This is a genomic window from Pseudoalteromonas piscicida (assembly GCF_000238315.3).
In the GTDB taxonomy this organism is placed as follows: domain Bacteria; phylum Pseudomonadota; class Gammaproteobacteria; order Enterobacterales; family Alteromonadaceae; genus Pseudoalteromonas; species Pseudoalteromonas piscicida.
Genome location: NZ_CP011924.1, coordinates 2605172 through 2662842, shown reverse-complemented (window position 1 = coordinate 2662842; position 57671 = coordinate 2605172). Strand labels below are relative to the sequence as shown.

At 43.4% G+C, this 57671-nt stretch carries 55 protein-coding genes (2 of these 55 running past the window's edge); 28 read left to right on the top strand and 27 right to left on the bottom strand.

Annotated features, from left to right (window positions below; genetic code table 11):
* Together PPIS_RS12405 and PPIS_RS25700 are read left to right on the top strand one after the other, a co-directional pair.
* Positions 1–738 carry the 3' portion of a 23S rRNA (adenine(2030)-N(6))-methyltransferase RlmJ gene (locus PPIS_RS12405; RefSeq protein WP_010374209.1) on the top strand. Its footprint begins 105 nt before the window's first position, so 738 of the gene's 843 nt are visible here — the last part of the coding sequence; its start codon lies beyond the left edge, outside the window; the stop codon is at positions 736–738.
* Positions 739–875: 137 nt separating this feature from the next.
* The gene (locus PPIS_RS25700) at positions 876–1127 is read left to right on the top strand and encodes a hypothetical protein (protein ID WP_081629150.1); all 252 of its coding nucleotides are present in this window, start codon (positions 876–878) and stop codon (positions 1125–1127) included.
* On the opposite strand, the gene PPIS_RS12395 is transcribed toward PPIS_RS25700, so the two are convergent.
* The 4 genes from PPIS_RS12395 to PPIS_RS12380 all read right to left on the bottom strand — a co-directional run bounded on the left by PPIS_RS12395 (position 1088) and on the right by PPIS_RS12380 (position 3519).
* Positions 1088–1657: a PhnA domain-containing protein gene (locus tag PPIS_RS12395; RefSeq protein ID WP_010374208.1), complete on the bottom strand. Its 570-nt coding sequence runs from the start codon at positions 1655–1657 to the stop codon at positions 1088–1090. The two genes, PPIS_RS25700 and PPIS_RS12395, sit on opposite strands and share 40 nt — an antisense overlap.
* A 107-nt stretch (positions 1658–1764) precedes the next feature.
* Entirely contained in the window at positions 1765–2022 is a 258-nt protein-coding gene (locus tag PPIS_RS12390) for a type 2 periplasmic-binding domain-containing protein (protein ID WP_249031215.1), read from the bottom strand.
* Positions 2023–2104: 82 nt separating this feature from the next.
* Positions 2105–2674, bottom strand: coding sequence for a PhnA domain-containing protein (locus PPIS_RS12385; protein ID WP_010374208.1), 570 nt, complete (start codon positions 2672–2674; stop codon positions 2105–2107).
* A 107-nt stretch (positions 2675–2781) separates the two neighbouring features.
* Positions 2782–3519 carry a substrate-binding periplasmic protein gene (locus tag PPIS_RS12380; RefSeq protein WP_010374206.1) on the bottom strand — a complete coding sequence of 246 codons (738 nt, stop codon included), beginning with the start codon at positions 3517–3519 and terminating at the stop codon, positions 2782–2784.
* Between the two features lie 209 nt (positions 3520–3728).
* Here PPIS_RS12380 and PPIS_RS12375 point away from each other — a divergent pair, with 209 nt between their 5' ends.
* Positions 3729–5006, top strand: a complete 1278-nt coding sequence (locus PPIS_RS12375) for an EAL and HDOD domain-containing protein (RefSeq protein WP_010374204.1) — start codon at positions 3729–3731, stop codon at positions 5004–5006.
* Positions 5007–5106: 100 nt separating this feature from the next.
* Here PPIS_RS12375 and PPIS_RS12370 read toward each other — a convergent pair whose 3' ends face one another.
* The 3 genes from PPIS_RS12370 to PPIS_RS12360 all read right to left on the bottom strand — a co-directional run bounded on the left by PPIS_RS12370 (position 5107) and on the right by PPIS_RS12360 (position 9331).
* Positions 5107–6591: a Ppx/GppA phosphatase family protein gene (locus PPIS_RS12370; RefSeq protein ID WP_010374203.1), complete on the bottom strand. Its 1485-nt coding sequence runs from the start codon at positions 6589–6591 to the stop codon at positions 5107–5109.
* Between the two features lie 17 nt (positions 6592–6608).
* Positions 6609–8705: a polyphosphate kinase 1 gene (gene ppk1 / locus PPIS_RS12365; RefSeq protein ID WP_010374201.1), complete on the bottom strand. Its 2097-nt coding sequence runs from the start codon at positions 8703–8705 to the stop codon at positions 6609–6611.
* Between the two features lie 119 nt (positions 8706–8824).
* Complete coding sequence (locus tag PPIS_RS12360) at positions 8825–9331, bottom strand: glycine cleavage system transcriptional repressor (protein WP_010374199.1); 507 nt, start codon at positions 9329–9331, stop codon at positions 8825–8827.
* A gap of 305 nt (positions 9332–9636) precedes the next feature.
* On the opposite strand from PPIS_RS12360, the gene PPIS_RS12355 reads away from it, so the two are divergent.
* From PPIS_RS12355 to PPIS_RS12310, 10 genes are all read left to right on the top strand, one after another.
* Complete coding sequence (locus PPIS_RS12355; RefSeq protein WP_010374197.1) at positions 9637–11871, top strand: ABC transporter permease subunit; 2235 nt, start codon at positions 9637–9639, stop codon at positions 11869–11871.
* A gap of 15 nt (positions 11872–11886) precedes the next feature.
* A complete protein-coding gene (gene pstA, locus PPIS_RS12350) occupies positions 11887–13536 on the top strand; it encodes a phosphate ABC transporter permease PstA (protein ID WP_010374195.1) in 1650 nt (549 codons plus the stop codon).
* A gap of 27 nt (positions 13537–13563) precedes the next feature.
* On the top strand, positions 13564–14391 hold the full coding sequence (gene pstB, locus PPIS_RS12345; protein ID WP_010374193.1) for a phosphate ABC transporter ATP-binding protein PstB: 828 nt from the start codon (positions 13564–13566) through the stop codon (positions 14389–14391).
* 23 nt (positions 14392–14414) lie between these two features.
* Positions 14415–15116 (top strand): phosphate signaling complex protein PhoU, encoded by a 702-nt coding sequence (gene phoU / locus PPIS_RS12340; protein WP_010374191.1) that lies wholly within the window; start codon positions 14415–14417, stop codon positions 15114–15116.
* 142 nt (positions 15117–15258) lie between these two features.
* The gene (locus PPIS_RS12335) at positions 15259–15936 is read left to right on the top strand and encodes a TIGR00153 family protein (protein WP_010374189.1); all 678 of its coding nucleotides are present in this window, start codon (positions 15259–15261) and stop codon (positions 15934–15936) included.
* 36 nt (positions 15937–15972) lie between these two features.
* Positions 15973–17241, top strand: coding sequence for an inorganic phosphate transporter (locus PPIS_RS12330; RefSeq protein ID WP_010374186.1), 1269 nt, complete (start codon positions 15973–15975; stop codon positions 17239–17241).
* Positions 17242–17349: 108 nt separating this feature from the next.
* On the top strand, positions 17350–18261 hold the full coding sequence (locus tag PPIS_RS12325) for a hydrogen peroxide-inducible genes activator (RefSeq protein WP_010374185.1): 912 nt from the start codon (positions 17350–17352) through the stop codon (positions 18259–18261).
* Between the two features lie 118 nt (positions 18262–18379).
* On the top strand, positions 18380–18919 hold the full coding sequence (locus PPIS_RS12320) for an RNA polymerase sigma factor (RefSeq protein WP_010374182.1): 540 nt from the start codon (positions 18380–18382) through the stop codon (positions 18917–18919).
* Complete coding sequence (locus PPIS_RS12315; RefSeq protein ID WP_010374179.1) at positions 18912–19484, top strand: hypothetical protein; 573 nt, start codon at positions 18912–18914, stop codon at positions 19482–19484. The genes PPIS_RS12320 and PPIS_RS12315 overlap by 8 nt, the downstream gene beginning before the upstream one ends.
* Positions 19481–20371 carry a hypothetical protein gene (locus tag PPIS_RS12310; RefSeq protein ID WP_010374177.1) on the top strand — a complete coding sequence of 297 codons (891 nt, stop codon included), beginning with the start codon at positions 19481–19483 and terminating at the stop codon, positions 20369–20371. Before PPIS_RS12315 ends, PPIS_RS12310 begins: the two co-directional genes overlap by 4 nt.
* Positions 20372–20461: 90 nt before the next feature.
* Here the strand turns inward: PPIS_RS12310 and PPIS_RS12305 are convergent, their stop codons facing one another.
* Both PPIS_RS12305 and PPIS_RS12300 read right to left on the bottom strand, forming a co-directional pair.
* On the bottom strand, positions 20462–20659 hold the full coding sequence (locus tag PPIS_RS12305; RefSeq protein ID WP_010374175.1) for a hypothetical protein: 198 nt from the start codon (positions 20657–20659) through the stop codon (positions 20462–20464).
* A gap of 158 nt (positions 20660–20817) precedes the next feature.
* Positions 20818–23325, bottom strand: a complete 2508-nt coding sequence (locus tag PPIS_RS12300) for a two-component system response regulator (RefSeq protein WP_010374172.1) — start codon at positions 23323–23325, stop codon at positions 20818–20820.
* 320 nt (positions 23326–23645) lie between these two features.
* On the opposite strand from PPIS_RS12300, the gene queA reads away from it, so the two are divergent.
* From queA to PPIS_RS12260, 8 genes are all read left to right on the top strand, one after another.
* Positions 23646–24683 carry a tRNA preQ1(34) S-adenosylmethionine ribosyltransferase-isomerase QueA gene (gene queA, locus PPIS_RS12295; protein ID WP_010374170.1) on the top strand — a complete coding sequence of 346 codons (1038 nt, stop codon included), beginning with the start codon at positions 23646–23648 and terminating at the stop codon, positions 24681–24683.
* A 214-nt stretch (positions 24684–24897) separates the two neighbouring features.
* Positions 24898–26037: a tRNA guanosine(34) transglycosylase Tgt gene (gene tgt, locus PPIS_RS12290; RefSeq protein ID WP_010374167.1), complete on the top strand. Its 1140-nt coding sequence runs from the start codon at positions 24898–24900 to the stop codon at positions 26035–26037.
* Positions 26038–26057: 20 nt separating this feature from the next.
* A complete protein-coding gene (gene yajC, locus PPIS_RS12285; RefSeq protein WP_010374166.1) occupies positions 26058–26396 on the top strand; it encodes a preprotein translocase subunit YajC in 339 nt (112 codons plus the stop codon).
* Between the two features lie 24 nt (positions 26397–26420).
* Entirely contained in the window at positions 26421–28280 is a 1860-nt protein-coding gene (gene secD, locus PPIS_RS12280) for a protein translocase subunit SecD (protein WP_010374164.1), read from the top strand.
* Positions 28281–28289: 9 nt separating this feature from the next.
* On the top strand, positions 28290–29234 hold the full coding sequence (gene secF, locus PPIS_RS12275; RefSeq protein ID WP_010374162.1) for a protein translocase subunit SecF: 945 nt from the start codon (positions 28290–28292) through the stop codon (positions 29232–29234).
* A 132-nt stretch (positions 29235–29366) separates the two neighbouring features.
* Positions 29367–29894, top strand: a complete 528-nt coding sequence (locus tag PPIS_RS12270) for a hypothetical protein (RefSeq protein ID WP_010374160.1) — start codon at positions 29367–29369, stop codon at positions 29892–29894.
* Positions 29895–30006: 112 nt separating this feature from the next.
* A complete protein-coding gene (locus tag PPIS_RS12265) occupies positions 30007–31788 on the top strand; it encodes a bifunctional diguanylate cyclase/phosphodiesterase (RefSeq protein WP_010374158.1) in 1782 nt (593 codons plus the stop codon).
* An 86-nt stretch (positions 31789–31874) separates the two neighbouring features.
* Positions 31875–32666: a substrate-binding periplasmic protein gene (locus PPIS_RS12260; protein WP_010374156.1), complete on the top strand. Its 792-nt coding sequence runs from the start codon at positions 31875–31877 to the stop codon at positions 32664–32666.
* A gap of 5 nt (positions 32667–32671) precedes the next feature.
* Here the strand turns inward: PPIS_RS12260 and PPIS_RS12255 are convergent, their stop codons facing one another.
* From PPIS_RS12255 to PPIS_RS12240, 5 genes are all read right to left on the bottom strand, one after another.
* On the bottom strand, positions 32672–33160 hold the full coding sequence (locus PPIS_RS12255) for a hypothetical protein (protein WP_010374154.1): 489 nt from the start codon (positions 33158–33160) through the stop codon (positions 32672–32674).
* Positions 33161–33300: 140 nt separating this feature from the next.
* Entirely contained in the window at positions 33301–33426 is a 126-nt protein-coding gene (locus PPIS_RS25625) for a hypothetical protein (protein WP_019647436.1), read from the bottom strand.
* Between the two features lie 246 nt (positions 33427–33672).
* A complete protein-coding gene (locus tag PPIS_RS12250; protein ID WP_248694172.1) occupies positions 33673–35331 on the bottom strand; it encodes a methyl-accepting chemotaxis protein in 1659 nt (552 codons plus the stop codon).
* Between the two features lie 99 nt (positions 35332–35430).
* Positions 35431–36141 (bottom strand): 16S rRNA pseudouridine(516) synthase RsuA, encoded by a 711-nt coding sequence (rsuA, locus tag PPIS_RS12245; protein ID WP_026345592.1) that lies wholly within the window; start codon positions 36139–36141, stop codon positions 35431–35433.
* 23 nt (positions 36142–36164) lie between these two features.
* Entirely contained in the window at positions 36165–36494 is a 330-nt protein-coding gene (locus PPIS_RS12240; RefSeq protein WP_010374147.1) for a 5-carboxymethyl-2-hydroxymuconate Delta-isomerase, read from the bottom strand.
* A gap of 81 nt (positions 36495–36575) precedes the next feature.
* Here PPIS_RS12240 and PPIS_RS12235 point away from each other — a divergent pair, with 81 nt between their 5' ends.
* The 5 genes from PPIS_RS12235 (at position 36576) to PPIS_RS12215 (ending at position 41137) form a co-directional block, all read left to right on the top strand.
* A complete protein-coding gene (locus PPIS_RS12235) occupies positions 36576–37367 on the top strand; it encodes a hypothetical protein (RefSeq protein WP_010374145.1) in 792 nt (263 codons plus the stop codon).
* A complete protein-coding gene (locus PPIS_RS12230; protein ID WP_010374142.1) occupies positions 37351–37974 on the top strand; it encodes a LysE family transporter in 624 nt (207 codons plus the stop codon). The genes PPIS_RS12235 and PPIS_RS12230 overlap by 17 nt, the downstream gene beginning before the upstream one ends.
* Positions 37974–38504, top strand: a complete 531-nt coding sequence (locus tag PPIS_RS12225; protein ID WP_010374140.1) for a gamma-glutamylcyclotransferase family protein — start codon at positions 37974–37976, stop codon at positions 38502–38504. Before PPIS_RS12230 ends, PPIS_RS12225 begins: the two co-directional genes overlap by 1 nt.
* Positions 38505–38549: 45 nt before the next feature.
* Positions 38550–40112 carry a serine hydrolase gene (locus PPIS_RS12220; protein ID WP_010374138.1) on the top strand — a complete coding sequence of 521 codons (1563 nt, stop codon included), beginning with the start codon at positions 38550–38552 and terminating at the stop codon, positions 40110–40112.
* A 104-nt stretch (positions 40113–40216) separates the two neighbouring features.
* Positions 40217–41137, top strand: a complete 921-nt coding sequence (locus PPIS_RS12215) for a histone deacetylase family protein (RefSeq protein WP_010374136.1) — start codon at positions 40217–40219, stop codon at positions 41135–41137.
* Here the strand turns inward: PPIS_RS12215 and PPIS_RS12210 are convergent.
* Positions 41134–41433: a DUF4144 family protein gene (locus tag PPIS_RS12210; protein ID WP_010374135.1), complete on the bottom strand. Its 300-nt coding sequence runs from the start codon at positions 41431–41433 to the stop codon at positions 41134–41136. The genes PPIS_RS12215 and PPIS_RS12210 overlap by 4 nt on opposite strands.
* A 76-nt stretch (positions 41434–41509) precedes the next feature.
* On the opposite strand from PPIS_RS12210, the gene PPIS_RS12205 reads away from it, so the two are divergent.
* The gene (locus PPIS_RS12205) at positions 41510–44026 is read left to right on the top strand and encodes an EAL domain-containing protein (RefSeq protein ID WP_010374132.1); all 2517 of its coding nucleotides are present in this window, start codon (positions 41510–41512) and stop codon (positions 44024–44026) included.
* Here PPIS_RS12205 and PPIS_RS12200 read toward each other — a convergent pair.
* The 12 genes from PPIS_RS12200 to rsmD all read right to left on the bottom strand — a co-directional run bounded on the left by PPIS_RS12200 (position 43999) and on the right by rsmD (position 56863).
* A complete protein-coding gene (locus tag PPIS_RS12200; protein WP_010374130.1) occupies positions 43999–44820 on the bottom strand; it encodes a DUF2797 domain-containing protein in 822 nt (273 codons plus the stop codon). The genes PPIS_RS12205 and PPIS_RS12200 overlap by 28 nt on opposite strands.
* A gap of 114 nt (positions 44821–44934) precedes the next feature.
* Complete coding sequence (purD, locus tag PPIS_RS12195) at positions 44935–46218, bottom strand: phosphoribosylamine--glycine ligase (protein ID WP_010374128.1); 1284 nt, start codon at positions 46216–46218, stop codon at positions 44935–44937.
* Between the two features lie 15 nt (positions 46219–46233).
* Complete coding sequence (locus PPIS_RS12190) at positions 46234–47070, bottom strand: class I SAM-dependent methyltransferase (RefSeq protein WP_010374126.1); 837 nt, start codon at positions 47068–47070, stop codon at positions 46234–46236.
* A gap of 100 nt (positions 47071–47170) precedes the next feature.
* Positions 47171–48757: a bifunctional phosphoribosylaminoimidazolecarboxamide formyltransferase/IMP cyclohydrolase gene (gene purH / locus PPIS_RS12185; RefSeq protein ID WP_010374124.1), complete on the bottom strand. Its 1587-nt coding sequence runs from the start codon at positions 48755–48757 to the stop codon at positions 47171–47173.
* 211 nt (positions 48758–48968) lie between these two features.
* Positions 48969–49259 carry a DNA-binding transcriptional regulator Fis gene (gene fis / locus PPIS_RS12180; RefSeq protein ID WP_010374122.1) on the bottom strand — a complete coding sequence of 97 codons (291 nt, stop codon included), beginning with the start codon at positions 49257–49259 and terminating at the stop codon, positions 48969–48971.
* A gap of 45 nt (positions 49260–49304) precedes the next feature.
* Positions 49305–50270, bottom strand: coding sequence for a tRNA dihydrouridine synthase DusB (gene dusB, locus PPIS_RS12175; RefSeq protein WP_010374120.1), 966 nt, complete (start codon positions 50268–50270; stop codon positions 49305–49307).
* A 303-nt stretch (positions 50271–50573) separates the two neighbouring features.
* Entirely contained in the window at positions 50574–51446 is an 873-nt protein-coding gene (prmA, locus tag PPIS_RS12170; RefSeq protein WP_010374118.1) for a 50S ribosomal protein L11 methyltransferase, read from the bottom strand.
* A gap of 74 nt (positions 51447–51520) precedes the next feature.
* A complete protein-coding gene (rpoD, locus tag PPIS_RS12165) occupies positions 51521–53371 on the bottom strand; it encodes an RNA polymerase sigma factor RpoD (RefSeq protein WP_010374116.1) in 1851 nt (616 codons plus the stop codon).
* A 121-nt stretch (positions 53372–53492) separates the two neighbouring features.
* Positions 53493–55232, bottom strand: coding sequence for a DNA primase (dnaG, locus tag PPIS_RS12160; RefSeq protein ID WP_010374114.1), 1740 nt, complete (start codon positions 55230–55232; stop codon positions 53493–53495).
* A 177-nt stretch (positions 55233–55409) separates the two neighbouring features.
* The gene (locus tag PPIS_RS12155) at positions 55410–55856 is read right to left on the bottom strand and encodes a GatB/YqeY domain-containing protein (RefSeq protein WP_010374111.1); all 447 of its coding nucleotides are present in this window, start codon (positions 55854–55856) and stop codon (positions 55410–55412) included.
* A gap of 20 nt (positions 55857–55876) precedes the next feature.
* A complete protein-coding gene (gene rpsU / locus PPIS_RS12150) occupies positions 55877–56092 on the bottom strand; it encodes a 30S ribosomal protein S21 (protein ID WP_010362466.1) in 216 nt (71 codons plus the stop codon).
* 186 nt (positions 56093–56278) lie between these two features.
* Positions 56279–56863 carry a 16S rRNA (guanine(966)-N(2))-methyltransferase RsmD gene (rsmD, locus tag PPIS_RS12145; protein WP_010374109.1) on the bottom strand — a complete coding sequence of 195 codons (585 nt, stop codon included), beginning with the start codon at positions 56861–56863 and terminating at the stop codon, positions 56279–56281.
* A 262-nt stretch (positions 56864–57125) separates the two neighbouring features.
* Here rsmD and ftsY point away from each other — a divergent pair, with 262 nt between their 5' ends.
* Positions 57126–57671: the 5' portion of a signal recognition particle-docking protein FtsY gene (gene ftsY / locus PPIS_RS12140; protein WP_096040879.1), read on the top strand. Its footprint extends 1638 nt past the window's final position; 546 of the gene's 2184 nt are visible here — the first part of the coding sequence; the start codon lies at positions 57126–57128; its stop codon lies beyond the right edge, outside the window.

Here is a 57671-nt window from a genome sequence, read left to right as displayed (position 1 = left end):
TACGATTACGTGGATACGCACTCTGGCGCTGGTTTTTTTGAGCTGGCGAGCAGTGATGCACAAAAAACTCAGGAGTATCTGCAAGGCATCGCTAAGCTGTGGAATTATTCTGGATCCGTGTCGGCAATTAGCGATTATGTGGCACTAATCAAGTCTTTTAACGAAGGCGATAAATTAAGTCATTATCCAGGCTCTCCTAAGGTGGCGGAGCACTTCTTACGTCGTCAGGATAACGGCTGGTTTTTTGAGCTACACCCAAAAGATCTAGAGCTGTTACAGCAAAATACGGCACATAAAAAATCACTGCGCGTCACCGGGAGTGATGGTTTTAAAGGGCTGTTAGGATTGGTGCCTCCTGCTTCACGTAGAGCTTGCGTGCTGATGGATCCTCCTTATGAGATCAAATCCGATTATGATGTTGCGGTTAAAAGCATCATAAAAGCGCACAAAAAGTTTGATTCCGGCGTGTATATGATCTGGTATCCTGTTGTTGACCGTGAACGCATTGATGCAATGGAGTCGAGCCTGATTGAATCTGGAGTGCGTAATATTCAAGTGTTTGAACTTGCCACCCGCGCAGATACCCAAGAACGAGGCATGACGGCTTCTGGAATGATGGTGATCAATCCGCCTTGGACCTTAAAGAAAACCATGGATCAAGTGCTGCCCGAGCTGGTTTCGTTATTGGCCGAGGATGATGGTGCGTTTTATCGCAGCATTCAATTAGTAGAAGAATAGTAAAAATAAACTGCTAAGCTATCTAGGGCCTGTTTACCTTTCAAGTTTGTTTTTGCAGCAGTTTGATTGGTATTTGTACAAGGCAGAGCCTGCGTAGCATAGTTATTCTATGTGAGTCAGGCGAGAACACAGTAGAAATGCTAATCAAGCGCTGCCCTTTGGGTTCACCTGAGTGCGCTTTGTTCATTGTTGCTCAACTTTTGCCTAGATTACTAGGCGGCAAGTCGAGCGTCGCGACCAAAACACACTCAGGAGAACAAAAATCAAACAGCAAAGATCAACAGGCCCTAGTCGATAAGGTATTGAAGATACTTAGCAGTTTATCTTGGGGTGTGTTAGCTAGCGCTAGTTATTTCTTAACAAACTTCGTTAAAATAACGATGTTTTGACCCTCTACACGGCCTTCAATATGCTCTGGGTTTGAAGGCGAAAGACGAATGTTACGTACCGCAGTGCCGCGTTTTGCAACTAGGCTACTACCTTTAACATCTAAGTCTTTAATCAAGGTTACAGTGTCACCAGCACTCAGCTTCACCCCGTTACTGTCTAAGTGGACAAGGTCGTCATCCTCTGCAAGTGCTTGATCAGCCCATGCTCGAGTCTCATCTTCTAGATACAGCATGTCTAATGCATCTTGAGCCCAACCATTATCTGGCGCGAGGCGTTTAAGCATACGGTAGGCAACAACCTGAACGGCAGGAACTTGGCTCCACATACTATCGTTTAAACAGTGCCAATGGTTGGCTTCTAAATCCTGTTGACCTTCAACCTGTGGTTTGCACTGGCTACAAAGATAAACACATTTGTCAGAATGCGCCTCGGCGACTGGTGGTACTTCGTATACTTCGAGACCATCCGTTGAGGTACATAGCTCACATTGATTGTTACTGCGCTCAGCAAGCGCGGCAGCGATAGTCATAATGATTTCCCAAGCTGTAAAAGCGCCATTATACCAAATGCGTCAATTGATGCTCAATTTATGGGAAGAATTTATGCGTATAACTTGATCTATGTCCAGAGCAGAGGTTATCTGCCACCTTTTGCGTGTATAGGTAGTTGTGAAATATACTGCTGTTCTATTTTTTCGATTTCACCAGCGTGTTTAAGTTGTGCGATAGCCTGATTTATCCGCTTAAGTAATCCTTGATGCTTAACTAACAGGCGTAGCTGCAACATTCCTTCTGAATGTAGTTGGTTGAAGCTAAAAGCAATACCTAGTTGTTCTGACCAATATAATGCGGGTAAGCGTCGCGACCAAAACACACTCAGGAGAACAAAAATCAAACAGCAAAGATCAACAGGCCCTAGTCGATAAGGTATTGAAGATACTTAGCAGTTTATCTTGGGGTGTGTTAGCTAGCGCTAGTTATTTCTTAACAAACTTCGTTAAAATAACGATGTTTTGACCCTCTACACGGCCTTCAATATGCTCTGGGTTTGAAGGCGAAAGACGAATGTTACGTACCGCAGTGCCGCGTTTTGCAACTAGGCTACTACCTTTAACATCTAAGTCTTTAATCAAGGTTACAGTGTCACCAGCACTCAGCTTCACCCCGTTACTGTCTAAGTGGACAAGGTCGTCATCCTCTGCAAGTGCTTGATCAGCCCATGCTCGAGTCTCATCTTCTAGATACAGCATGTCTAATGCATCTTGAGCCCAACCATTATCTGGCGCGAGGCGTTTAAGCATACGGTAGGCAACAACCTGAACGGCAGGAACTTGGCTCCACATACTATCGTTTAAACAGTGCCAATGGTTGGCTTCTAAATCCTGTTGACCTTCAACCTGTGGTTTGCACTGGCTACAAAGATAAACACATTTGTCAGAATGCGCCTCGGCGACTGGTGGTACTTCGTATACTTCGAGACCATCCGTTGAGGTACATAGCTCACATTGATTGTTACTGCGCTCAGCAAGCGCGGCAGCGATAGTCATAATGATTTCCCAAGCTGTAAAAGCGCCATTATACCAAATGCGTCAATTGATGCTCAATTTATGGGAAGAATTTATGCGTATAACTTGATCTATGTCCAGAGCAGAGGTTATCTGCCACCTTTTGCGTGTATAGGTAGTTGTGAAATATACTGCTGTTCTATTTTTTCGATTTCACCAGCGTGTTTAAGTTGTGCGATAGCCTGATTTATCCGCTTAAGTAATCCTTGATGCTTAACTAACAGGCGTAGCTGCAACATTCCTTCTGAATGTAGTTGGTTGAAGCTAAAAGCAATACCTAGTTGTTCTGACCAATATAATGCGGGTAAATCACCAATGATAATATGTTCAATTCGGCGTAAGTTTAGGGCCTGCAGTAGTTCCTTTTCGGATGCGAAATCAACCCGCTCGAATATGTGGTCATCATGGTAGTAGTAGCCTCTCACTGTCCCAACTTCAATACCCGCTAGGGTTAGTACTGGCGGTTGAGACTGACGAGTAACAACGTACTCTTTAATAGGTAGAATGGGGTCTGAATAGATAAATCTATCGTCTTGCTTTTGCTGCTCGTTCAGCCAATCTGGACTGATGATATCAAAATCAATTTGCTGCTTCTCTAAATAAAAGTTAGTGCGCTTTGCTGGGAGAAGCAGATTTTCGCCTCTGATCTTTGCCTTAACCAAAATGGCTTCTACCATTTCAGGTAGGATCCCGGGCGCATCTTCGCTGTGAGTAAAATAAGGGTAAAAGCTTCCCGAGCCACTTAAACTGTACTTTAAGTAGGGGACTTGTTCTGCCTTAGTCAAACCGGCAAAGGCGAATAACCAGACGATCAAAACTTGCTTCATGCACTCATCTTAGCTTAACTTTTCTTAGACAGGCAAGCCGCTGGCATTCTGTGAATTAAAAGCCTACTCTTTATAAGGACTTAGTTTAATAAGTTGGTAACTTTTGGTTATAAGTGTTGTAAAATAGCGAAACTTTTTTATTGCTCGGGGCGTTACCATATTATACGCTCCGAGATACGTGGTTTCCTTTTACCTAATAAAGGATACGAATGTTAATGAGTGGTCCGGTGACTGAAGTACGTAAATCAGCGGTGCAGTATATTGCACGACAGGCCATTTTGCGGCCAGATCAAGAAGTCTTTGCCTATGAGTTGCTTTACAGAGACTCAGACAACAATGCTTTCCCAGTAGGGGTGAGCGATGGGCAAGCGACTGGGCGAATGTTTTTTAATTCCCTAATGTTTATCGGTGTAGACCGTTTGGCTGCGGGACAGCTTGCCTTTATCAACCTATCCGACGAATCCTTGCTGCAAGAATTACCTAGCTTATTAGCGCCACAAAAGATTGTGGTGGAAATCGTTGAGCGCTCTAAAAATATTCCTTCACTGGTGAATACAGTGACTAAGTTAACAGAGAAAGGCTACCGGTTTGCGCTAGATGACTACGACGGCACGTCAAAGTGGGATCCGCTGTTACCACTCATGGAGTTCGTCAAAATTGAGGTTGAGCAGCCAATTATAAAAACCAATATGACGGTAAAAAAGCTCAAGCGTCAGTATCCCGATATTAAGGTTATTGTTGAGCGTATCGAAACAAAAGAAGAGTTCGAGATCATCAAATCCTCTGGAGCTGATTTTTTCCAAGGTTTCTTTTTCGCCAAGCCTGAAATGCTCAACCATGGCAACGTGGAACCATCGAAAATGGTGGTCTTTCAGCTGCTACAAGCAACAGCCAGAAAGTCTTTATGCTTTAAAGAAATACAAACTAGAGTAAGCAAAGATCTGAGTTTAACCGCACGATTGCTAAAACTGGCGAACGCGAAAGCCGGTGAAGACAGATTAGAAATCAAGTCTATTTCTCAGGCCGTTGTGTATTTAGGTGAAGACGCAATTAGGCAGTTTGTTAAAGTACTCGCGTTGAGCGAATTGGGTTCAGATAAGCCCAGTGAGCTGACAAGAATGGGGTTAACTCGTGCCAAGTTTGTGGAAACATTTTTGATGCCAGGGGGCGAAGAAATGGCAGAAACCGGCTATTTACTTGGTCTCATGTCTATCCTAGATGTGATCCTTGATGTTGATCTTTCTGTGATTGCTGCGGAATTTTCTCTCGATGATTCGCTTTCCAGCGCGTTACTGAGTTATCAAGGATTGCTTGGTGGAGCGCTACGTTTAGCATTCGAAATTGAGCGCAATGACTGGCGCGAGGCTGAGCTTATTTTACAAGCTATTCGACCAGCAACACCGACCAATTATCTCTATGATATGGCGCTTTCTAGTCGAGCCTACGCAGATGAGATCCTCTCTATTGTGGCAGGTGATGAACAGTAGTTCTCACCTGACAATATGAAAAGGTAAGTAATAGGAGTTGCGGATAATTAGCGCCTTTCTAGCTGCCCATCTAAGCGCTAATGCTAGCTATTGGTAATACTTATCCAAAGCTCAGGTTAAATTGAATACCTATTGTTTTTAAATAGTGTTGTTCTTGCTCTAAATCTGCTTGAAACAGTGAATGTGATTCGATCCACTCAGCTGCAATGTGAAGTATTAAGGCGTTATCAACGGCTGTGATGCTTAGCTCTGGGAGTTGGTCTTGCTGGCGTTTTTGGTTCACTAAAACACTGAGACGAAACACTGCCAAAATACGGTTAAAGTGGGTTAGTTCTTCGTCGATTAACTCTGTTAACTCTGGCATTTTTATTTTTTTTCGATAAAAGCGTACAAGTGCACTTAGCCTTAATTGCTGGGCTTGAGTAAAGCCCGGAAGTTGACTGTGCCTGACAATATATGCACCGTGTTTATGCATGCCGGAAGAGTTAATGGCAAGCCCAACTTCGTGGAGTTTTGCTGCCCAACATAACATTTCGACATCATAAGAGCATAGTTGCCATTGCGCCTTTAGTTGAGTGCTAAAAAGCTTTATGGTTTCACAAATATTTTCGGCGTGCTGCTTATCAATATTATAGTGATCGCTGAACGTGTTAATTGTGCGGGTACGAATATCAAACTCGTCGGTTTGATGCATTTCAAACAATAAGCCTTCTCGCAATGCATATTCACTAAGGCGCATGCGCTCAAGTCCTAATTGTCTAAACAGTGCTATCAATACAGCAAGGCCGCCAGCAATACTGGTTTTTCGCTCCTCAGGTAGTGCTTTTAAGGAGACGTTGTCTATGTGTCCAGCATCAATAAATAACTGCTTAATTTGCTCCAAAATAGGGAGGGTAATTTCATCGGCTTGAGTGAGCTCGTGAACCATGGCCGCAATCGCCTTAATAGTACCGGAAGTACCGATAACGCTATTCCAGCCGAGCCTTAAGTAGCTCGCGGTAACACTCTCAATTTGTTGCTCTGCTTTTATTTCTGCTTTTTTAAATCGCTTTGCAGATAGCTTACCATCAGCAAAGTAGGCTTTTTGCATGGTCACGCAGCCTACATTGCGACTACTTAACAGTTTGTGTGTTAGGTGCTGACCAATAACCAACTCGGTGCTGCCACCACCGATGTCGATAACCAAACGGTTATGACTGTCATGTTCATGGTTGGCGACACCTTGGTAAATAAGCCGAGCTTCTTCTTGACCTGAAATCACATTGATTGGGTATGGAAAAACTTGTTTTGCCTTAGCGAGAAAATAATTAAGGTTTTTGCAATTTCGCAGTGTATAGGTTGCCACTACTTGCACGGATTCTTTCGGAAAATCATGTAGTGTCGTCGCAAATTGTGAGAGTGTATCTAATGCTCGGGCTATTGCGTCGTCACTTAAATTGAAATCATCATCAAGGCCTGCGGCCAAGTATACACGTTGTTTTTCTTTATGGAGGAGTTGAAGGCGACCATCTACTTCTCTTGCTACAACAAGGTGAAAACTATTTGAACCTAAGTCCACTGCGGCAATAGAAGGGTAGTCGCGCATATATTCTTCCTCAACGGTTATTCTTTCGCTTCATTTAATTGGTGTAACTCCCATTTTTTTAAATGGTCATAAATCGCAATCTGAGAGCGAATTTTTTTACGGTTACCTCGGCGAACGTACAGATTCTTCTGTTCGGCGTCAATAACTCTGGCTTTGGTGCGATCTTTAAACTGCAGTTCAATGATATCGATAATTAGTTTCTTCAAATGCTCGGCATAAATAGGTGTGCCGACTTCAACACGGTGGTCAAGGTTACGGGTCATCCAGTCAGCTGAAGAAATATAGACCTTGGGGTCGCCGTTGTTGTCGAAAATCATCACTCGCGGGTGTTCTAAGAAACGATCGACGATACTAATGATTTTTATATTATCGCTAAACTGTGCAAGGCCCGGTACAAGGGCACACATACCCCGCACAATGAGGCGGATCTTGACGCCTTTTCGCGATGCTTCGTAAAGCTTATCAACGAGCTGCTTATCAACTAAGTTGTTGATCTTAATTGTTACTTTTCCTGTTCTCCCTTGCTCTGCATGAGTTATCTCTTCATCGATCAACTCTACAATTCTACTGCGTGCATTGATGGGGGAAATCATCAGGTGTTCGAATTTAAACGGCAGGTAACTACTCTCGATAAAGCGAAACACGCTATCGCATTCTTCCGTAATATCGGGGTGTTTGGTAAATAGACTGAAATCAGTATAAATCCGAGCAGTTTTTTCGTGGAAGTTACCCGTACCTATGTGTGCATATTTGACGATTTTGCCTTTTTCTCTACGGTGAACCACACAAAGTTTACTATGGACCTTAAGCGCCGGTATGCCAATCATGACCTTAATACCGTATTCACTCATGAGTTTTGCCCATTCAATATTATTTTGCTCATCGAAGCGGGCTTTCAATTCAACCATCACGGTGACTTTTTTGCCATTCTTTGCCGCATTGATCAATGAGCCTATCAATCGAGATTGCTTTGCCACGCGATAAATGTTGACCTTTATTTGTGTCACTCTGGGGTCAAACGCCGCTTGGCGGATATATTCCAGCATGTGATTAAAGGTGTGGTAGGGGTAATATAGCAAGATATCTTGAACTGAAATCGCGCGAAAGACACTACTATATTTTGAAAAGGCTGCACTTTTAAGCGGCGGTAATGGCTTGTTTTCTAGATAGCCGCGGCCAACATTTGGAAAAGAAATAAAATCTCTGAAATTGCGATATCTACCGCCTGGGATCATGGCATCTTGACCTGTCACCCCTAAGCGCTTTTTCATCAGCTTGAGCATTTCTTCAGGCATAGATTCTTCGTAGACTAAACGTACAGGCTCGGCATATAAACGCTGTTTCAGGCCTTTAGACATCGTATCTAACACGCCTTCTTCTAGCTCATCATCTAAGTTGTACTCAGCGTCTCGAGTGAGCTTCATCGAATAGGCTTCAATGCGCTCAAACTTGAAAAAACTTTTAAACACATCGGCAATAAAAAATCGAATAACGTCATCAAGCAACACAATCGTTTTATGCCTTCGGGTTTTTTCTGGTGGCAGCTGGACAAAACGGTTCAGACGGTCAGTCGGGACTTCCAAAAAGGCGTGATGCTGTTTTTCTCCATTTAACTCCACAAATAGGTGGGTCATGGTGTCATTGATGTTGTCCGAATAGTCCTTACTTTCGTTAATCATCATTGGTAATAGGTGAGGTAGCACTTGGTCTTTAAAGTAGTTAGCCAACCAATTCTTGTGGAAGTCAGACAGCGCATCAGGTTGCTTAATATGGATATGATGCTCATTTAAATCGATGAGGATCTGATCATAAATAACACTAAACTTCTTACCCAGTTCCAACACTTTCTTTTGAATGTCGGCGAGTAGCACTTCATCTTCATCGAAATTGGTATCAGGCAGATTATTTAATAAGATACGGCGCTTTACATCTGCAACACGAACTTGGAAAAACTCGTCTAAATTATTGGAAAATATACCAAGAAAGCGGATCCGCTCGATGATCGGGTTGGTTGGGTCTTTGGCTTCTTGTAAAACGCGTTCGTTAAAAGAAAGCCAGCTTAATTCTTTGGCAAAGTACGTGATAGTTTTATGCTCTGGAGATACGGCCTGCATGGTTCTTTCCATAGGTACAGCTTATTTTTACAGCTTAAGCAGGGTGTGTGACATAATTATGACAAACACAACGCGCCTGTCGTGTTTGTCATTCAACCATCATGAGTATAGTGTAGGTTTTAGTTTTCTTCTATGTCCACGATCAAATCACTGGTGATTGACTCGAGTGCTTCAATTACGTTTTCTTTGACCGTGCCGGCAGGTAAAGTCACGGTTGCAAAAGCGCTGAAAATAGGTAGTCCCCAGTTTGGAGCACTACGTTGTTTTGAAGTTAGGTGCGTGATGTTTGCACCTTTGTGGCGAATAACCGTAGCAAGTTCTTGCACAATTCCCGGTCTATCGTTGCCTGTAATGATTAAATTTAATGTGTCTGGCTCTTCTTGCGCTGGCAAGTTTTCGCCTGATTCAACTCTCACGTCTAAACCTGGCAATTTATGCAATGCATCTTGTATTTCTTGCAAATGTTCTTCAGCAACCTCAACCTGCACTATGCCTGCGAATTGTCCAGCAAGGTGGCTTAAATTACTGGTTAACCAATTGCCATGGTGGGAAAGAATAGTGGAAGAGATTTCCTCAACGAGACCCGGTCGGTCCTTACCTATAAGTGTTAATATTAACTGCTTCATATCATGTCTCTTTTTTTGTGGCGCCCGTAGGCGAAAAAACGAATTCGGCGCATGATTTAGACTAGTCTAAAAACTTACTTTGTCCAGTGCTCAGAAACACTTAATGTAAAGAAATGCAACGAAATTTATGTATTTACTCTAGGCTAACAATCAGAGCGTTTTTTGAGCCGATTAGTTCCATTATTCTTATAATGAATTTGAGGGTAAATGCCAATTGAAGAAAGTTCAATTGTGTCTCAGGTGTAACACAACTGTCATCTTGATGAAATATAATGCCCCCAATTTTTAAACCAAAGGGTATATTGATGACTTCAAATCCGCAAAAGCCATCCTTTAAAACGGATAGAAGCCGTCTCTTTAAAGACAGGTTTGCACAATTTGGCATTACTTCTGGTGGAGTAATGGTATTAGTCGCACTTTTACTTATCTTCTTCTATTTACTATATGTCGTTCAACCAATCTTTGAATCAGCAAAGGTTGAAAAGCGTATGGATATTCAGCTTACACAAGACAAAACATATTTAGGTGTAGGGGTAGAAGAACAAACGGAAATTGCGTACTTACTCGGCAGCAGAGGTTCGGTAGATTATTACCAGATCAAAGGTGAAAGCGCCGGTAAATTACTAGATACATTGGATGTTGAACTTGACGGTAATGTCACAGCATTTGCAGAAAGTGCGCCTTTCTTAGGGCAATATGCATTTGGTCTGGATAACGGTCAGGTACAACTCGTGAAGCCGATGTTTACGGTAAGCTTTCCGGGAAATCAACGTGTTTTAACCCCTCGCTTAAGTTATCCACTTAATGCGAAGCAACTGATTGTTGATGAACAAGGGCAAGCAATTCGTAAATTCGCCTTTAGTCACTTCGAAGACAAAACCGCTGTTGTTGCACAGACTGCGGATAAACGTGTGATTTTTGCCTCTTTTGTTGCAGAAGAAAACATGTTTACTGGAGAGGTTGAGTGGGCGGTTGAGCGTACCGAGCTAGATATTGATGGTCGCGTTGATGAGTTACTTATTTCTCCAGACACATCGCGCACATTTGTTCGCTCAGCAAATCAGGTTTACGTCTTTGATTCTCGCTATGCTTCTGAAGTTGAGTTATTCCAATTGCTTGCTGCAAACGAAGAAAATGCCAACTTGGTCGATATGAATCTGCTAGCGGGCGCCAACTCGTTAATGCTTGCTAACGACAACGGTGAGGTTTCACAGTGGTTTGAAGTCAATACCGATGATGGACGCCAGTTTGCTAAAATCCGCTCTTTTGAGACACCAAAGAGCAAACAGGTCAAACTATTTAGTGAATATTATCGTCGTACTTTCTTCACGACCAATGAAAATGGTCAATTAGGTCTATATTACACCACCAGTGAAGCGCACTTATGGCAAGGTAAAATCACAGATAAAGCAGTTCAGAAGTTTGCGGTAGCGCCGCGTGCTAATGCCGCCTTGTTACTTGCCGATGATACGTTAACGGTAGTAGAGCTACATAATGAGCACCCTGAAGTAACTTGGTCTGCTTTGTGGCAAGAGGTTTGGTACGAAGGGTATCCAGAGCCTGCTTATACTTGGCAGTCAACCTCTGCGAGTGATGACTTTGAGTCGAAATTTTCATTAGTGCCTATTTCATTCGGTACCATTAAAGCGGCGCTTTACGCTATGTTGTTTGCTGTTCCTATTGCATTAGCGTCAGCAATCTACACTGCCTATTTCATGTCGAGTGAATTACGCCGCGTGGTGAAACCAACGGTCGAGATAATGGAAGCACTACCAACGGTTATCTTGGGCTTCTTGGCGGGTCTTTGGCTAGCTCCGTTAATTGAAACGCATCTACCCGCTGTGGTTGCTTTATTGGTGCTATTACCAATTGCGATGATAGCAACAGCATTTGGCTGGACTAAGCTACCTGCAAAAGTAAGACACGTTGTGCCTGAAGGCTGGCATTCAATCTTACTGATCCCTGTTGTACTCATTGTAGGCTGGATTTCATTCGCCATGAGCGCTGGTATTGAGTCTTGGCTGTTTGGCGGTAATGTGCGTCAGTATCTAACCAATGAGTTAGGTCTAACATTTGACCAGCGTAACTCGCTAGTAGTGGGTATCGCGATGGGCTTTGCGGTTATTCCTACTATCTTCTCTATTGCCGAAGATGCGGTATTTAGCGTACCTAAACACCTTTCTAATGGCTCATTAGCACTCGGTGCCACGCAGTGGCAGACTTTGGTTCGTGTAGTATTACTAACAGCAAGTCCAGGTATCTTCTCTGCGGTAATGATGGGTCTTGGCCGTGCCGTAGGGGAAACCATGATTGTATTAATGGCAACTGGTAACACGCCAATCATGGACTGGAGTATCTTCCAAGGTATGCGTACGCTTGCTGCAAACATTGCGGTGGAAATGCCGGAGTCTGAAGTTGGCAGCTCTCACTATCGCATCCTGTTCCTAGCTGCCTTTGTATTGTTTATTTTTACTTTCGTATTTAACACCGTTGCTGAGTTTGTTCGTCAGCAGCTGCGTGAAAAGTACAGCTCAATGTAATTGGAGTGACATGACATGGTAAGACAGTGGTTTAAGTCAGGTTCTCCGTGGATCTGGATGACAGGTGGCGCGGTCAGTATTAGTTTGATTTCAGTAATTGGACTACTTGCGATGATTGCATGGAAAGGACTGAGCTTCTTTTGGCCGTCTCAAGTTGTTGAGATGCATCTCGACGGTTCAGTTGCCAAGCAGACCGTTATTGGTGAAATATACGACCGCGAGATGGTACCAAAATCTCGCCTTGAAGCGGCTGGATTCGACCTTTCAGGGTACAACAGCGAGCAAATCGAGCGGTTGCTCGTTAAAACGGGTAACCGTGAATATGTAGAACTTGATTTCCGTTGGGTATTATCAACAGATATCAAAAGCCAGTCTACACCAGCGGAATTAGCGGTATTTGAGCGTAGTAAAAATGGTAATTTCTATGGCTATGTTGCCCGCGTTTTAGAAGACGGTAAAGTAGTCACTGAGCAGCCGATTGAAAGGCTACATGAGCTTGTTGAACGCGCCGTTGACCTTAATGACGAAGCGCTTGATCTACAAAATAGCGAAATCGGGCACATTAACTATGAGCTTGAACGTCTACGTTTAAAAGAAAAGTCGTATCAGCTTGATAATGACCTGACAGAGGAAAAGTTAGCAGAGTTAAATGCACGCCGTGCTGAGTTACGCGAAGATTACAAAGTCTTTGAAAAGCGTTTATTTGAGCTAAGAAAACAGGCCAAGCGTGACCAAGTTGTGGTGCGTGATATGCGTGGTGAAGAAGTGACTTTACCTCTGTATCAAGTGTTGGACGTTTGGTTTCCAAATGACATGGGCTTTTTTGCCAAGGTGGGTCACTACCTGGTGCAAATCAGCAAGTTTGTGAGTGATGACCCGCGTGAAGCAAACACCGAAGGTGGGGTATTCCCAGCAATCTTTGGTACGGTATTTATGGTTATGCTGATGGCGGTGATCGTGACTCCATTCGGTGTTATTGCCGCGATTTATCTCCATGAATATGCAGCAAAGAACGCTGTGACTAAGATGATCCGTATCGCGGTGATCAACCTTGCAGGTGTTCCATCCATTGTATATGGGGTGTTTGGCTTAGGATTCTTCGTTTATATGCTAGGTGGGTCAATTGACGAACTTTTCTACCCTGAGGCTGCGCCAAGTCCTGTATTTGGTACACCGGGTGTGATTTGGTCTGCACTTACACTTGCTATCCTTACTTTGCCTGTGGTTATTGTATCCACGGAAGAAGGTCTGTCTCGGATCCCAAGCTCAGTGCGTCATGGTTCACTTGCGCTTGGTGCGACTCAAGCAGAAACCCTATGGCGGATCATTGTTCCAATGGCAAGTCCGGCAATTATGACGGGTCTTATTCTTGCTGTTGCTCGTGCCGCGGGCGAGGTGGCTCCTCTGATGTTGGTTGGTGTAGTAAAAATGGCACCAACCCTACCGCTAGACGGAAACTTCCCCTATATTCACTTGGATCGTAAGTTTATGCACTTAGGATTCCATATTTATGATGTTGGCTTCCAAAGCCCGAATGTTGAAGCTGCTAGACCTTTGGTTTATGCAACCGCGTTCCTACTGGTTACAGTGATTATTGCACTGAATATCACAGCAATTGGTATTCGTAACCACTTACGCGAAAAATTCAGATCGTTAGAGCATTAATAGTAAAGATTTTTAATAGGTAAAAACATGATTACAGTAGCGCCAGAAGTCAATCAAGCAAACGGCAATAACAAGCTTGATTTAGCAAACTTAAGTCCAGAACTCACCGCACTAGAGATCAAAAACCTAGATCTTTACTATGGTGATAAACAAGCCCTTAGCAACGTTAATATGTTGATCCCAAAAGGGCAGGTAACCGCGTTTATCGGCCCATCAGGTTGTGGTAAGTCAACGTTATTGCGTTGTATTAACCGTATGAACGACCTTGTTGATAGCTGTCGTATTGAAGGAGAAATCAACCTTCAAGGACAGAACATTTATGACAAGAGCGTAGATGTTGCGGCACTGCGCCGTAACGTAGGCATGGTATTCCAAAGACCAAACCCTTTCCCTAAATCTATTTATGAGAATGTGGTTTATGGTCTACGTCTGCAAGGGATCAAAGATAAGCGCAAGTTAGACGAAGTGGTTGAAAAGTCACTCCGTGGCGCCGCACTTTGGGATGAAGTAAAAGACCGACTTCACGACAGTGCATTTGGTTTATCTGGTGGTCAGCAGCAGCGTTTGGTGATTGCTCGCTCTATCGCGATTGAACCAGAAGTGTTGTTACTTGATGAACCAACATCAGCACTTGATCCAATTTCAACATTGGTTATCGAAGAACTCATTAACGACCTGAAAAACAAGTATACTGTAGTTATCGTTACACATAACATGCAACAAGCTGCGCGTGTATCTGATCAAAATGCGTTTATGTATATGGGTGAGTTAATTGAGTATGCAGATACCAATACCTTATTCACCACGCCGTCTAAGAAGAAAACAGAAGACTATATTACAGGTCGTTACGGTTAAGGCGAGCTTGCGAGGAGAATATAATGGAACACAATATTAATAAGCACATTTCTGGCCGCTTTAATGAAGAGCTAGAAAACGTGAGAAATCACGTACTCAGTATGGGTGGACTGGTAGAGCAGCAATTAAACACTGCGCTTGATGCGGTTAATCACAATGATGCTGAAAAAGCGATAAAGGTCAGTCAGAACGACTACAAAGTCAATGCGATGGAAGTGAATATTGACGAAGAATGTACACGTATCATCGCCAAAAGACAGCCTGCAGCCAGTGACTTGCGTTTGGTGGTTGCCATCGCTAAAACGATTGCAGATCTTGAACGTATCGGAGACGAAGCGGAGCGTATTGCCAAAGTTGCCTTGGATTCGTTTACCAAAGATCAGCAAGATCTATTGGTGAATATTGACAATATGGGTCGACAAGTATCACAAATGCTGCATGATGTGCTCGATGCGTTTGCCCGGATGGACGCGCAAAAGGCCTTTGAAGTGCACAAAGCGGATGCCAAAGTGGACCGTGAATACGAAGCTGTAACGCGTCAAATTATGACCTATATGATGGAAGACCCGCGTTCTATTCCAAAAATTATGGATTTAATTTGGTCTGTACGCTCATTAGAGCGTATCGGCGATCGTTGCCAAAATATTGCGGAATATGTGATTTATTTCGTAAATGGCAAAGATATTCGTCATACATCTCAAGAAGATATCGCAAAAACCTTGTGATGCTTATCAATTAGTTGCGCGCTTTCGGCGCGCAATTTCATAGTAAGTTCATCTAAACTTGCAATAAAACCGTTCACAACAGCGCTCAATGCTGTAAAATTACACTTTGCACATGCATACAAATATGATTTAAGGGTCAGTTATGCCTAGTAACGCGTTTTTAGGAGTATTTGCTAAATCTCCTATTAAGCCAATTGAAGAGCATATAAAAATAGTCCATCAAGCCAGTGCGGCTTTGATCCCATTTTTTAACCATGTCTTCAAAGGGGAGTGGACAGAAGCGGATGCAATTCGCATTGAAATCCGCAACCTAGAGCGTGAAGCAGATGAACTAAAGCGTGAAGTACGCTTACATTTGCCTCGTGGTTTATTCATGCCAGTAGAACGGACTGACTTACTGGAACTTATCACCCACCAAGATAAGATAGCCAACAAAGCGAAAGATATCGCAGGTCGCGTTATCGGTCGTGAAATGGTCATCCCTGAATCCATTCAAAAAGATTTTCTTGCTTACGTCACTCGTTGTGTGGACGCAACTAAACAAGCATCAGAAGCGATTAATGAGTTTAATGAACTGCTTGAGACAGGCTTTAGAGGCCGTGAAGTCACTTTAGTTGAAAAAATGCTAGTTGAGCTTGATGTCATCGAGCAAGATACCGACGATATGCAAATTAAAATTCGTCGAGAGTTACGCGCTGTTGAAAGCGAGCTTAACCCAATTGATGCGATGTTCTTATACAAGATCATCGAATGGGTCGGTGGGCTTGCAGATATCGCAGAGCGCGTTGGTTCACGTCTTGAGCTGATGTTAGCTCGTTAATAAAAATCGATCTTTTAAAATAAAGTAAGGTTTCTTATGGATATTATTGCATCCTACGGCACAGTATTGGTTTTAATTGCCGCAGCAGTTGGTTTCTTTATGGCTTATGGTATTGGCGCAAACGATGTTGCGAATGATATGGGTACTTCGGTAGGTTCAAAAGCACTTACCATCAAACAAGCAATTATCATTGCTATGATCTTCGAATTCGCTGGTGCTTATCTTGCTGGTGGTGAGGTAACATCAACGATCCGAAAAGGGATTATAGATTCTACTCCTTTCATCGATATTCCTGAACTGATGATACTGGGAATGATCTCTGCACTTTTTGCTGCGGGTAGCTGGTTATTGATGGCCTCAATGTTAGGTTGGCCTGTATCTACGACGCACTCAATTATTGGTGCAATCATTGGTTTTGCGCTAGTTGCTGTAGGCAGCGAAGCAATTCAATGGGGTAAAGTTGCAGGCATAGTTGGGAGCTGGATTGTCACCCCGGCCATCTCTGGCTTTATTGCTTATCTCATTTTTATGAGTGCCCAAAAGCTCATTTTTGATACCAATAAGCCATTAGAAAATGCCAAACGCTTTGTGCCTATTTACATGGGTCTAGCGGGCTTTGTTATGTCTTTGGTTACGATCAAAAAAGGTCTTAAGCATATTGGTATCAAGCTCGGCACATTCGAAGGTTTTGCGCTTGCTATCGGTATCGCTATTATCATTGCTATTATCGGTAAGATTGCGATTTCTAAGCTGAAAATGGATCCCAATGCAGACAAGCAAATGCAGTTCAATAATGTTGAAAAAGTATTCGCTATCCTTATGGTACTAACAGCATGTTGTATGGCATTCGCGCATGGTTCGAATGACGTTGCTAACGCAATTGGTCCATTAGCTGCTGTGGTAAACATTGTTGAAAACGACGGTGAAATTGCTAAGAAAGCGGCCCTAGCTTGGTGGATCTTACCACTAGGTGGTTTAGGTATTGTTGCGGGTCTTGCGATCCTTGGTAAGAAAGTTATCAAGACTATCGGTGAAGGCATCACGCATCTTACTCCTAGCCGTGGTTTCGCAGCTGAACTTGCTGCTGCTTCAACAGTAGTAATCGCATCAGGCACAGGCCTACCAATCTCTACAACTCAAACCTTAGTTGGTGCGGTATTGGGTGTGGGTATGGCACGTGGTATTGCGGCATTAAACATGGGTGTTATCCGTAACATCGTAGTTTCTTGGGTAATTACATTGCCAGTTGGTGCTGCCCTTGCTATTGTTATATTCTATATTTTGAGATTAGTGTTCGGCGTATAAAAATAAACCACACTTTTCAAAAAGACAGACTTTTAGCTTGAAAAGATCTCAACACCTTTGGTGTTGGGGTCTTTTTATTTGTGCTGTTGAAAATTAAGAGTAAAGCTTGTGACGAATTTACCTAGTATCAAACAACTACAATACCTTCTTGCGGTGCATCAGCACCAACATTTTGGTCGTGCAGCGGAAGCATGCTTTATTGGTCAATCGACGCTAAGTAGCGCGATACAAAACCTTGAAGAGACATTAGGATGTCAGCTAATTGAACGCGAAAATCGCAGCCTAATGTTTACCGATATTGGTGAGGAAGTGGTTGAACGAGCGCGGAAAATTATCGACGACACCATGAGCGTTAAAGAGCTAACTAAAAGCTATAAAAATCCGTTATCAGGCAAGTTGACGTTAGGGATCATTCCCACCATTGCGAGTTTTATTGCTGCGCCACTTTATCAGGCGTGCAAAAAGGAGTTTGCAGCGCTTAATTTGGTACTGGTTGAAGATACCAGTGATAACTTACTGGATAAGTTAGAGCATGGTCATATTGATATGGCCATGTTGGCGCTGCCATATAGAACCGATAAGTTCCATACTCAAGTGCTTGCAAAAGATCACTTTAGCTTGGTTCGCCACGCTGAGTACAGCGTACCGGAGCCGATAGAGGACTTTAACCTGTTACCTGAGCAAAGTGTATTTTTACTCGAAAAAGAGCACTGTATGACGGGACATGCTCTTAGCGCTTGCCACTTAAACCGTAGCGCGTGCATTAATCCATTTGAGGCGGCAAACCTACATACTTTATTAAGTATGGTGGAATATAAAAATGGCGTAACGTTTTTACCTCAAATGGCGATCAATGCGGGGATTTTGGAAGGTAAACCTTTAGTGGCTATGCCACCACAAGATCATGCATATCGTGAGATTGGCTTGATTTGGCGTCGTACCACGGGGCGGATCAGAGATTTTAGACTGTTTAGCGACTTTGTTGGTGGCTACATCAGTGGCCAATGTCAGTCGCAGTAGTGATGACGAAAGAAGCACCTTAACGGTGCTTTTTTTTCAAAAAATTTTCCCGTCTGAACAACTTTTTTTGCGCCCGCTACGATTAACAGTTAGTGAGTATATTGGATGAGTGAACTGCGTGTTTTTTAATAGCGAAAAACAATTAATAAAAAGAGCACTGCAAGGTAATCAAGGGGCATGGTCAAAGCTTTGCGCCCAGCATCATAGCCGTGTGTATAACCAATGTTTGAGGCTGGTTGGTAATCCGCAAGACGCGCTAGATATTGCTCAAGATGTATTTTTAAGTATGTATCGAAATCTGCATACCTTTAATGGCGATGCCAAGTTCTCGACTTGGGTATTTAAAATCACCCATGCAAGGATTGTGGATCACATGCGAAAACATAAGTTTGAATCGATTGAAGGGAAAGAACCTGAGATGCCGCAACACGGACCAGACAGCAAAATAGCGCAACAACAAAGTAATGAAGAGATATATATCGCGCTGAAACAACTACCATTTGAGCAGCGCATTGTCGTGGAGCTAAAGTTTTTCCAGCATTACACCTTTGATGAAATTGCGCTGCAGCTTGAGTTATCAAGTAATACGGTAAAGGCTAGGCTATACAGTGCGTTAGGTAAGATGAAAGGGCAACTAGAGGTGCAAAATCATGGCTAAATTAGCACACTTATTTGAGCAGTGGTTAGATGGTAAAGTGCTTTCTGAGGCAGAGTTGGCTGAACTTCAGGCAGATAGTGAATATCGAGAAATGATGAGTGCTGCCACTACTTGGCAACAACGTGCTGCTAGCTTTGAAGAGCAAGCGCCTCCCTCACAACTCACTTTGCAGCATCAAACTCGCGCTTGGCCAGTGGCTGCCGTTGCAGCTTGGCTGGTTGTCGGGCTTGGTGTATCAGGGCTTTGGCTACAGAATTTAGGCTTGCATCAACAGTTGAGTGTTCAACAAACACAACTGGCACAGCAGCAAAGCGCTATGCAGGCCATGCTTGCAAAACTTGATGAGACTAAGCCAATAGATCAAGCTACGCTTGCCAAGTTAGCAACACAAGTGGTTGAACAAAATCGTAAAGAGCGCAGTTTGGCAATGAATAATCTCGTTGATCTGATCCAAGCACAAAGAGCGCAAGATCAAGCCCTACTTAGGCTGCAATTGAATGAATTGGCAGAGCAAGTAGAGCAAACACCGACACAAAATTTAGCACAGTATCGAGGTAAACCATGAAGTTAATTCCACTTTGTTTTGGCGCTGTCGCAGCCATTGCTACAAGCTTTGCTCAGGCCCAAGTTGTTGATGAAGCGCTAAAGCGTGAGGTTACTATTTTTGAGCGGGTATTAATGAGTGCATTACAGCATGACACACAAGATCAAGTTCGTAGTGTTTCTGGCTATTATTTAAAAGATCAGGGAGTTGTGTTTGAACTGGCATTAAAACGCCGGCACCGTTTAGAGTGGATCTCTCATATCGATAATCTCGATGATGTGGCTGCAATAGGGGAGTTTGAACTGCCGGAATTTGATATGGACATCGCGGAGATTGAGATTTCACAGCCGATAGCTGAAGCTTTTTCTCAAGCTTATTCGGATGCAGCTGAGAAAGTGAGAGCAGGAGCCGAGAAGGTCCGCGAAGCCGTAGAGCAAGAAAGAGAGAATAGAATTCAATTGAGGGAACTTGAACGCCAAAAAGCGGAGCTGGAGTTTGCGAAAAGGCACGAAAGTGATGATCAAGTAAAAGAATTTACGGAGTCATTGAGAGAAGTTGAGAAACGCATAGAAAAGCTTTCACTTAAGGATTCGGAATTAAAAGACCTTAAGGATAAGCTGAAAGCAAGTCTTGAAGCTTCTCGGGTCAAACGAGCGAAAGAGAAAGCAGAAAAGCAGCAGGCGCTTGAAAAAATGCTAGTAACCAGCTTAGCCCGAAGTTTATGTGACTATGGTGCAGGTTTAAGAAGTTTACCTAGAAATGAGCATGTAAGTTTTATTTACAGTGAGCTTAGTAATCCAAACAATAAACAGGTATTTGTTTATCCAAAATCCTTGGTGCAGCAATGTGTTAAAGGTGAGAAAACGGCTAAGGAGCTAGCCGAGACAGTAACTAGCTATCGCTTTTAGTTAACCTAAGCTTGGGACAAAACAGCATGATTACATGCTGTTTTATTTATAAAGGAACTTACGCTAGTAAAGGAACTACACTTGCTTGTATTAAGCCTGCTCTATATTTTTTGCAGTAGTTAAATTTGGTAAAAAGAGTAAGTAAACCCAAACCACTAGATTAAAGTAGGGTAGCAAACCAAGCCCTGTGAACAATTTTACCGGATATCCTTTAGTGTTGGCATAGCGGTAACATTGATACGCGATGAGCAAGTTTGTAAGTAGTAAAAACAGTGATAATGACAGCATAATTTACCCCTTGAAGTCCATAGCAAGATGTAACTCAATCCTTTGAATGTCTATAAAATTAAGGTGTTACCTTAAAATTTGGTGACATTTTAAACTGGTTTCTTTAATTATAGTGGACTTTGCAAGAAGTAAAAGTAACCTTTAGTATAAAAATGTTACTACGCTGTTTTTAGAGATAAAATAGTTTTTGCACTGCTCGCTAGTTGCTCAATAGGGAGCGGTCTGGAGATAAAGTAACCCTGTCCATAGTCCACACCTATTTCTTTAAGTTGTTGAAATATTTCTTTGTTTTCAACATATTCGGCAACTGAACACTTATCTAATGAGTGACTAATATCGTTTACAGCTTTGACCAGCGCCAGGTCAATTGGGTCGTTGAGCATGTCTCGAACAAAGGAACCATCTATCTTAACATGCTGTGCGGGTAGCTGTTTTAGGTAGCTAAAAGTGCTGAAGCCTGTCCCGAAATCATCAATAGCGAAATGACAGCCAAGATCGTTCAGGTTTTTGATCATCGTCTGGGTTGCGTTAAGATTGTTAATACTGGCAGATTCAGTGATCTCAAAAATAACGCGATTAGCTGAAACTTGATGCTCTTTTAAGCAGGCTTGAATGTGTGGCTGCAGTCGTTCATCTAAAAATGAATGAGCGGATAAGTTAATCGCCACTTGGCTCAGGATCTCGTGTTCCGCCAGTGCTTTAATGGCTGTTCTGATCACGCATTGATCCATCAAAAATGTATCATTAAGTAGCTCTAATGCAGGAATAAACTGATTTGGGTAAATAGTCTCACCGTTGATCTTTAATCTAAGCAGTGCTTCGTAATAGGCTATTTGTTGTTTTTTGAAATCCCAGATCGGTTGATAGTGGAGTTCTATGCTGTCGTTCTGAAGCGCTTGCCTAACACTATGGCCCCATTCTAAACCGGTTTGCAGTGTCTGGTTTTGTTCATCTTCTTTGTTATAACAATGAACCAAGTTGCGGCCGAGATTTTTGGCAATATAAAGGGCTATGTCTGCTTGTTTTAAGCACTCGCTGGGATCCGCATTTTCATTGGTAATTTGCGTTAATCCGATAGAACAACTGAGAGAGTATGCATTGTCTTCAAAGTGAAATTTATGTTCTTCGATAGCCATGCAGATGCTTTCAGCGCACATATGAGCGTCGAGTAAATTGGTGTGCTTAAGCAGTACAGCAAATTCGTCTCCACCAATACGGAAAGTGAGGTGCTCTTCACCTATTTTGTCGCCAAACAACTCAGATACTTCTTTGAGTACGATATCTCCTTGCTGGTGACCTTTACTGTCATTGATGATCTTAAAGTGATCTAAGTCGATGTAAATTAGCGCGTGTTCTATCTCTTCTGCAGACTTTACTTCATTGCACAGCTGATTTAATTGCTGGTCAAAATAGTAGCGGTTGTGTAAGCCGGTAAGCGTATCATGCAGTGCTAAGTGTCTGAGTTGTAGTTCAGCTTGCTTGCGCTCGTGAATGTTATCGAGTGTTGCAGTTATTGCGACTGAACTTGAGGTGTTCTTGATAAGTTGCAGGCGACACTCGACCCACACTAGATGTCCAGCTTTATGGCAGAGTTGCAACTCGACTTGCGCATGTTGCCTTACCCCACTTTGAATTTCTCGAATGACTTTGTTGAAAGTTGCAAGTTCGTCTTTGGCAATGTAATTGCTTAGTTGGGTATTGAGGCTCGACTTAATACCAAAGCCCGAGAGGTATTCCCAAGCTGGATTTATAAAGCGGATCGCGCCTTCCAAATCCAATTCGACGACCACAGTTCTGAGGTGCAGTAAGATCCGTTGGTGTGCAGAAAATAAATCTTTATAGCGACTTTCACTGCGACTGAGTTGCTCAACTTTATTCGCAAACTCAGCATAGCTCACCATAAAATCTTCTCGCCGCGCCGCATGGTCGCATACCTTGCTTAAAAACGGCATATCGTATGGCGCTCGAACAAAGTCGGTAACACCTAACAATAATAGTTGTTCGGCATGGTCGGCATCGCGTTTGTCAATAATGGTTACAATGGCTTGGCTTGGACGATGTTTGAGAATACTTTCGACTAAGTTTTCTGCGGAACCTGACAAGTTAGACGTAGTGTCCATTAAAACAATGGCGTAGTGATCTTGTAGAAATAGTGATAAAGCGCTGGCCGCCGAGCTTACATGTGTGCAAACGAAATTGTGCGATAAGTGCTCACATATCTTTTGCGCACGTTGTTGGTTGGGCTCTAACAACAGCAAGTTGAGGCGGCTGCTTTTATCTAAATGCGTTGACAACACATTGGCCAGAATTTGCGGCAACATGTCTTGACGCTCAAATGGCAGCACGGCATCAATACTGTAGCTACGGGCGGTGGTTTCGGCTATTCGTTCACAATAAGTCGGTGGAATAAGCACAATGGGTGTGTTTTTGGGCGTTGCCAGCAGACCTGAGCGGATCATGCGAGAGAATCGCCAACCGTCAATTTTGCCAACATCCAAGCCGGTGATCACTAAATCTACAGCTTGGGTCTTCAGTAAGCTTAGGGCATCTTGAGAGTCGGACTTGGCAATGATAGTAAAGACATCTAATGCACTAAGAGTTTTAGTCAAGGTTTGACGCTCGTGAGCACTGGCGTTAACAATGAGCAACGTTAGTTGTCTAGACACAATAAAAAAACCTCACCAGATACTGCGACACAATCATTGGGCTTGTCTTAAAGTTAGCAAATCGTACTTAACCGCCGCTTGATAATAATCAAACAGTGACGCGAACTTTGCTCGGAAATTATAGCCGATAGCGATAAGTTATTGTTTAAACGTAAAGAATAAAGAACGTACTAAACAAAGGTGCACACCGTACAAAATTTTACATGGTGATTACCGTTTTAGACTCGCTAGGTTAAAGGTATTTACGCAAGGTTACAAGCACTTGATTTCGCCAAAACACCGCACTAGACTTGGCGCACTTTTAGAAATGAGGCCTTTCCATGCGCGTAGCAGACTTTAGTTTTGATCTTCCTGATGAGTTGATTGCCAGACACCCAATGAAGGAACGCTCTAGCAGTCGTCTTCTTACCTTAAATGGCAATAGTGGTGAAATAGAACACAAAGTATTTAGAGATATTTTGGCACTTATTAATCCAGAAGACTTAATCATCTTTAATAACACTAAAGTTATTCCTGCTCGTATGTTTGGTCAAAAAGCCAGTGGTGGAAAACTCGAAGTACTGGTTGAGCGCGTTGTAGATGAGCGTACTGTGCTTGCTCACGTAAGAGCGAGCAAGTCGCCAAAACCTGGTGCTAAGATTGAGCTTGAAGGCCAAGCAACCGCAGAAATGGTTCAGCGCCATGGTGAATTATTTGAGCTGAGATTCGAGGGCGAAGAAAATGTATTGGCTATTTTAGATAAAATTGGCCATATGCCTTTGCCTCCTTATATCGACAGACCGGACGATGATGAAGATAAAGAGCGTTATCAGACTGTGTATGGTGAGAAACCAGGCGCAGTCGCTGCACCTACCGCTGGGCTGCACTTTGATGATGAATTGATGGCCAAGCTAAAAGACAAAGGTGTTGAGATGGCCTTTGTTACTTTGCATGTGGGCGCGGGTACGTTCCAGCCGGTGCGAGTCGATTCGGTGGAAGAGCATGTTATGCACTCAGAATATATCGAGGTCTCAGCAGAAGTCGTGGAGGCAATCAAAGCGGCAAAAGCCAGAGGCGGACGCGTCATCGCGGTGGGTACTACGTCGGTGCGCTCACTTGAGTCTGCGGCAAAAGCAAACGGTGGCGAAATAGCTCCACTTTACGGCGATACCGATATTTTTATTTATCCGGGCTACCGTTTTAACGTGGTAGATGCAATGGTGACTAACTTTCACTTACCAGAATCAACGCTAATCATGTTAGTTAGCGCGTTTGCTGGGCAACAGCATATTATGAAGGCCTACCAAACCGCCATTGAACAGAAATACCGCTTCTTTAGTTACGGTGATGCGATGTTCTTACAAAAGCAAGATAAGTAACTTACGCCATACAACTATTAAAATGCCCAGTGTTGCTGGGCATTTTGCGTTTTATGGCTGTAAAGTTGCAAGCTCGATATGGACTTTGTGTTTTTTATCCCAATATTAGAATTGCGCTAGTAATCTTGGTAGAATCGAAAGATCACTGCCCTAAGCATTGGCTTAGCACGTTTTTTAGTCAAAGTTGGACTGTTTTTCCGACAAAGAGGTAACAATGAAATTTGAATTAGATAGCAAACAGGGTAAGGCTCGCCGAGGTCGCTTGATTTTTGACCGTGGTGTGGTAGAAACGCCTGCATTTATGCCTGTTGGTACTTACGGCACAGTAAAAGGCATGACCCCTGATGAGCTCAAAGAAACGGGCGCACATATCTGTTTAGGAAATACCTTCCATTTGATGCTAAGACCTGGCACTGAGATCATCAAGCAGCATGGCGATCTGCATGATTTTATGAACTGGGATAAACCGATTTTGACCGATTCAGGTGGTTTCCAAGTATTTAGTCTTGGTGCGATGCGTAAAATTTCGGAAGAAGGTGTGTTGTTCAAGTCACCAGTTAATGGTGAGAAAATCATGTTATCTCCAGAAAAAGCGATGGAAGTACAGCGCGATTTAGGGTCAGATATCGTCATGATTTTTGACGAATGTACGCCGTATCCAGCGACAGAAAAAGAAGCAAAAGACTCGATGGAGCTAAGCTTACGTTGGGCTAAGCGCTCCAAAGATGCACATGCTGACAACCCTTCTGCGCTATTCGGTATTATTCAGGGCGGTATGTACCCAGAGCTTCGTGCTGAGTCGCAAAAGGGCTTAGAAGAAATCGGCTTTGACGGTTATGCACTTGGTGGTTTATCAGTTGGTGAGCCAAAAGAAGACATGATCAATATTCTTGACCAATGTGCCTATAAAATGCCAGAAAACAAGCCACGCTACTTAATGGGCGTTGGTAAACCAGAAGATCTGGTTGAAGCGGTGCGTCGTGGTATTGACATGTTTGACTGTGTAATGCCAACACGTAACGCTCGTAATGGTCACTTGTTTGTGACAGGTGGCGTGGTGAAAATCCGCAATGCAGCACACAAAACAGATACTAGCCCACTAGATGCGGAGTGTGATTGCCACACTTGTAAGAATTACTCTCGAGCGTACTTACATCACCTAGATAAGTGTAATGAAATTCTAGGCGCTCGACTCAATACCATCCATAACTTACGTTATTATCAACGCTTGATGGAAGGAATGAGAAACGCCTTATCTGAAGGTACATTTGATGAATTTGTCGAAGACTTTTATGCGCGCCGTGGCATTGCGGTGCCAGAGTTGGCTGACGTTGGTTTGACAGAAAATAATTAATTTATAAACGAGGAAGTGAAATGAGCTTTTTTATCTCAAACGCGCATGCTAGTACTGCTGCGGCAGCACCTGCTGGTGGTGGCATGGAAATGCTAATCATGTTAGGTATTTTTGGTTTGGTATTTTATTTTTTAATTTACCGTCCACAAGCCAAGCGTGTTAAAGAACACAAAGACCTAATGGGTGCATTAGGTAAGGGTGACGAAGTACTAACTCAAGGTGGACTTGTGGGTAAAATCACAAAGGTTGCTGATGATAAAGACTTTGTTGTAATCGCACTAAACGACCAAACTGAAGTGACAGTGCAAAAGTCAGCGGTTTCAGCTGTGTTACCTAAAGGTACAATGAAATCTCTATAAGAATAACAATAAAGGGATAGCCCAGTGTTAAACAAGTTTCCAATGTGGAAGTACTTACTTGTTCTCGCTGTGTTGGCTATCGGTATTCTTTATGCCACACCTAACTTGTATGGTCGCGATCCGGCCATACAAGTATCTGGCACAAAAGGTGCTGATGCGACGCTCAGTGTATTAGATCAAGTTAACGAAACCCTGCAAAAGAACAACCTTGCCGTAAAATCTTCTGTGTTAGAAGATGGTCAAATCCTTGTTCGCTTCAAAAATGTTGAAGATCAGCTTAAAGCACAAGATATTTTGCGTAATAGCTTAAGCGATGATTATATTTCAGCAATCAATATGTCTCCGGCACAACCTGAGTGGTTAAAAGACTTAGGTGCAAACCCAATGAAGCTCGGTCTAGATTTAAGTGGTGGTGTTCACTTCACAATGGAAGTGGATATGGTCACGGCGATGGACAATGCACTTGAGCAAATGGAGCAAGATTTCAAGAGCGATTTACGTGATGAGAAATTGCGTTATCGTGCGGTTCGTCGTGTTTCTAATAGTGAACGTGTACAAGTAACGATGCGCTCGGAAGAAGATAAAGACGCAGCAATGAGCTTCTTGAGAAAGCGTTACCCGGGTAACGACTTTATCAATGATAGTAGCGATAGCCTCGCTTTCTTCTCAAGCCTTAGCGACCTTAAATATAAAGAGTTGCGCGAATACGCTATCAAGCAAAATGAAACCATTATTCGTAACCGTATTAACCAACTGGGTGTTGCTGAACCAAATGTTCAACGTCAAGGTGGTGAGCGCATAATTGTTCAACTTCCAGGTGTTCAGGACACGGCTCGCGCGAAAGAGATCCTCGGTGCTACGGCGACACTTGAGTTCCGTGAAGTAGACGAAAATGCCGACGTGCGTGCAGCAGCACAAGGTCGCATTCCTCCTGGCACAGAAGTGATCCCACATAAAGATGGCTATCCTGTCGTGCTGAAAAAGCGCGTTATTCTTGAAGGTACGCATATCACAGGTGCGCAATCTGGTATGGATGAATATCAGCGCCCTCAGGTGAATATCAAGCTTGATAGCAAAGGTGGGGCAAAAATGAATGCCTTTACCAAACGTGCTATCGGCAAACGTATGGCGACGGTTTTCATCGAGTACAAACCGTCTGGCAAAAAAGATGAAAACGGCAAAGCGTTACCACCAATCAAAGTGGAAGAAGTGATTAACGTTGCAACGATTCAAGCGCGTTTAAATAGCTCTTTCCGTATTACTGGTATTGATAGCCCAGCAGAAGCACATAACTTAAGCTTGCTACTACGTGCAGGAGCACTGGTTGCACCAATTCAAATCGTTGAAGAACGTACTGTAGGTCCAAGCCTTGGTCAGGAAAATATCGAAGCTGGTATGACTGCGGTTGTCCTTGGTTTTGCGTTTGTTCTTGCCTTTATGTTGCTGTACTACAAAGGCTTCGGTCTGGTAGCAAACTTAGCACTTGCGGCTAACCTCATTATGATTGTGGGTGTGATGTCGATGATCCCAGGTGCGACGCTGACGTTGCCAGGTATTGCAGGCATTGTATTAACCGTCGGTATGGCCGTTGATGCCAACGTACTTATCTTTGAGCGTATTCGTGAAGAAATAGCGGAAGGCCGCAGTCCACAGCAAGCCGTTCACCATGGTTACGATAGTGCATTTAGTACGATTTTTGATGCCAACATCACCACTTTAATTGCTGCGGTGATCCTATTCTCTGTTGGTACAGGTCCAATTGCAGGCTTCGCGGTAACCTTAGCTATCGGTATCATTACCTCGATGTTTACAGCGATCGTTGGTACGCGTGCGGTTATTAATGCCATCATCGGTGGCAGACGTATCACTAAGCTATCAATCTAGGAGACGGACATGCAATTATTAAACTTAAAAGGCACTATCCGTTTTATGTCGGCAAGAAAGCTTTCAATGGCTTTCTCGGCATTGTTGATCTTGGCTTCAATCGGCTCGTTTATGGTGAAAGGACTAAACTTTGGTTTGGATTTTACCGGTGGTACGGCAGTTGAAGTTGGGTTTTCACAGCCTGCGGACTTAGCGAAGGTACGTAGTGTATTAGCTGAAAGCGGTTTTGCCGATGCCTCTGTGCAACTTTTTGGTTCAAGCCAAGAGGTATTAGTACGACTCGCCCCTCGTGGAGACGACGTGAAAGCTGAGGTACTAGGTAACCAGCTTATTGCAGCACTTAAACAAGCGGACGAAAGTGTGGTGATGCGCCGCATTGAATTCGTAGGTCCAAGTGTTGGTGAAGATCTCAAAGAGCAGGGTGGCTTAGCGATGCTAACCGCGCTTATCTGTATCTTGATTTACGTTGCTTTTCGTTTTGAATGGCGCTTTGCGGTAGGTGCTGTATTTGCACTCTTCCACGATGTTGTACTGACAATGGGTCTGTTCTCAATCTTAGGTCTGGAATTTGACTTAACGATTTTAGCGGCAATATTGGCGGTAATAGGTTATTCACTCAACGATACTATCGTTGTGTCTGACCGTATTCGTGAAAATTTCCGTAAAGTACGTATTGATGACACCTTAGAGATCATCAACATTTCACTGACACAAACGCTTAATCGTACATTAGTGACCTCAATCACGACTATCCTTGTATTGATCGCGCTATTTGTTTGGGGTGGTCAAACCATTCATGGTTTTGCGACGGCCCTGCTGTTCGGTGTATTTATCGGTACCTATTCTTCTGTTTATGTAGCGAGTTCAGTTGCAGTAGCAATGGGCGTTAGCAAAGAAGATTTGATCCCGGTAGAAGTTGAAAAAGAAGGTGCAGACCTAGACGCTATGCCTTAATCACAGAAATTATTGTGATAATCGAAAGCGGCTTTTTGGCCGCTTTTTTGTTGCTTGTAAAACTTCATTTTATTGTTTCTAAAAAATGACAGTAGTATATAATGATAATCGTTATCAATAAAGGAGATACTTATGTACAAACTTGTGATGGCGGTTGGCGCATTAACATTAATGACCGCATGTTCTAAGCAACCTGAATTAGAACAACGCACAGAGTCCGCTCCCACGGAAGCAACCTCATCTTTGGCACAATATAAAGCACAAGCCGAGACCTTACTTGCGGATATTCGTATCGAGAAAGATGCTGCAGCACTTGAAGCACAATCCGCCGATCTTGTGACTCTTTCTAGAACTTTGCTTAATGAGTTTGTGGCCAAGTATCCTCAGTGTCAGACTTATCTAGATGCCTTGGATAAGGCCGCTGATATCATTCCTACTTTACCACTTGAAGAAATCGAAACGGGCTATCACGCAGATGGTAAATTACCCAAGTTTGATGACCCAGTTTGCTACCATGCAAAAGATTTATTAGTGCATCCAGCAACTGTTCAAGCGATTGCGATGAAAGGGTTTAGTGGTGCTGAAGACTATAAGAGTGCAGAGATGGAAATTGTGGAAGTGATTGCACACTTTGATCAGGTAGAGCGAGCGCTGAAGTAAGCGGTTGAAAATCATTCAATTGCAAATTGGGTACATTTCACCCGATTGACATATATCTGTCATACACTGTTGCTACCGTGCGCGATTATACTTTTACAGTGAGTTTAATGCTGTGGATCCTTCGCGCACGTTAGTACTTAATACAATAATAAAAGAAAAAGCTGTATTTACTCTGTTTCAGCCTATCTACGATCTTGCGAAACGGCAAATCTTAGGGTTTGAAGCATTAAGTCGTGGCATGTCTGGCTCATTGTTGGAATCTCCAGACAAGCTTTTTGCGATTGCGAGTAAGCAGGAGCGTTTGTCAGAACTCGAGATTATCTGTCGTGAAGCCGCTATTAAGCAGTTTGTCTCACTCAACCTTCCTGGTAAGTTATTTTTAAACGTTAGTCCAAAAGCGTTACTTGATCCGAGCCACCCAAAGGGCGAAACCAGACATCTTACAGAAGTGTATGGGCTCGATCCCAAGCGTGTCGTCATTGAAGTGACTGAGCAAGACAAAGTAGATGATGCGGATCTGCTACTAACTACAATTACCCATTATCGAGAACTTGGATTTCAAATTGCGATTGATGATTTGGGAGCGGGTTACTCTGGTCTCAAGAAGTGGTCGGAGTTATGCCCTGATTGCGTCAAAGTCGACAGATATTTTATCGACCATTGTGACCAAAGTGTGGTGAAACGCGAGTTTTTAAAGTCCATTATCGAGCTTGCTAAAGCCACTAGCACTCAGGTTATAGCTGAGGGAATTGAGCGAATTGAAGAGCTGAAGCTTATTGAGCAGCTCGGTATAGTGATTGCGCAGGGCTTCTTACTTGCTAAGCCAACTCGAAAGCCTCCCACTGAACTTGCACTGTTTAAATCTTTGCACACGGAATCCAAAACGGCCTTCAATCAATTTGAGCAGTCGATGGCAATCGGTTGGCTTGCTAAAGAGGCTAATGCTATCCATGAATGTACGCAATGTATCGATGCTCATAGGTTGTTTGAACAAGATCGTAAGCTAACCAGCCTTGCAGTGGTTAACGATGCTAGAGAGCCTGTTGGGCTGCTACATAGAGATCAACTGACTGAGGTCTTTGCGGCACCATATGGTCATGCACTCTTCGATAAGAAATCAGTGATTAAGTTGATGGATAAACAGCCGTTAGTGGTGGATGAGCAGCAAGAGCTTGATACGGTGAGTAAGCAAATAACCGACCATGAATTTGATATTCGACGTCATATCATTATTACAAGAGATAGTCGTTATCTTGGCTTAGCGCCCTTGAGAGACATACTCAAGCATATTACAGAAGAAAAAATTCGTCATGCTCAACATGCCAATCCATTAACCATGTTGCCGGGCAATGTCGCGATAAATGAGGCAATAGAGCAAAGGTTACGTTCACATCATGACTTTTCTCTTGCATATATCGACCTTAATCATTTTAAGCAGTTTAATGATTTATATGGGTATGCCAGTGGCGATAGCGTGATTAAGCTACTTGCTGAGGTGACAGTTGATGTATGTGCACAGAGCTCAAGCTTTGTTGGGCATATCGGGGGCGACGACTTTATGGTGGTGTTCGATAATAATGATGCAGAAGTGTTGTGTCATGAAATCATCACTCAGTTTGAGCTTAAATCAAAAGCCTTTTTTACTCCCGAGCATGTTAGTGCTGGCGGTTACTGGGCAACAAATCGTGAAGGGCAAAAGCAATTTGTACCTTTACTCACTTTATCGATTGGTTTAGTGAGACCAGATTTACAACACTGTATAAATTCGCACCAAGTTGCAGCTTTAGCAACGGATGCTAAGAAAGAAGCAAAGCGCTATCGTAATAGCTATTTATTTGTATGTAACCGTCGCAAGCCTACGGTATCGACTGTACGATTGGAAAATGCAGGTTGACTATATTTTTAATTACGCAATAGTAATAGCAATCCGTAAAAATACTCTTGATTGTAGTATTGTTTCCCCTAAAAGAGGGTTGTGCGATGAAGTTAAAGTTGAGTGTAATTATCTCTGCTCTGGTGTTTCAAAGTGCTTGTATAGCGGCGCAAACCCCCGAGTTAATCTATGTCGCGAAAGAAGCGCGAACCTTGTACGATCGCGATCTTTATCTTTACGAATTACTAGAAAAGGCGCTAGCGGCTGCTAAGTACTCAGCTCAAATTGAACACATCAAAATCCACCCTCATCAACAGCGCACGTTAATGGCACTAAGCCGAGGTAAGGTTGATTTGCATTGGTCGATGACCAGCCCAGCCCGTGAGCGAATTGCTATTCCTATTAAGGTCCCCTTGTATGATGAACTTATTGGTAAACGTGTGCTGATTGTTCATAAAGATATTTATCCCGCCATAAAAGCAGTTCGGTCACTTAATGGATTAAAGCGTTTTACCGCAGTTCAGGGGCACGATTGGCCTGATACCAAAATTCTAAGCTACAACGGTCTTAAGGTCAGACCGATTTCTGATTATCAAACCATGTTTAATCTGATTGCGGATAAGAAAGCAGATTATTTTCCACGTTCAATAATCGAGGCAGAATCAGAACTCATTGCGCAAAATAATGCAAACTTGATGATAGTGCCTGATTTCCACCTTTCTTATTCAACCGCATTTTATTTCTTTGTGAATAAGGATAAACAGGCTTTAGCAACAGCCTTGAAAGAGGGACTTGCCAAACTTCAAGCGTCTGGCGAGTTACAATCTTTAAAGCAAAAGTATGGTCTTAACAAGCAACTTGAAAGTGAGAGTATCGAGCTAGTCAACCCTTACTTTTGAGTTGATTATCTCTTTTTCCTCAGGCTTGGAAGTGCATAATCATACGCTTCTTTGTAAGTAACGGCGGCTAAAATTAATAAAATTAGGCAGTTAGCGCTGTATATCAGGTAACCGCTAACATCAAAGCTGTAGAAGAAAAATGTCAGATTTACACCCTTCGCATTTCTAAAGTAATTTTCAACTAGTGCAGCAAAGCTCATACATACGCTAAATATCGCTAACCAAGGCATTATTGCATCAGCAAAGGTATAGCGAGTTTTGAATTTAGGAAATAACTTTTTCGTCAATTCTACACGATATGTAAGAGGGAATACGATCATTAAGTCGATTAAAAAGTGTGCTCCAAAAATGAGAGTATTTTGAAGTAACCTCTGATCTTTAGACGATTCTAAACTGATGAGGCCGGAGGAAAACACCGCTGTTTCTAGGGTAAACGGTACAATGGCAAGAAGAGATAAAGCGCATATATTGATGTCTTTTAAGCGAGCCCCCAAATAAAGACTGTTAAAACGATTAACAGGTAAATGAGATAGAAATGAAACCTAATATCGTACAGAACTAGGAGACCTACTGCCACAATGGCGTATGGAATGAGTAAGTCTCCTAATGAAAAGTTTTTCTTCATAGGTGAGTGCTAATCTTTTTTGCTAGCTTCATTTTTTGCTGTTGGCGTTTCGCTCTTTGCGGCTTTGGGATCGTTTGGCTCGTAAATATTACCACCAGAAACCTTTTTGCATTCTTTCAAATTTAGCTTTTGCATTATCATAGTCCTTATTGAACTCACTTGAATTCCAAGTGATCAAATAGTATTGGGTTTATCTTTTATTGTGATTATCACAACTTCAGGAGGGCCGTGCCAGACTACTCAACCGACACTCCCGACAGGTACAAACTTAACACCAAATAAACACAAGGTGAATGAAAAATTAAAGAAAATTTTCAAATAATAGTTTAGATATATTTACACTATTCTAATGGTATGAAAAGTAAAGATAAACTTAGTTTTTTACACCTTGAATTTAGCCATCTCAAGCTCTAGATTTCCGGATAATGATTTAATCGTATCTGTCGCTTTGTGCGCTTTTTCTGAGACGCTAGCCGTTTGCGATGCGGTATCAGAAATAATAACGACACGTTTGGCTGTATCTTCACCTGCATCCAATTGCTCTTTGGCTGCTTGAGCTATTTGATGACTCATCTGTGATATAGATTTTAACGAATCGGCGACTTGCACAAGCGCTTGGGAAGCTTTAGATGACATACTCACCGTCTTTTCACTTGTTGCAATACTCAAACTTACCGAAGCCTTCGCATCTTGAGTCGCACTTTGCAGCTTAGTGATCATGGTACGGATCTCTTCTGTACTGGTTTGAGTGCGCTGAGCAAGCTGTCTGACCTCGTCCGCTACGACAGCAAAGCCTCGTCCTTGCTCTCCAGCTCGTGCTGCTTCTATCGCAGCATTGAGTGCCAGTAAGTTGGTTTGCTCGGCGATAGATTGGATAACGGTAAGTACATTGGCTATGTTAGATACTTCTTCATCTAGCACTTGAATGTTATTACCAGCGCTGTCAATTTGTTGCTCTAATAATGCAATTTCAGTCGCTGCCTGGGCGGTCAGTTTGTCGGCTGCATTACCTTGCTTTTCAGCCTCTTGAACTGAATCTGCAGCTTGCTCGGCATGTTCGACGACGGTTTGTGCTGATGCTGTGAGTTCGGTAATTGCTGAAGCCACCATCTGAGTTTCTGCATTTAAACTACGAGTTAGATTCTCAAGTTCTACTGAGCGTACTTCGCTGTCTGATGTTTGGTTTTGTAGCGCCTTGGTTGCTTCCTTAAGTCCTTCAACTACACCTCTTAGTCCGCCTTGCATATAGGCCATGGCTGCGAGAATACTATAATCTTGGCATTCATCAGTATCGATTGGTGTAGTCAGGTTTCCTCTTGAAACATGTTTTACGATTTCGAGTACATCATTGATTTCAGCACCAAGTTTGTTATTCAAAGACAGTCCAAACCGCGCAAGTGCGGTGGTTAATGCAACGGCAACCATTAAAGAAAGTGCAACTAACCAGATTGCGGTGTCCCAATAGCGCTCATTCACTTCTTTATAACTAATACCTGTGCCGACGTACCAGCCAAATCCTGGGGTTTTTTGAACCACTGAGGTCAGGTCGACAACTTCTCCATCTCGTAGTGAGGTCCAATTGTAGGTAATGATCTGATCAAATTGGTTACCGACTAAGCGCTTCACCATGCTGCCTATGCTTTTGCCGTCAGCATCTTCAAAGTCATTAAAGCTGGTGTTATGTAGTTGGGGGTCATGAGGTGTTGCTACGAAGTCCATTTTATCATTAACAACATACACATACTCAGAGTCATGGTATTTATTTTCTCTTAAAACCTGAATTGCCATCTCTTTTGCTTGTTGCTCAGTCAGTTTTCCTTGCTCTGCAAAGTGCTCAAACTGTTTAACAATATTAATGGTGCTTTTCATTAATTGGTTGATACGTGCAATATTATCGCTTTCACTGGCATGGCGCAGAGCTTGAAGACCTACAAAGGCAACGGCAAGTAATGAAACAAATATTGCGGCGGCAAAGGTAATTATTTTTGCTTTTAATGTGAAACTAGAAAACACAGGATCGCCCCCTAAAAATACTCTCATTACATGATTTAGCATGTTTAGGGGGAGTTTGTAAGTAGGTTAATGCCCTATGCGGGTTATTTTGAGATGATATTTACTCATACTACTTAAGGGTGAAGACTAATTTGCATTAATTATGCTTATTTCTTCATCAGTTAACGGGCGATATTCTCCCTCAGCAAGGGTTGGATCAAGTTCGATCCCTGCAATGTTTTCTCTATGAAGTTCAACTACTTGGTTGCCAACTGCGGCAAGCATGCGCTTTACTTGATGATATTTTCCTTCGCAAATAGATAAGCGTAGTGCAAATTTATCAATAAGCTCGGCTTTTGCTGGTAAGGTTGCTTGTCTTTCACCATGTAACTCAACGCCTTGCTCAAGCTGTGTTAGCGCTTCTTCAGTGAGTTCATCGCGACTTTCTAGTACATAAGTTTTAAACTTTTGTTTCTTTGGCGAGGTGATTTGATGAGACCAATCACCATCGTTCGTGAGCAGAACCAAGCCCGTCGTATCGATGTCCAGTCTACCTGCAACATGAAAATCTTTTAAGTTAGGTTCTTCGATTAAATCGAATACTGTAGGGTGTAATTCATCACTATTTGCACATACATAACCTTGTGGTTTGTTTAGCATATAGTAGCGTAAACCCAAATACTCTAGGCGTTTGCCATCGAAAGTAATATGGTCTGCTTGGGTGACTTGAATATCGCCTTTTTTGACGACATTGCCATTGACGGTAACTAGACCTTTTTTAATATTAATTTTGACCTTGCTGCGCGGCATCTCTGCAACGTGGCTCAAAAATTTCTCCAATCTACATGGAAATTTCATAGCTAAATAACTCGAATAATAAATTAGTTTTTGCGGTAAATATCGGATAATAAATCATAACAATGGACACTGAGAGCAAAATGCTCCCCGACCTTTGCGAGCAAAAGCTTTAGAGCACCTTCCGTGAGCATTTGTTTTTGCTCTAATGTTCTACCAGCCATCATATGGATTTGTAGGTGAATAAATCCTTGTTTGCCATCACCTAACTGAAAATGCTCAAAAGCAACAGCACGGGTTTTGACGGAAGTTGGATCAAACAAGCCACTTGCACAGGCAAATTGCTGCACCTGTGATACTAATGCCTCGGTGTCAATTGGCAAATTAGCTGAGTGTTCGAGAATAAAGTGTGGCATGTGAAACTCCATGTTTTTGCATTAGGCTCAGAGTTTATGCTATTTATCAGGGGTTATTCCAGAAAAGAGTGAATTATTAGCATGCTGTCCTTATTTAAAGTCTCACCTTTGCTTAGCGATGAAGAAACCCAATGGTTAATTGATACCTTTGTCTGGGCATTTGAGCATTTTGATGGCGAGTACTTTTTAAATGAAACGCAGATCATTACTCCGACTCCCAGTTGTTTTCCTGAGCCGGTATCCAGTATTGAAGAGATGGCGGCAGTGGTTTTCTCCCGAGTAAAGTCCTATGCGGGATTACAACGGTGGCCAATCACTTTGGTTGCGCCTGAACGCATGCTCGCGTCGACCAGCATGACTAAGTTAAACATTGCAGGGCGTTGGCGCGGTGAGCAAGCGGTTATCGCTGAACCGGCTGCGCCTATTTTGATTTCTTATAATCCCAATCAAATAAATCAGCCTCAAGATCTGATCGCCAGTTATGCAGGTGTTATGGCAAAAGTTTTAATTTTACAGCGTGGCGTGTTACCTCCAGGTGGGGAAGCGCAATTAGACGCGGCTTGTGATGTGCTGGCGAGCTTTTTTGGCTTTGGGGTCATGGTGTCTAATACCGTATATCACTTTAGGGGAGGATGTGGTTCTTGCTACAACCAATATGCCAACCGAAAAGCTGCACTGACGGAGCAGCAGAGTGTTTTTGTGCATGCCCTAGTATGCCATTTTAAAGGGGTGAAAGATGGTCATAAGTATCTTAAGTCACACCTTGTGAGTCAGTATAAAAAGGCGAAAAAGCAAATTAATACCTTAATGGATAACTCAGAGCGAGGTGATTTACTGGCCTTACAGGAGCATGCACATGCTCGTTTATCTTGATGAGTTTATCTTAATTGCGCTGGCACATTTTTTTGCTGTCGCAAGTCCCGGTCCTGATTTTGCGATAGTGCTTAAACAAAGTGTACAGCAGGGTAGAGCAAACGCCCTTTGGACAAGTTTTGGCGTTGGCCTTGGTATTTTAGTACATGTCAGTTATTGCTTATTGGGGGTTGCGTTACTGCTATCTCAATCTGAAACCTTGTTCACAGCAGTAAAATACTTAGCCGCGCTTTACCTCGCTTACCTTGGTGTTCAAGCGTTGCGGTATGCAAAACCCAATTCAGAGCAAGAAAATATCACTGAACACGCTGTTACTGAGTCTAATTGGACTGCGTTAAAGCGAGGCTTTTTAGTCAATGCCTTAAATCCCAAAGCAACGTTGTTTTTCTTATCGCTTTTTACCTTAGTGATTGAGCCAACCACACCAAGCAGTGTGCAGTTGTTTTACGGTGTTTATATGGCGTTGGCTACCTGGGCTTGGTTTTCGTTTTTATCTTTAGTTTTATCAAAAACAAGGGTAAGACAATTTTTTCGTCGTGCAGGACATTGGTTTGATCGCGGGATCGGTGTGATCATGTTATTGCTTGCAGTAAGGTTGGTGGTCTAATGTGTGACAAAAACATTATTAACTTTAGCTTTGGTTCAAATATGTCGACTGCACGTTTGCTTGCTCGCTTACCACAAGCGAAGCTACTTGGAGTGGGGAAATTGCATGGCTATCGGCTGACTTTTGATATGTTGAGCACCGATGGTTCAGCCAAGTGCAGTATTACGCCGAGCACTGAAGTAAATAGCCATGTTTATGGCGTTTTGTATGCGTTGGATGAGCAAGAAAAGGCGCGATTGGACGACATTGAAGGGGAGCGCTACAGCTGTCATTGCTTGCCAGTTGAAAGACAAGATGGCGGTATCGTGGACGCCTGGTGCTATATTGCTAACACTTTTGTGGAACAACAATTACCTTTCGATTGGTACTTACATCATGTGTTCGCTGGGGCAAAGGAGCATCAGTTTCCAACCAGCTATTTACAGGCAATTTCGGCGCAACCACACGTTACAGATAATAATAGTGACAGACAACAACAAGAATTAGCCATCTACCACTGTGATGCTACAAAGTTAAACCTTAAGGCCTAACTCGTAACATCATGATTAGTTGTGGCAAAAATCCAAGGAAAAATAATGAAAATAAAACAATGGCTATTAACCTCCGGCCTAGTTGCAGCAAGTTTTCTTAGTGCGCAGGTAAGTGCGGCAGTAAACCAACAAGATGTTGAAACTGCGGTAAAAAGCGCAATGGCAAAATTTAATATTCCAGGTTTGGCAATCGGTATCGTAGAAGATGGCAAGGTTGTGATGACCAAGGGTTTTGGGGTGACGCACTTAAATAAGCCAGCCAAGGTCAATGCGGATACCTTGTTTGGTATTGCATCCAACACCAAAGCATTCACGGCAGCAGCGCTGGCGATGTTGATAGATCAAGGCAAACTGAATTGGGATGACAAAGTCACCAAACACATTCCAGAATTTAAGCTTTACGATAGTTATGTTACTCAAGAGATGACGATCCGAGATTTATTAAGTCATCGAAGTGGGTTGGGTCTTGGGGCGGGCGATCTTATGATCTGGCCTGATACTGATAAAACCATGCCAGAATTGCTAGCAGGTATTTCACATCTCAAACCTGATTCAAGTTTCCGTAGCCATTACGCTTATAACAATTTGATGTTTGTGGTTGCAGGAGAAGTCGTAAGCCGAGTCAGTGGTAAAGATTGGCGCGATTTTGTTGAGCAGGAAATGTTTACCAAGCTGGATATGGATGATTCAAAGGCTGGATTCTCTCGGATCCCAGCTAACAATAGTAATTGGGCGACTGGCTATATTCCGATGGATGGCAAACTTACACCGTTCTTTGTTAACTACCTAGAAGATTTCCGTGGTGCTGGCGCCATTGCGTCTAACGTGGATGACATGACCAAGTGGTTACAAACTCAGCTTGAAGGTGGTCGCTTACCTTCTGGCGAGCAGCTATTTAGCCAAGAGCAACAAGTGCAAATGTGGCATCCACACATTACACGTATTCCCGCAGCAAAAGCCGCAGAAGTATACCACCAGCAGTTTAGAGGGTACGGCCTTGGCTGGGCAGTGGAGGACTACTTTGGTTATAAAAAGGTAGGTCACGGCGGCGGGATTTTAGGTATGGTGTCGCAAGTTGCGATGATCCCAGAGAAAAAATTGGGTGTGGTGGTCTTATCAAACCAACAAAAATACCCCGCACTTTCAGCGATTATCAATGAAGTGTTTGAAGATGCACTTGGCCTAGAAGATAAAGACTGGGTGCAGATCATCGCCGATGACTACTTTAAGGCGCAACAAGAAAAATACGCTAAAGCTGGGATAATCGAAGTTGCAAAACCACAACCAGCTTTACCATTAAACCACTACACGGGGACACTAACTAGCGCTTGGTATGGCGATGTGGTAGTGGAAAAGCTCGGTAAGGAACTGCGCATTGATTTTACGCATACTAAGCGCTTAAAAGGGAAACTTGAGCACCTAACCGGTAACACCTTTGTGGTACGGTGGGATGAGCCATTACTTGAAGCAGATGCTTACATCAATTTTGTGATGGATAAATCTCAACGGGTTGAGTCTGCTGCGATGGAATTTGTTAATCCGGAAATAACCGACTTTAGTTTCGATTTCCATAACTTGGATTTAAAGGCGAAAGAAATCCAGCATTAGGATATACCAAAGTATCAAAGCCACAATTATGTGGCTTTGATATAGTGAAAGGATAGCTACTTAAATCAACCACGTCGCAAACTAACATAGGATGTATATTCGTTATGCGTACTGCAATTATTACTCATCCATATTGCCGCAAGCATAAAATGACCGAGGAACATCCTGAGTGTCCTGCGAGGTTAGATGCGATATCAGACAGGTTGCTAGCGTCTGGACTTGATATCGCCATTGAGCACAAAACGGCGCTGAAAGCCGATACCTCACACTATGCATTGGTTCATGATCAAGCCATGATCAAAGAAGTAATGGATAAAATCCCTAATGAAGGGTTAACCGAGTTAGACGGCGACACTTGGCTTTGTCCTGATTCTATGAAAGCGATTGAACGCGCTGTCGGCGCAGGAATACTTGCGGTGGACGAAGTGGTTGCAGGTAAACTTGATGCTGCATTTTGTTCTGTTAGACCTCCTGGGCACCACGCCAATCAAAGTACTTCATCGGGGTTTTGTGTCTTTAATAATGTTGCCATTGCTGCCGCTTATGCCAAGACAAAGGGCGTAGAGCGGGTGGCTATATTAGACATCGATGTACATCATGGTAATGGCACACAAGATATTTTCAAAGACGATCATAGCGTGTTACTTTGCTCTTTGTTTCAACACCCTTTTTATCCAAATACCGCGATTGAGAATCATCAAACACTTATCAATTCCCCGTTGAGTGCGGGAGCGGATGGCACAGACTTAAAAGCCTTGGTGGAGCAGCAATGGTTACCTAAGCTGCAATCATTTAAACCTCAGCTCATTTTTATCAGTGCAGGGTTTGATGGTCATTTAGAAGATGATATGGGTGGGCTCAAGTTTGTTGAACAAGATTACCAGTGGTTTACTGAGCAAGTGGTTGAGTTTGCAAACTCATCGGACTGTTTGGGGATTATTTCCTACTTAGAAGGGGGCTATGATCTTTCTTCTTTAGGCCGCAGCGCCGTGACACATATCAAAGCGCTGGTTGAAGCCGGTTAGCTTAGACTTAATAAATCAAAAGCCTGCTGAGTATTTCTCAGTTGGATTTTGCTCACACAACACTGGCCTTCGTCAACGAGATATTGTTGCACTAATTCGGTTAAATATTTCAACTCAATACATTGCACAGGTGCACCTTGTACGTTGCTACAGCAATCGTTTGTGTATACTAGAATTACACGTTTGAGTGACGCATCATCGAGCAGATGCGTTGCATCTCTTAGTGCTTTTTCATCTTCGATAAACTCTATACTTTGGTCCAGTACCAGCAATAAAGGATAGGTTTTTATCGCCATAATTTGTTCTTGGTCAAGTTATCAAAAGTGTCGCCCAGTATACTTCAAATTGGAATAATATTGCGAGAGTGTGCTTATGGTTGGTGATTCACGTCAGTTACAGATCAAAGAAGTATTTACCAATAGCTTGTTATGTTGCGATGAGCAAACCAGTCTATATGATGCGGTTGCGCAAATGCGAGCGAGCAGAGTGAGCTCGATCTTTATTACCCGTGCCGATGACATTATTGGTATCTGGACTGAGTCGGATTGCGTTAAGCTCAACTTTAACGATCCTGATTTTTCCCAGGTGCCGATCCGGGAAGTGATGACTACACCGGTGCAAAAAATTCAAATAGATAAAACCTTGAGTGAGGCGACGGTCAAGTTCCACCAACTAGGGATCCGTCACTTACTTGTGGTGGACCAGGATAATCTGCCTTGTGGTGTGGTCTCTTTATCCGATATTGTGCGCAGCCAAGGGCTCGACCATTATTTGCATTTTAGACCAATTGAGCAACACTTTGACTCGAGCATTGTGATTTTAGACAGTGAAGACTGCGTCTCTGATGTTATCAATAATATGCGTGAGCTTAAGCTTACCGCTGTGCTGGTGTATAACCGTGAATTAAATGAGTATGGCATTATTACTCAGCGTGATATTGCGTACATTATTCTCAACCCTGATTGGCGTCAGCCTTGCTGGCAATTAGCTAGCTATCCGATGCTCTCCATGACGCCAAAAGACAGCCTATTCGATGCTTATCGGCTGATGACGGTAAACTCCATTCGTCATTTGGTGGTGACGTCCCCGGAATCGCAACAAGTGATAGGGCTATTAGCGCTCAAAAATGTCCTGACTGAAATCGAAACTGCGTATTGTAGCGAGCTGGAAAAAGTCCTAGTACAACGTGATATTGCACTGCAAAAATCGGAGAAGAATCTTTATCTAGCAAACCGCATTATTGATGCTTCTCTCGATGGTATCATGATCACCAAAAGTTCAGGTGAAATAATCCAGATCAACCCAGCGTTTAGTGCGCTTACTGGCTACAAAGATTATGAAGTACTAGGGAAAAACCCCAGCATATTGAGCTCTGGGCTACATGATGAATGCTATTATCAGAGCATGTGGCAAACTCTCAGAGAAACTGGTGTGTGGCAGGGTGAGATCTGCAACCGCAAAAAGAGCGGTGAGATTTATGTTGAATGGCTCACGATTATTGAGATCAGAGAGCCGTACAGTGACGACATGCTCTACGCGGCCATTTTTAGTGACATTACGGAGCGCAAAAATGCTGAAGAAAAAATTGCTCGCTTAGCTTATTTTGATGAATTGACTGGGCTGCCTAATCGCCGCTTATTTTACGACAGACTCTCTATGGCATTGGCATCAGCGCATCACTATAAGCAAAAACTCAGTGTGATGTTTATAGATTTAGACCGCTTTAAGGAAGTGAATGACTCTCTTGGCCACAGCGCCGGAGATGAGTTATTGGTACAGGTTAGTGAGCGAATAAAGTCTATTCTAAACGAAGGTGACACGTTAGCGCGACTTGGTGGCGACGAATTTGTTGTGCTACTGAGCGAAGTGAATGGCATGTCGGAGGTCATTGAGTTTGCTGACCAAATGTTGATGGCACTATCGAGCCCCTTTCAACTTGGTGATATGCAGGTGGCTGCGACGGCCTCTATGGGGGCAGCTATTTATCCCGAGGATGGTCATGACACGGAAACATTGCTTAAACACGCCGATGTTGCTATGTATCGCTCCAAAGAAGTAGGGCGCAACTCCTTCCAATTATTCGAAGCTTCGATGAATGCACGCTCATTTGAGCGCTTATCCATGCTAAGCCGTTTTCAGAATGCCTTAGAAAATGATGAATTTGAACTGCATTTTCAACCCTTGCAGTGCTTAACTAGCAGTCGTATTTCCAGTGTTGAGTGTTTGCTGCGCTGGCGCGACCCAAATCTTGGGATGATCTCGCCGGCTCAATTTATTCCACTCGCAGAGGAGCTTGGGCTTATTATTCGTTTAGATCAGTGGGTAATAGATAAAGCCTGTCAGCACTTGGCTAAATGGCAACGCGCCGGTGTTGATATTAGGCGCTTGGCGATTAATATCTCGGCGTCTCATGTCACTCAAGGCGACCTTTATCAATGTGTTGCGCAGGCATTAAAGAAGCACAACGTCGACGGCAAGTATCTTGAGCTTGAGCTTACTGAAAATAGCTTTATCGGTAATCTGCTTGAGGCTAAGTACACCTTGAGAAAACTCAAGGAGCTGGGTGTAAAACTGGCGATTGATGACTTTGGTACCGGGTATTCTGCGCTCAGTTACTTGGCTAAACTGCCCATCGATATCCTAAAAATAGATGCTAGTTTTATTGCTAAAGTGCCCGATGAATATGGCAACAGCGAAATTGTTTCGGCAATTGTGGCGATGGCTAAGGCGCTCAACCTGCAAGTTGTAGCTGAGGGCGTTGAAAAGCCTGTACAGAAACGTTACCTGCGCAAGCTAGGTTGTCATACAATCCAAGGTTACGTCTTCTGTAAGCCACTTACAGAAGACGATTGGCATACATTTTATTCGTCAGAGAAGGTGATTTCGTAAGAGGTAAACTTACGGATATTGATCACGCCATTATCAAAAATAAGATATTGGCCTTTGATCCCTTCAAGCACGCCTGATACTACAGGGTCTTTATCAAAGTTAAACGAGCTGATTTTACTCGGGTGCTGCTCTACAGGGAAAGTGAGATCAACCACTTCCTCGTCCAGCACTTCAATGGCGGTTGCACCAAAGAGTTCAGCAAGTTCGTCGAGCTTTGTTTGGATCTCGGGAATAAGCTTAGCGGCTTCTGCTTTGAGGTCTATTTCAGGATTGATGCCTTTGAGCATATTGCGCCAGTTAGTCTTATCGGCAATAAACTGAGCCAGTGCCACTTCCACTAATCCTGACTGGTGGCGGGTTTGCACCTTAAAAATCGGCAGTGCTTGCGTTGCGCCTTGATCTACCCAACGCGTTGGGATCTGTGTATGACGAGTGATCCCAACTTTAAGACCTGAGGTATTGGCCAAATACACATAGTGCGGGATCATACAGTTCTCTTCGCCCCATTGGGGTTCACGACAGGTGCCTTGATCATAGTGGCAGGTCTCTGGCTTCATAATGCACATGTCGCAGCTAGCGAGTTTTCTCATACACACGAAACAGTGGCCTTGCGAATAGCTCTTTTTGGTTTTCTTACCACAGCTACTGCAAAATATATTGCCGGTGAAGGTCAGGGTAACAGGTTTACCAAAGTAGTCATTGAGTGATACTAAGTTATCACCCACGGGTAATTGATATTGAATAGGTTCAACAAGCGCTGATTTCAACTTGCTGAGTGTACCTTGTACTTGCATCTTTGCCCCTAAAAATGCTCATAAAAGGGTAGGATACCATTACAAACTTAGAAACGCAGTGTGTAAAAATGAAAAAGGCCAGCGCCGGGCTGGCCTTGCAAAGCTTAATGTGAATTAGCTTTCGCGTGCGATTGCGCGATATGCGATATCTGTACGGTATTCTACGCCATCCCAGTGAATGTCTTTCACTAGAGAGTAGGCGCGTTTTTGCGCTTCGGTTACTGTGTGGCCAAGGGCCGTCGCACACAATACTCGACCACCAGCGGTGACTACATGCTCGCCATCTTGCTTAGTACCAGCATGGAACACTTTTTCACCTTCAGGATAGTTCACTTGAAGACCTGAAATAGCGTCACCCTTAGGGTAGTTCCCAGGGTAGCCACTAGCTGCAAGCACAACACCAACAGCCGCTCGCGGATCGAATTCAATCGATGTTTGATCAAGCTCTTCACGGTTTGCCGCTTCAATCAGCTCAACTAAATCAGATTGGAGGCGTAACATGATAGGTTGTGTTTCTGGGTCACCAAAACGGCAGTTATACTCGATAACTTTTGGCGTGCCATCCGCAGTGATCATCAAACCAGCGTATAGGAAACCTGTATAAGGGTGACCTTCTTTCGCCATACCGTCAACCGTTGGATTGATCACTTCGGCCATGATGCGATCATGAATGTCTGGCGTGACTACAGGAGCTGGAGAGTATGCACCCATACCGCCTGTGTTTGGGCCTTTATCACCATCGTATGCACGTTTGTGATCTTGGCTGGTGGCAAAAGGAAGTACATTTTTGCCGTCAACCATGACGATGAAAGAGGCTTCTTCACCTTCTAAAAACTCTTCGATAACCACGCGGCTGCCCGCTTCGCCAAAAGCATTCCCCGCAAGCATATCGCGGATAGCTTCTTCTGCTTCCGCTTCGGTCATTGCCACGATGACCCCTTTACCAGCAGCAAGACCATCAGCCTTAACGACGATAGGTGCACCTTGCGCTTTCAAGTAGGCAAGCGCAGGCTCAATTTCTTCAAACGTTTGATAAGCCGCTGTTGGAATATCGTGACGTGCTAAAAAGTCTTTAGTAAACGACTTTGAACCTTCCAACTGCGCTGCTGCTTGAGTAGGTCCAAAAATAGCTAAGCCTTCGTCACGGAAACGGTCAACTACACCGATAACCAGTGGCGCTTCAGGGCCAACAATGGTTAATTGCACATTGTTTTCTTTAGCGAAGACGACTAAGGCATCGATATCTTCAACGCCGATAGCCACGTTTTCGAGTTTAGGCTCAAGCGCAGTACCAGCGTTACCAGGTGCTACAAAAACTGTTTTTACAGATGGGTTTTGTGCGGCTTTGAACGCAAGCGCATGCTCACGTCCACCGCTGCCAATGACTAGTACATTCATGGCGAAATTTTCCTATTAAAGCTTTTTGAATTTTAAGGTCATGCGGTCGCTTTCCCCAATCGCTTTATATTGCGCTGCTTTTTCATCACCCAGCGCTAAGCGAGGTGGCAGAGTCCAGACGCCTTTTGGATGATTGGCGCTGTCTAGCGGGTTGGCGTTAATGTCGCTGCTTGCAACTAATTCAAACCCAGCTTGCTTGGCGATATCAACAACATAACTTTGCTTCATATAACCTGACGACTTTTGATCTTCAAGTTGGCGGTGCTCAGGCAGACGGTGTTCAACCACACCTAAAATGCCACCAGGTTTCAGTGCCTTATTAAACGCGTTGAACGCGCTAAGTACACCTTCATCCCCTTTACCCATGTACCAGTTATGCACGTTACGGAAGGTAAGTACCACGTCTGCACTGCCTTGTGGCGCAATATTACTGTGTGTCACTGGTGCAAATTCGGTGATCTTTACTTCACTATAGTCTGGGTTGGTTGCTACTTTGTCTTTGTAGCCTTTTAATGAACGTTGATAGTAGCCAACATCTGAATCAGCAGGGAAGTGCGCTGCATAATAGGTGCCTTGACCTTTAACCAGCGGCGCTAAAATCTCGCTATACCAACCACCACCAGGTGCAATTTCTACCACGGTCATTGATGGCTCAATGCCAAAAAAAGCAAGCGTTTCACTTGGGTGGCGATATTGGTCTCGGGCTCTGTTTTTCTCAGCTCGATTGTCGCTAGCAACGGCTTTTGCAATCGCGCTTGGTACAGCTTGGCTGGAGTTGGATTCTGTCGCGTTACAGCCCACTAAAGTGGTAAATACTGCCGCAGCGATAAGAGATTTCATACCTAGATTCATCGTTAGCTTCCTTCATTCTGTTATGATTATGCTGTAGCCAGAATACTGGAAATTAGCTGAAACAAAAAGCGCGAAACTCATAAGTTTCGCGCTTTATTGATTAATGGCGGAAGTGGCGCATGCCGGTAAACACCATTGCCATTCCGGCTTCATCAGCGGCGGCAATCACCTCTTCATCACGCATTGAACCACCCGGCTGGATAACTGCGGTAATACCCGCAGCTGCAGCTGCGTCAATGCCATCACGGAATGGGAAGAACGCATCAGATGCCATCACAGAACCTGGTACTTCTAGGTTTTCATCGGCGGCTTTGATCCCCGCGATTTTTGCAGAGTATACGCGGCTCATTTGGCCTGCGCCTACACCAATAGTCATCCCATCACGGGCGTAAACAATCGCGTTAGACTTAACAAATTTAGCGACTTTCCAGCAGAACAGTAGATCTTTTAGTTCTTGTTCTGTAGGTTGACGTTTCGAAACCACCTTAAGGTCGTCCAAACCAACCATACCTTGGTCACGATCTTGTACTAAGATACCGCCATTAACACGCTTAATATCAGTACCTGTGGTTTTGTTTGACCACTGGCCACATTCTAGTAAACGTACATTTTGCTTCGCAGCAACGATTTGTGCGGCTTCTTCTGATACGCTCGGTGCGATGATAACTTCAACAAACTGACGTGCTACAATGGCTTCCGCCGTGTCGCCGTCTAGCTCTCGGTTAAAGGCGATGATACCACCGAAGGCAGAAGTTGGGTCGGTCTTAAATGCGCGGTCATAGGCGGCAAGAATATTGTCATCAACAGCAACACCACAAGGGTTTGCGTGTTTTACGATAACACAAGCCGGCTTATCAAATTCTTTAACACACTCAAGTGCTGCATCGGTATCAGCGATATTGTTATAAGATAGCGCCTTACCTTGAAGTTGTTTAGCCGTCGCGACGGATGCTTCTTCAATGTTGTTTTCAACATAGAAAGCAGCGTCTTGATGCGAGTTTTCACCGTAGCGCATATCTTGCTTCTTAGTGAATTGCATATTGATAGTGCGAGGGAATTTGGTTTCCTCAGCCGCTTCTTCCGTATAATCCGGAACCATTTTACCGAAGTAGTTGGCAATCATGCCGTCATACTGTGCGGTATGCTCGTAGGCCGCAATAGCTAGGTCGAAACGTGTCTTGTATGTTGTAGAGCCAGAGTTCGCCTTCATTTCTTCAATAACACGGCTGTAGTCACTCGCATTTACAATAATGGTCACGTCTTTGTGGTTCTTAGCCGCAGCACGAACCATTGTTGGACCACCAATATCGATATTTTCTATTGCATCTTCTAGGCTACAGTCAGCTTTCGCAACAGTTTGTGCGAAGGGGTATAAGTTGACTACTACCATATCGATTGCTGAAATATTGTTTTCAGTCATGACGTCTTCGTCTTGACCGCGACGTCCTAAGATACCGCCGTGCACTTTTGGGTGAAGCGTTTTAACGCGACCATCCATGATTTCTGGGTGGCCAGTGTAATCAGATACTTCTGTTACTTTAATGCCGTTGTCTGCAAGTAGTTTGCAAGTACCGCCAGTTGATAAAATTTCTACGCCTTGAGCTGCAAGTGCTGTGGCGAATTCAACGATACCGGTTTTATCTGACACGCTTAGTAGGGCGCGACGAATTGGACGATGTATATCCATGATGGTTCAGGTTTCCTCAATGATTAGTTAAGGGCTAGCTTAGAAAGCCGGTATTTTAGCGCATTATTGTTAAGATGACGATGTTAAAAGGCGAGATAAACATGAGAAAAGTGCGATATGAAAAGGATAAATGTCCGCTAGCTGCTGAATTTTAAACAATAAAAAAGCACCCGAAGGTGCTTTTTTATCAACTAAATTTTACCAGCAGTGCTTAGTTCATGCCGTATTTTTTTAGCTTCTTGCGAAGTGTGCCACGGTTGATACCTAAAAGGATCGCTGCACGAGTCTGGTTACCACGAGTATAAGTCATAACCTCTTCTAGTAGAGGCGCTTCAAGCTCAGAAAGAACTAACTCATAAACGTCTTGTACGTCTTGACCATTAAGCTGCTTTAGGTAGTGATGTACAGCTTTTTTAACTGCATCGCGCAAAGGTTGCGGTTTCTCTTGTGACTGAACATGAGCGTTAGTAATAAATGGAGAAGTCACATTTTGTTCGAACATCGTTATGTCTCTTTCTTAGTTAGCCTGAAGGATGAATAAATTCATTCACCCTAATGTTTCAAAATAGTCTTCTAATGCCTCGATTTGCGCTTCTGGCGTCTCCAAGGCATTGAATACTCGCCTAAATTGACCTTCTTGGTCATGGGCCTGCAAATACCAAGATACATGCTTGCGTGCGATGCGCGCTCCCATTGGCTCACCATAGAATTGATGAAGGTTTACTAAGTGCTCCATCAATATTGCTCGAACCTCTGCTATTTCAGGTTCTGGCAAATGTTCACCGGTTTGCAAATAGTGGTCTATTTCTCGGAAAATCCAAGGACGACCTTGGGCGGCTCGACCAATCATAATGGCATCTGCGCCCGTGTATTCCAGCACCTGTTTCGCTTTTTCAGGAGACGTAATGTCACCGTTTGCTACCACAGGAATAGATACTGAACGTTTAATTTCTCTGATCGTGGCATATTCAGCTTCGCCTTTATACATACATGCTCTTGTACGGCCATGCACGGCTAGCGAAGCAATGCCTCGACGTTCAGCTATGCGAGCAATCTCAACACCGTTACGATTGTCTGTGTCCCATCCTGTACGGATTTTTAACGACACAGGTACGTCAACGGCAGCAACCACAGCGGTTACGATTTCGTCAACCAACTCTGGATATTGCAACAATGCTGAGCCTGCAAGCTTCTTGTTCACTTTCTTAGCGGGGCAGCCCATATTGATATCTATGATCTGCGCACCGTTTGCGACATTAAATTGTGCTGCTTGCGCCATCAACTCAGGATCTGCTCCTGCGATTTGTACCGAGCGAATGCCTGATTCACCGCTGTGATCCATGCGATTTTGCGACTTATCGGTTTTCCACACTTTTGGATTTGAAGACAACATTTCTGATACCGCAAGCCCAGCACCTAGACGTCGACACAGTTGTCGAAACGGTCTGTCGGTGATCCCAGCCATTGGTGCTACGATAAGATTGTTTTCAAGTTGGTATGGACCAATACGCACTACAGTTTAATCCGCCTTACCTCAAGGGGCGCTAAGTTTACGGTTTTTTTCGCAAAAATCAAAGGTTATAAATTGAACATAATTGCTTTTTTTTTGAACTTTATGGGTTGACATTTGATAACAACCTGAGAGCCCAGATAATTTGCACGAAATTTATGCAAAAACAATTTTAAAGGTACAATTTGAGCCGAAAATTTAAGCTGTGAAAAATGCGTAAAGCCTGTTAATTACAGGCTTTACCAGTTAAAACTTACTAACTTTCATTGACTCGCTGATACTTTTGTCAGCGTTACGTTAGCAGCCTTATTTTTTCACACCGCTGACGCGCGTCCATTCACCCTGTTGGGCAATGTTGTCTAGCTTTAAAAATGGTGCGTAAACATCCGCAACGGATTGCGCTTGCTCTTCTAAAATACCAGACATAGCGATGGCGCCTTTGTCGCCCAAGAAGCCGAGAATGATTTCGTGTAGCTCTCTCAGCGGCTGTGCAAGAATATTAGCAACAACGATATCAGCACTGAATTGCGGCTGGTTTTCAGGTAAATACACTTCTAGTTTATCTGCGACGCCATTACGCTCGGCATTATCGCGGCTTGCGATCAGCGCTTGTGGATCGATATCAATACCAATCACACGCTCAGCGCCTAATTTGATTGCTGCAATGCCTAAAATCCCAGAGCCACAGCCAAAATCAACGACCGTTTTGCCACTGAGGTCTTGTTGTTCTAGCCATTGCAGGCAAAGTGCGGTTATCGCATGAGTACCAGTACCAAATGCAAGGCCTGGATCTAGTAACACATTGACGGCATTGGGATCTGGCACATCACGCCAGCTTGGGCAGATCCATAATCTCTCGCCAAACTTAATTGGGTGGAAATTATCCATCCACTCGCGTTCCCAGTCTTTGTCTTCTAGCTGTTCAAGCTTGTAGTTTAACGGCTTGTCATAATGTGACTGGACAAAGTCAACGACTGCTTGCATATCATGGTTTGCTTCAAATAAACCGATCACGGTTGTCTCAGGCCATAAGATGACTTCGCCAGGTTTTGGTTCGTAAACGGGATTGTTTTTACTATCCATGAATGTGACAGACGGACAACCGACATCCATAAGCATATCGCTTAAAGCATCGGCATCGGCTTTATCTGAATAAATTCGGATTTGGATCCAAGCCATGTGTGTATACCTATTTAATCCAATTAATATAAAAAAGGCCGCTGAATAGCGGCCTTAATCTTATTTGCTACTTTTTAGCCCTTAACGTCTAAAAAGCTCTTTAATAGATCTGAGCGAGAAGGGTGGCGCAGCTTACGTAGCGCTTTAGCTTCAATCTGACGAATACGCTCACGTGTTACATCAAACTGTTTACCCACTTCTTCTAACGTGTGGTCTGTATTCATATCGATACCGAAACGCATACGTAGTACTTTAGCTTCACGAGCGGTAAGGCCTGCAAGTACCTCGTTGGTTGCGCCACGAAGACTTTCCATCGTTGCTGAATCAATCGGCGACTCGATAGTGGTGTCTTCGATAAAGTCACCAAGATGTGAATCTTCATCATCACCAATTGGCGTCTCCATTGAGATTGGCTCTTTGGCGATTTTTAACACTTTGCGGATCTTGTCTTCAGGCATCATCATACGTTCTGCCAATTCTTCAGGACTTGGCTCTCGGCCCATTTCCTGTAGCATTTGACGAGAGATACGATTCAGCTTGTTGATTGTTTCAATCATATGCACTGGAATACGAATAGTTCTTGCCTGATCCGCAATTGAGCGAGTAATCGCCTGACGGATCCACCAAGTTGCGTATGTTGAAAACTTATAACCACGACGGTATTCAAATTTATCAACCGCTTTCATCAGACCGATGTTACCTTCTTGGATCAGATCCAAGAACTGCAGACCACGGTTGGTATACTTTTTAGCGATTGAAATTACAAGACGTAAGTTCGCTTCAACCATTTCTTTCTTCGCACGGCGAGCTTTTGCTTCACCAATACTCATGCGACGGTTGATGTCTTTAATACGCTCAATGCTAAGACCTGTGCTATCTTCAAACGCTTTAAGCTTGTTAACACAACGCTCGATTTCAGGTTTTACTTCAGCAAGTTTTGCTGAGTGTTTTTCACCTGATGCAATTTCAGCATCGATCCATGCGGTATCGGTTTCATTGTTAGCAAAGTGCTTAACGAAAACCTTTTTCGGTACCTTAGCAATCTGAACTGCTTGTTTCATGATGATGCGTTCTTGAACACGCACTTTATCCATCATGTCGCGCATGTTGTTTACCATGCGGTCGAATTGCTTAGGAACTAACTTGAAAGTACGGAAGTGATCGCCGATTTCCTGAATTGCAGCTTTCGCATCTGGGTGCGAGCGACCTTTACTTTCAAAAATTTCTCGCGCTTTATTGTACAGCGTACGAAGTTGTTCAAAATGCTCACGAGCTTCTTCAGGATCTGGACCTGAATCGCCTTCTTCTGAGTCATCATCGTCATCATCTTCATCATCATCTTCGTCATCTAAGTCTTCATCACTTAGCTCAGAACCGATGTGTGTTGCTGAAATTGGCGCTTCGTCTTCCTCGATAGCATTAGGATCAAAGAAACCAGAAACGATGTCGCTTAGGCGCATTTCTTCTGCTTCGTACTTGTCCCATTGCTCTAGCAGGTAAGTAATAGCTTCAGGATATTCTGCAACAGAAATCTGTACTTGGTTGATCCCTTCTTCAATACGCTTAGCGATTTGGATTTCGCCTTCACGAGTTAGAAGTTCAACCGTACCCATTTCACGCATATACATACGAACAGGGTCAGTTGTGCGGCCAATTTCTTTTTCTACTGTTGCTAATGCCGCAGCCGCTGCTTCCGCAGCATCCTCATCTGTTGTTGTTTCTTGCATCATCAACTCATCAGCATCAGGCGCATTTTCAGAGACCTGAATACCCATGTCGTTGATCATGCTGATGATATCTTCTACCTGATCTGAGTCTATGATGTCTTGTGGAAGATGATCGTTAACTTCTGCAAAAGTTAAATAACCTTGCTCTTTACCTTTCTGAATCAGAAGTTTGAGTTGTGACTGAGGAGATTGATCCATAGAGAAATTTGCTTCCACTCTGAAAAGTTGATACAACAGGCGCCAGCTATTTAACAGCTAAATTTTGATGACGCAGTGAATAGAACATTATAGCACCGAAAATTGCTATTGACTAGAACTTCTACTGTTTAAGCGCTTGGGTAAGGAGTGCGCATTCTAGCCGCTCATCATTTGTTAGGCCTTCGGTTTTCTCCTTTATTAATAGGGTCTCTAGGCGATAATTTAAACACTGATCTTCAATAAATTGAAAAGTATTTTTAAATTCGTCTTCTAGCCTATCTTCAGCAACGCCATGTTGCCACACCGCAAGCTTTTTCAAGGCATCGAATTCAGCTTGGTCGCGATAATGTTCAAGTAACTGCGCTGTATTTATTTGCGGGTTATCGTGACATAACATTTGTAAGCTCAGCAGCAGTTGAATACCAGGGATCGCCATTTCACCGAGTTCAGGCATATACTCAACCGTTTGCGCAAGCTGTGGATGTTGGAGCAGTAAGCCAATCGCTCGACGCATCGGCGTGACTTTAAATTGGCGCTCAATTTTATTCTGCTGTTTGTTACTTGCCAATTTTGCACTAAGCTGCTCACGAGTACGACCAATTAACCTGGCTAAGGTGGTTAACAAACTCTCTTGGTAGTAGTCACTGGGTATTTTGCTGATCAGTGGAATGGCATCGGTAAGCAGCTTGGATTTGCCTGCATCATTTGTAAGATCGCATTGCTCACGTAATTTGGTAAACAATACTTGCGTGTAATCGCTTGCTGTTTCCAGCCGTGCTTCAAAGGCATCTTTGCCTTCTTGCTGTACCAATGAGTCTGGATCTTCACCATCAGGTAAAAAGACAAACTGTAGAGACTTACCGTCTTTTAAGTTAGGTAAAGCATGGTCAAGTGCACGCCAAGCTGCATCGCGGCCAGCTCTATCACCGTCGTAGCAGCAGATCACTCTGTCGGTATTACGAAACAAAGTTTGCATGTGTTCAGCTGTGGTTGCAGTGCCTAATGCGGCAACGGCGTAATCAATGCCTTTTTCTGCTAAGGCAACGACGTCCATATAACCTTCCACAATCAAGACTTTATCTAATTGCTTATGGGCCTGTTTAGCTTCATAAAAACCATAAAGCTCGAAACTTTTATGGAAAATGCGTGTTTCAGGCGAGTTTAGATATTTTGGGCCTTGATCTGCACCCATTATCCTTCCGCCAAATGCGATGACACGACTGCGTTTATCACGAATAGGGAACATCAAGCGATCGCGGAAGAAGTCAAATTGACGGCCAGCTGACTTTTCTGATGCTAATTTCAAATCGAGCAGCTGTTGTTTGTGCTCAGGCTTGCGGGCTATTTGATTACACAATGACTCCCACTCAGGTGGTGCATAACCAATCATAAACTTTTGGACAGTTTCGCCACTCAGTCCGCGCCCTTTTACGTAGTCAATTACTTGAGTGGCATTGCTATGGTGTTTTAACTGGTGCTGATAAAACTTAGCGGCTTGGAGCATTAAGTCATAGTCAGACTTTTTTTCTTCCATTGAACGCTGTGGCCCTTGCGGGGCATTTTCGCGTGGTACTTCTAAGTTTAATAGGGCGGCTAATTCTTCAATAGCATCGACAAACTCAAGCTTATCGTATTCCATTAAGAAGGATATCGCGTTGCCATTAGCACCACAGCCGAAGCAATGGTAAAACTGTTTATCACGTGACACGGTAAATGAAGGTGTTTTCTCATTGTGAAATGGACAGCAGGCTTGATAGTCTTTTCCTGCCTTTTTCAATCCCACACGACCGTCTATGAGCTCGACAATGTCCGCTCTTGCGAGCAAGTCATCAATAAACTGTCTAGGGATTTTGCCTTTCATTTATGTTCCGAAGTTGTACTAGTGAGTGAGCGCATTATATCAAGTAGCAACAAGAAAAAATCAACTTAATTCAAGTGAGATATTTTATCAGTACTGCATTGGTACACATGACGCCTAAAACGAAGAAACCGAGCACTAGGCTCGGTTCACTTATCAATCATACAATTGTATGTGGGCTTAAGCGGTAAGTCTTTGCTTAATTAAACCAGAGACTTTACCCATATCAGCGCGACCTTCAGCTTCTGCTTTAATCGCACCCATTACTTTGCCCATGTCTTGCATGCCTGACGCACCAGTTTGTGCAATCACGGCATCAATTAGCTCGACAATTTCATCTTCGCTAAGTGGCTTAGGAAGGAATGTCTCAAGTACGCTAATTTCGTTAGCTTCGATATCAGCTAAGTCTTCACGCCCTGCATCTTTATACTGGGTATAAGAATCGCGACGCTGCTTAACCAACTTAACTAAAACCGCAGTAATGCCTGCGTCGTCTAGTGTAGTTTGGTTGTCGATTTCTCGCTGTTTAATTTCAGCAAGTACCGCACGAATCGCGCCAAGACGAAGTTTCTCTTTGGCTTTCATCGCTTCTTTTTGCGCGTCTTTTAGCGTAACTAATAAGCTCATTGATACAAGACCAATACTGATTAGTATAATTTAACGCGACGTGCGTTTTCGCGAGAAAGCTTCTTCATGTGACGCTTAACCGCTGCAGCTTTTTTGCGCTTACGCTCAGCAGTTGGCTTCTCGTAGTGCTCGCGACGACGAACTTCAGAAAGGATACCTGCTTTTTCACATGAACGTTTGAAACGACGTAGTGCAACGTCAAACGGCTCGTTTTCTCTTACTTTAATTACTGGCATTAAAAATTCACCTACCTAATTAATGAGCTTAGCTCTATCTGGCTAAAAACTAGCCAATTGGTTCAAAAATGGTGCGGTATTGTAATCTGAAGCAAGACCGCATGTAAAGCCTAAATTATAGCTAAAAACACCAGCCCTGTCATGTCATACGCTAACGGCTGTTTTTTCATTCTTTATGAGGGAATTTCAGCGTTGATAAAGGCGGCAGATCACTTGTCCTGCATGCTTTTCTTTAATCACTTGCCAATTTTCTGGTGTGTCAGGTTGTGCCTCTTGTTCAAATTCAACATAGATGAGTGCGTCTTCGCTGAGCCAAGATTGTGACTCAAGTAAGTCACAACAAGGAGTCACAAGCCCTTTGCGAAAGGGTGGGTCAATAAAAACCAAGTCATATTGTTGTTGCTTAAGGTTATTTGCCAGCATGGTTAACGCGTCGGTATTAATGATTTCAACGTTATCCAGTTTGAGTAAAGTTGCATTATTGCTAAGCTGCGTCGCCGCGGTTTTATCCAGTTCGATAAAGGTTCCGCTTGCTGCAAAGCGTGAAATCGCCTCAAATCCTAGACTGCCAGCACCGGCAAAGCAATCGAGTACTTTTGCGTCTCTTACGTCCTGCATGAGCCAATTAAAAACGGTTTCTTTCATTCTATCTGTTGTTGGTCTTAATCCCACAACATCATGAACTGGTAACTTGCGACCTTTATGCTTACCACTGATCAGGCGGATGAAACCAGACTGTTTGGTATTTGACTTAGGCTTAGATTTTCTCATAGCGACGTAATTTGCTTCTTTATTAAAGGTTCTTGGTGTCAGGATTTTTCATCCTTACGGAACATGGTACACTTGCACGCAATTTTGTCTAAGCACTAAGGTTGCCATCCTCGGCTTGCCTTTCGAGCCCAAAATTAAGTGTGATATCAATCCAAGTAAAAGCAATAAGCTGATGCGGATTGGCGTTTTCGAGTATGGTAGCAAGATCATCAACATTTTGCTTTGGGTTTATGCAATTTATCTAACACGGTCATAAGTGAATATGGGAAAGAAAAACAAATTTTTATCTTGGTTGGGCTTTGGTAAATCCGATAAAGAGCAACAAGAAGCTGAACACCAAGAACAGTTAGCAAAAGAACAAGCTGAGCGTGAGGAAGCGGCACGCCAAGAACAGTTAGCGAAAGAGCAAGCTGAGCGTGAAGAGGCAGAACGTCAGGCTCAATTAGCAAAAGAGCAAGCTGAGCGTGAGGAAGCAGAACGTCAGGCGCAATTAGCGAAAGAACAAGCTGAGCGTGAGGAAGCAGAACGTCAAGCAAAATTAGCTCAAGAACAAGCCGAGCGTGAAGAGGCAGAACGTCAGGCACAATTAGCGAAAGAACAAGCTGAGCGTGAGGAAGCAGAACGTCAAGCAAAATTAGCTCAAGAACAAGCCGAGCGTGAAGAGGCAGAACGTCAGGCACAATTAGCGAAAGAACAAGCCGAGCGTGAAGAAGCGGAACGTCAGGCTCAATTAGCAAAAGAGCAAGTCGAGCGTGAAGAAGCAGAACGTCAGGCGCAATTAGCGAAAGAACAAGCTGAGCGTGAAGAA

Coding starts and splice junctions, on each gene's coding strand:
- PPIS_RS12330 (WP_010374186.1), top strand. CDS start 15,973: ATGGATATTATTGCATCCTACGGCACAGTATTGGTTTTAATTGCCGCA.
- rsuA (WP_026345592.1), bottom strand. CDS start 36,141: ATGAAATTTCCATGTAGATTGGAGAAATTTTTGAGCCACGTTGCAGAG.
- PPIS_RS12190 (WP_010374126.1), bottom strand. CDS start 47,070: ATGAATCTAGGTATGAAATCTCTTATCGCTGCGGCAGTATTTACCACT.
- purD (WP_010374128.1), bottom strand. CDS start 46,218: ATGAATGTACTAGTCATTGGCAGCGGTGGACGTGAGCATGCGCTTGCG.
- queA (WP_010374170.1), top strand. CDS start 23,646: ATGCGCGTAGCAGACTTTAGTTTTGATCTTCCTGATGAGTTGATTGCC.
- pstA (WP_010374195.1), top strand. CDS start 11,887: ATGGTAAGACAGTGGTTTAAGTCAGGTTCTCCGTGGATCTGGATGACA.
- PPIS_RS12250 (WP_248694172.1), bottom strand. CDS start 35,331: ATGAGAGTATTTTTAGGGGGCGATCCTGTGTTTTCTAGTTTCACATTA.
- phoU (WP_010374191.1), top strand. CDS start 14,415: ATGGAACACAATATTAATAAGCACATTTCTGGCCGCTTTAATGAAGAG.
- PPIS_RS12380 (WP_010374206.1), bottom strand. CDS start 3,519: ATGAAGCAAGTTTTGATCGTCTGGTTATTCGCCTTTGCCGGTTTGACT.
- PPIS_RS12260 (WP_010374156.1), top strand. CDS start 31,875: ATGAAGTTAAAGTTGAGTGTAATTATCTCTGCTCTGGTGTTTCAAAGT.
- PPIS_RS12230 (WP_010374142.1), top strand. CDS start 37,351: ATGCTCGTTTATCTTGATGAGTTTATCTTAATTGCGCTGGCACATTTT.
- rpsU (WP_010362466.1), bottom strand. CDS start 56,092: ATGCCAGTAATTAAAGTAAGAGAAAACGAGCCGTTTGACGTTGCACTA.
- PPIS_RS12210 (WP_010374135.1), bottom strand. CDS start 41,433: ATGGCGATAAAAACCTATCCTTTATTGCTGGTACTGGACCAAAGTATA.
- rsmD (WP_010374109.1), bottom strand. CDS start 56,863: ATGAGAAAATCTAAGCCTAAGTCAAATACCAAACAGTCTGGTTTCATC.
- PPIS_RS12395 (WP_010374208.1), bottom strand. CDS start 1,657: ATGACTATCGCTGCCGCGCTTGCTGAGCGCAGTAACAATCAATGTGAG.
- PPIS_RS12370 (WP_010374203.1), bottom strand. CDS start 6,591: ATGCGCGACTACCCTTCTATTGCCGCAGTGGACTTAGGTTCAAATAGT.
- PPIS_RS12375 (WP_010374204.1), top strand. CDS start 3,729: ATGTTAATGAGTGGTCCGGTGACTGAAGTACGTAAATCAGCGGTGCAG.
- yajC (WP_010374166.1), top strand. CDS start 26,058: ATGAGCTTTTTTATCTCAAACGCGCATGCTAGTACTGCTGCGGCAGCA.
- rpoD (WP_010374116.1), bottom strand. CDS start 53,371: ATGGATCAATCTCCTCAGTCACAACTCAAACTTCTGATTCAGAAAGGT.
- PPIS_RS12310 (WP_010374177.1), top strand. CDS start 19,481: ATGAAGTTAATTCCACTTTGTTTTGGCGCTGTCGCAGCCATTGCTACA.
- prmA (WP_010374118.1), bottom strand. CDS start 51,446: ATGGCTTGGATCCAAATCCGAATTTATTCAGATAAAGCCGATGCCGAT.
- tgt (WP_010374167.1), top strand. CDS start 24,898: ATGAAATTTGAATTAGATAGCAAACAGGGTAAGGCTCGCCGAGGTCGC.
- PPIS_RS12215 (WP_010374136.1), top strand. CDS start 40,217: ATGCGTACTGCAATTATTACTCATCCATATTGCCGCAAGCATAAAATG.
- PPIS_RS25700 (WP_081629150.1), top strand. CDS start 876: ATGCTAATCAAGCGCTGCCCTTTGGGTTCACCTGAGTGCGCTTTGTTC.
- PPIS_RS12155 (WP_010374111.1), bottom strand. CDS start 55,856: ATGAGCTTATTAGTTACGCTAAAAGACGCGCAAAAAGAAGCGATGAAA.
- PPIS_RS25625 (WP_019647436.1), bottom strand. CDS start 33,426: ATGCAAAAGCTAAATTTGAAAGAATGCAAAAAGGTTTCTGGTGGTAAT.
- PPIS_RS12235 (WP_010374145.1), top strand. CDS start 36,576: ATGCTGTCCTTATTTAAAGTCTCACCTTTGCTTAGCGATGAAGAAACC.
- PPIS_RS12270 (WP_010374160.1), top strand. CDS start 29,367: ATGTACAAACTTGTGATGGCGGTTGGCGCATTAACATTAATGACCGCA.
- dnaG (WP_010374114.1), bottom strand. CDS start 55,232: ATGAAAGGCAAAATCCCTAGACAGTTTATTGATGACTTGCTCGCAAGA.
- PPIS_RS12355 (WP_010374197.1), top strand. CDS start 9,637: ATGACTTCAAATCCGCAAAAGCCATCCTTTAAAACGGATAGAAGCCGT.
- purH (WP_010374124.1), bottom strand. CDS start 48,757: ATGGATATACATCGTCCAATTCGTCGCGCCCTACTAAGCGTGTCAGAT.
- PPIS_RS12225 (WP_010374140.1), top strand. CDS start 37,974: ATGTGTGACAAAAACATTATTAACTTTAGCTTTGGTTCAAATATGTCG.
- PPIS_RS12385 (WP_010374208.1), bottom strand. CDS start 2,674: ATGACTATCGCTGCCGCGCTTGCTGAGCGCAGTAACAATCAATGTGAG.
- fis (WP_010374122.1), bottom strand. CDS start 49,259: ATGTTCGAACAAAATGTGACTTCTCCATTTATTACTAACGCTCATGTT.
- PPIS_RS12360 (WP_010374199.1), bottom strand. CDS start 9,331: ATGAAGCAGTTAATATTAACACTTATAGGTAAGGACCGACCGGGTCTC.
- ppk1 (WP_010374201.1), bottom strand. CDS start 8,705: ATGCAGGCCGTATCTCCAGAGCATAAAACTATCACGTACTTTGCCAAA.
- PPIS_RS12315 (WP_010374179.1), top strand. CDS start 18,912: ATGGCTAAATTAGCACACTTATTTGAGCAGTGGTTAGATGGTAAAGTG.
- PPIS_RS12335 (WP_010374189.1), top strand. CDS start 15,259: ATGCCTAGTAACGCGTTTTTAGGAGTATTTGCTAAATCTCCTATTAAG.
- PPIS_RS12240 (WP_010374147.1), bottom strand. CDS start 36,494: ATGCCACACTTTATTCTCGAACACTCAGCTAATTTGCCAATTGACACC.
- PPIS_RS12200 (WP_010374130.1), bottom strand. CDS start 44,820: ATGCAAGTACAAGGTACACTCAGCAAGTTGAAATCAGCGCTTGTTGAA.
- PPIS_RS12205 (WP_010374132.1), top strand. CDS start 41,510: ATGGTTGGTGATTCACGTCAGTTACAGATCAAAGAAGTATTTACCAAT.
- secF (WP_010374162.1), top strand. CDS start 28,290: ATGCAATTATTAAACTTAAAAGGCACTATCCGTTTTATGTCGGCAAGA.
- PPIS_RS12305 (WP_010374175.1), bottom strand. CDS start 20,659: ATGCTGTCATTATCACTGTTTTTACTACTTACAAACTTGCTCATCGCG.
- pstB (WP_010374193.1), top strand. CDS start 13,564: ATGATTACAGTAGCGCCAGAAGTCAATCAAGCAAACGGCAATAACAAG.
- PPIS_RS12220 (WP_010374138.1), top strand. CDS start 38,550: ATGAAAATAAAACAATGGCTATTAACCTCCGGCCTAGTTGCAGCAAGT.